The 55,428-nt window shown below is 59.5% G+C and carries 56 protein-coding genes (2 of these 56 cut by a window edge); 24 read left to right on the top strand and 32 right to left on the bottom strand.

Annotated features, from left to right (window positions below; genetic code table 11):
- Nucleotides 1-1,233, bottom strand: partial view of a DUF4153 domain-containing protein gene (locus tag LRS06_RS18015; protein WP_257872771.1) — the 5' portion only. The gene continues 654 nt to the left of window position 1, outside the view; the window shows 1,233 of its 1,887 coding nt (coding positions 1-1,233); the start codon lies at nt 1,231-1,233; the stop codon falls past the left edge of the window.
- A gap of 75 nt (nt 1,234-1,308) precedes the next feature.
- Complete coding sequence (locus LRS06_RS18010) at nt 1,309-1,620, bottom strand: DUF6686 family protein (protein WP_257872770.1); 312 nt, start codon at nt 1,618-1,620, stop codon at nt 1,309-1,311.
- Nucleotides 1,621-1,864: 244 nt separating this feature from the next.
- Between LRS06_RS18010 and LRS06_RS18005 the strand changes: the two genes are divergently transcribed.
- Nucleotides 1,865-2,737, top strand: coding sequence for a hypothetical protein (locus LRS06_RS18005; RefSeq protein WP_257872769.1), 873 nt, complete (start codon nt 1,865-1,867; stop codon nt 2,735-2,737).
- Between the two features lie 50 nt (nt 2,738-2,787).
- Entirely contained in the window at nt 2,788-5,094 is a 2,307-nt protein-coding gene (locus LRS06_RS18000) for an AsmA-like C-terminal region-containing protein (protein WP_257872768.1), read from the top strand.
- 101 nt (nt 5,095-5,195) lie between these two features.
- Here LRS06_RS18000 and dgt read toward each other — a convergent pair whose 3' ends face one another.
- Genes dgt through LRS06_RS17975 form a run of 5 tightly spaced genes read right to left on the bottom strand, consistent with a single transcriptional unit; the run spans nt 5,196 to nt 9,880 of the window.
- Complete coding sequence (dgt, locus tag LRS06_RS17995; RefSeq protein ID WP_257872767.1) at nt 5,196-6,620, bottom strand: dGTP triphosphohydrolase; 1,425 nt, start codon at nt 6,618-6,620, stop codon at nt 5,196-5,198.
- Nucleotides 6,621-6,659: 39 nt separating this feature from the next.
- A complete protein-coding gene (locus tag LRS06_RS17990; protein WP_257872766.1) occupies nt 6,660-7,424 on the bottom strand; it encodes a fatty acid desaturase in 765 nt (254 codons plus the stop codon).
- An 18-nt stretch (nt 7,425-7,442) separates the two neighbouring features.
- Nucleotides 7,443-8,123, bottom strand: a complete 681-nt coding sequence (locus LRS06_RS17985) for a DUF4166 domain-containing protein (protein ID WP_257872765.1) — start codon at nt 8,121-8,123, stop codon at nt 7,443-7,445.
- A 23-nt stretch (nt 8,124-8,146) separates the two neighbouring features.
- A complete protein-coding gene (locus tag LRS06_RS17980) occupies nt 8,147-9,064 on the bottom strand; it encodes a DoxX-like family protein (RefSeq protein WP_257872764.1) in 918 nt (305 codons plus the stop codon).
- Between the two features lie 54 nt (nt 9,065-9,118).
- Nucleotides 9,119-9,880, bottom strand: coding sequence for a DUF1361 domain-containing protein (locus LRS06_RS17975; RefSeq protein ID WP_257872763.1), 762 nt, complete (start codon nt 9,878-9,880; stop codon nt 9,119-9,121).
- 345 nt (nt 9,881-10,225) lie between these two features.
- Here LRS06_RS17975 and LRS06_RS17970 point away from each other — a divergent pair, with 345 nt between their 5' ends.
- The 5 genes from LRS06_RS17970 (at nt 10,226) to LRS06_RS17950 (ending at nt 16,186) form a co-directional block, all read left to right on the top strand.
- Nucleotides 10,226-12,130 carry an ABC transporter substrate-binding protein gene (locus LRS06_RS17970; RefSeq protein WP_257872762.1) on the top strand — a complete coding sequence of 635 codons (1,905 nt, stop codon included), beginning with the start codon at nt 10,226-10,228 and terminating at the stop codon, nt 12,128-12,130.
- Between the two features lie 145 nt (nt 12,131-12,275).
- On the top strand, nt 12,276-13,580 hold the full coding sequence (gene hemL / locus LRS06_RS17965) for a glutamate-1-semialdehyde 2,1-aminomutase (RefSeq protein WP_257872761.1): 1,305 nt from the start codon (nt 12,276-12,278) through the stop codon (nt 13,578-13,580).
- Nucleotides 13,581-13,893: 313 nt separating this feature from the next.
- Nucleotides 13,894-14,781: a hypothetical protein gene (locus LRS06_RS17960; RefSeq protein ID WP_257872760.1), complete on the top strand. Its 888-nt coding sequence runs from the start codon at nt 13,894-13,896 to the stop codon at nt 14,779-14,781.
- 107 nt (nt 14,782-14,888) lie between these two features.
- Entirely contained in the window at nt 14,889-15,425 is a 537-nt protein-coding gene (gene dcd / locus LRS06_RS17955) for a dCTP deaminase (protein ID WP_257872759.1), read from the top strand.
- Between the two features lie 218 nt (nt 15,426-15,643).
- Complete coding sequence (locus tag LRS06_RS17950) at nt 15,644-16,186, top strand: hypothetical protein (RefSeq protein WP_257872758.1); 543 nt, start codon at nt 15,644-15,646, stop codon at nt 16,184-16,186.
- 100 nt (nt 16,187-16,286) lie between these two features.
- Here LRS06_RS17950 and gldC read toward each other — a convergent pair whose 3' ends face one another.
- Together gldC and dnaN are read right to left on the bottom strand one after the other, a co-directional pair.
- Nucleotides 16,287-16,625: a gliding motility protein GldC gene (gene gldC / locus LRS06_RS17945; RefSeq protein ID WP_196955875.1), complete on the bottom strand. Its 339-nt coding sequence runs from the start codon at nt 16,623-16,625 to the stop codon at nt 16,287-16,289.
- A gap of 98 nt (nt 16,626-16,723) precedes the next feature.
- Entirely contained in the window at nt 16,724-17,848 is a 1,125-nt protein-coding gene (dnaN, locus tag LRS06_RS17940) for a DNA polymerase III subunit beta (RefSeq protein ID WP_257872757.1), read from the bottom strand.
- A gap of 405 nt (nt 17,849-18,253) precedes the next feature.
- Here dnaN and LRS06_RS17935 point away from each other — a divergent pair, with 405 nt between their 5' ends.
- The 7 genes from LRS06_RS17935 (at nt 18,254) to LRS06_RS17905 (ending at nt 21,742) form a co-directional block, all read left to right on the top strand.
- Complete coding sequence (locus LRS06_RS17935; RefSeq protein WP_257872756.1) at nt 18,254-18,784, top strand: hypothetical protein; 531 nt, start codon at nt 18,254-18,256, stop codon at nt 18,782-18,784.
- Between the two features lie 127 nt (nt 18,785-18,911).
- Nucleotides 18,912-19,091, top strand: a complete 180-nt coding sequence (locus tag LRS06_RS17930) for a hypothetical protein (RefSeq protein ID WP_257872755.1) — start codon at nt 18,912-18,914, stop codon at nt 19,089-19,091.
- Nucleotides 19,079-19,369 (top strand): type II toxin-antitoxin system RelE/ParE family toxin, encoded by a 291-nt coding sequence (locus LRS06_RS17925; protein ID WP_257872754.1) that lies wholly within the window; start codon nt 19,079-19,081, stop codon nt 19,367-19,369. Before LRS06_RS17930 ends, LRS06_RS17925 begins: the two co-directional genes overlap by 13 nt.
- Before the next feature lie 12 nt (nt 19,370-19,381).
- Complete coding sequence (locus LRS06_RS17920) at nt 19,382-19,708, top strand: cyclic-phosphate processing receiver domain-containing protein (RefSeq protein ID WP_257872753.1); 327 nt, start codon at nt 19,382-19,384, stop codon at nt 19,706-19,708.
- 82 nt (nt 19,709-19,790) lie between these two features.
- Nucleotides 19,791-20,549: an IS5 family transposase gene (locus LRS06_RS17915; RefSeq protein ID WP_257870962.1), complete on the top strand. Its 759-nt coding sequence runs from the start codon at nt 19,791-19,793 to the stop codon at nt 20,547-20,549.
- 165 nt (nt 20,550-20,714) lie between these two features.
- The gene (locus LRS06_RS17910) at nt 20,715-21,155 is read left to right on the top strand and encodes a hypothetical protein (protein WP_257872752.1); all 441 of its coding nucleotides are present in this window, start codon (nt 20,715-20,717) and stop codon (nt 21,153-21,155) included.
- Nucleotides 21,149-21,742 carry a hypothetical protein gene (locus LRS06_RS17905; RefSeq protein WP_257872751.1) on the top strand — a complete coding sequence of 198 codons (594 nt, stop codon included), beginning with the start codon at nt 21,149-21,151 and terminating at the stop codon, nt 21,740-21,742. Before LRS06_RS17910 ends, LRS06_RS17905 begins: the two co-directional genes overlap by 7 nt.
- 4 nt (nt 21,743-21,746) lie before the next feature.
- Here the strand turns inward: LRS06_RS17905 and gldG are convergent, their stop codons facing one another.
- The 5 genes from gldG to LRS06_RS17880 form a co-directional block, all read right to left on the bottom strand.
- Nucleotides 21,747-23,459, bottom strand: a complete 1,713-nt coding sequence (gene gldG, locus LRS06_RS17900) for a gliding motility-associated ABC transporter substrate-binding protein GldG (protein ID WP_257872750.1) — start codon at nt 23,457-23,459, stop codon at nt 21,747-21,749.
- 44 nt (nt 23,460-23,503) lie between these two features.
- Nucleotides 23,504-24,229: a gliding motility-associated ABC transporter permease subunit GldF gene (gldF, locus tag LRS06_RS17895; protein ID WP_257872749.1), complete on the bottom strand. Its 726-nt coding sequence runs from the start codon at nt 24,227-24,229 to the stop codon at nt 23,504-23,506.
- A gap of 37 nt (nt 24,230-24,266) precedes the next feature.
- On the bottom strand, nt 24,267-24,575 hold the full coding sequence (locus LRS06_RS17890) for a hypothetical protein (protein WP_257872748.1): 309 nt from the start codon (nt 24,573-24,575) through the stop codon (nt 24,267-24,269).
- 6 nt (nt 24,576-24,581) lie between these two features.
- Entirely contained in the window at nt 24,582-25,490 is a 909-nt protein-coding gene (gldA, locus tag LRS06_RS17885; RefSeq protein ID WP_257872747.1) for a gliding motility-associated ABC transporter ATP-binding subunit GldA, read from the bottom strand.
- A 195-nt stretch (nt 25,491-25,685) separates the two neighbouring features.
- Nucleotides 25,686-26,381 carry an SDR family oxidoreductase gene (locus LRS06_RS17880; RefSeq protein ID WP_257872746.1) on the bottom strand — a complete coding sequence of 232 codons (696 nt, stop codon included), beginning with the start codon at nt 26,379-26,381 and terminating at the stop codon, nt 25,686-25,688.
- A gap of 17 nt (nt 26,382-26,398) precedes the next feature.
- On the opposite strand from LRS06_RS17880, the gene LRS06_RS17875 reads away from it, so the two are divergent.
- A complete protein-coding gene (locus tag LRS06_RS17875) occupies nt 26,399-27,175 on the top strand; it encodes a head GIN domain-containing protein (RefSeq protein ID WP_257872745.1) in 777 nt (258 codons plus the stop codon).
- 6 nt (nt 27,176-27,181) lie between these two features.
- Here LRS06_RS17875 and LRS06_RS17870 read toward each other — a convergent pair whose 3' ends face one another.
- Complete coding sequence (locus LRS06_RS17870; RefSeq protein ID WP_257872744.1) at nt 27,182-27,895, bottom strand: SDR family oxidoreductase; 714 nt, start codon at nt 27,893-27,895, stop codon at nt 27,182-27,184.
- 117 nt (nt 27,896-28,012) lie between these two features.
- Between LRS06_RS17870 and LRS06_RS17865 the strand changes: the two genes are divergently transcribed.
- Nucleotides 28,013-28,744 (top strand): ABC transporter permease, encoded by a 732-nt coding sequence (locus LRS06_RS17865; RefSeq protein ID WP_257872743.1) that lies wholly within the window; start codon nt 28,013-28,015, stop codon nt 28,742-28,744.
- A gap of 77 nt (nt 28,745-28,821) precedes the next feature.
- Nucleotides 28,822-29,631 (top strand): ABC transporter ATP-binding protein, encoded by an 810-nt coding sequence (locus LRS06_RS17860; protein ID WP_196955884.1) that lies wholly within the window; start codon nt 28,822-28,824, stop codon nt 29,629-29,631.
- A gap of 281 nt (nt 29,632-29,912) precedes the next feature.
- On the opposite strand, the gene LRS06_RS17855 is transcribed toward LRS06_RS17860, so the two are convergent.
- From LRS06_RS17855 to LRS06_RS17840, 4 genes are all read right to left on the bottom strand, one after another.
- Nucleotides 29,913-30,458, bottom strand: a complete 546-nt coding sequence (locus LRS06_RS17855; protein ID WP_257872742.1) for a YfiT family bacillithiol transferase — start codon at nt 30,456-30,458, stop codon at nt 29,913-29,915.
- 84 nt (nt 30,459-30,542) lie between these two features.
- Nucleotides 30,543-31,169: a bifunctional nuclease family protein gene (locus LRS06_RS17850; RefSeq protein ID WP_257872741.1), complete on the bottom strand. Its 627-nt coding sequence runs from the start codon at nt 31,167-31,169 to the stop codon at nt 30,543-30,545.
- Between the two features lie 164 nt (nt 31,170-31,333).
- Nucleotides 31,334-32,311 carry an electron transfer flavoprotein subunit alpha/FixB family protein gene (locus LRS06_RS17845; RefSeq protein ID WP_257872740.1) on the bottom strand — a complete coding sequence of 326 codons (978 nt, stop codon included), beginning with the start codon at nt 32,309-32,311 and terminating at the stop codon, nt 31,334-31,336.
- 109 nt (nt 32,312-32,420) lie between these two features.
- Nucleotides 32,421-33,161: an electron transfer flavoprotein subunit beta/FixA family protein gene (locus LRS06_RS17840; RefSeq protein ID WP_257872739.1), complete on the bottom strand. Its 741-nt coding sequence runs from the start codon at nt 33,159-33,161 to the stop codon at nt 32,421-32,423.
- Between the two features lie 76 nt (nt 33,162-33,237).
- Here LRS06_RS17840 and LRS06_RS17835 point away from each other — a divergent pair, with 76 nt between their 5' ends.
- Together LRS06_RS17835 and LRS06_RS17830 are read left to right on the top strand one after the other, a co-directional pair.
- Nucleotides 33,238-33,576 carry a tetratricopeptide repeat protein gene (locus tag LRS06_RS17835; RefSeq protein ID WP_257872738.1) on the top strand — a complete coding sequence of 113 codons (339 nt, stop codon included), beginning with the start codon at nt 33,238-33,240 and terminating at the stop codon, nt 33,574-33,576.
- A gap of 258 nt (nt 33,577-33,834) precedes the next feature.
- Nucleotides 33,835-34,650: a transporter gene (locus tag LRS06_RS17830; RefSeq protein WP_257872737.1), complete on the top strand. Its 816-nt coding sequence runs from the start codon at nt 33,835-33,837 to the stop codon at nt 34,648-34,650.
- Nucleotides 34,651-35,147: 497 nt separating this feature from the next.
- Here the strand turns inward: LRS06_RS17830 and LRS06_RS17825 are convergent, their stop codons facing one another.
- The 4 genes from LRS06_RS17825 to LRS06_RS17810 form a co-directional block, all read right to left on the bottom strand.
- Nucleotides 35,148-36,479 (bottom strand): M20/M25/M40 family metallo-hydrolase, encoded by a 1,332-nt coding sequence (locus LRS06_RS17825; protein WP_257872736.1) that lies wholly within the window; start codon nt 36,477-36,479, stop codon nt 35,148-35,150.
- 388 nt (nt 36,480-36,867) lie between these two features.
- Nucleotides 36,868-37,746 (bottom strand): hypothetical protein, encoded by an 879-nt coding sequence (locus LRS06_RS17820; RefSeq protein ID WP_257872735.1) that lies wholly within the window; start codon nt 37,744-37,746, stop codon nt 36,868-36,870.
- Between the two features lie 159 nt (nt 37,747-37,905).
- Complete coding sequence (locus LRS06_RS17815) at nt 37,906-38,685, bottom strand: hypothetical protein (protein ID WP_257872734.1); 780 nt, start codon at nt 38,683-38,685, stop codon at nt 37,906-37,908.
- Nucleotides 38,686-38,727: 42 nt separating this feature from the next.
- The gene (locus tag LRS06_RS17810) at nt 38,728-42,177 is read right to left on the bottom strand and encodes a pyruvate carboxylase (RefSeq protein ID WP_257872733.1); all 3,450 of its coding nucleotides are present in this window, start codon (nt 42,175-42,177) and stop codon (nt 38,728-38,730) included.
- Nucleotides 42,178-42,380: 203 nt separating this feature from the next.
- Between LRS06_RS17810 and LRS06_RS17805 the strand changes: the two genes are divergently transcribed.
- The 5 genes from LRS06_RS17805 (at nt 42,381) to LRS06_RS17785 (ending at nt 46,855) form a co-directional block, all read left to right on the top strand.
- Entirely contained in the window at nt 42,381-43,094 is a 714-nt protein-coding gene (locus LRS06_RS17805) for an SDR family NAD(P)-dependent oxidoreductase (RefSeq protein ID WP_257872732.1), read from the top strand.
- Nucleotides 43,095-43,162: 68 nt separating this feature from the next.
- A complete protein-coding gene (locus tag LRS06_RS17800; RefSeq protein WP_257872731.1) occupies nt 43,163-43,837 on the top strand; it encodes a TetR family transcriptional regulator C-terminal domain-containing protein in 675 nt (224 codons plus the stop codon).
- A 90-nt stretch (nt 43,838-43,927) separates the two neighbouring features.
- A complete protein-coding gene (locus LRS06_RS17795) occupies nt 43,928-45,241 on the top strand; it encodes an AarF/ABC1/UbiB kinase family protein (RefSeq protein WP_257872730.1) in 1,314 nt (437 codons plus the stop codon).
- 151 nt (nt 45,242-45,392) lie between these two features.
- Nucleotides 45,393-46,250, top strand: coding sequence for a dienelactone hydrolase family protein (locus LRS06_RS17790; RefSeq protein WP_257872729.1), 858 nt, complete (start codon nt 45,393-45,395; stop codon nt 46,248-46,250).
- Between the two features lie 128 nt (nt 46,251-46,378).
- A complete protein-coding gene (locus LRS06_RS17785; RefSeq protein WP_257872728.1) occupies nt 46,379-46,855 on the top strand; it encodes a DUF962 domain-containing protein in 477 nt (158 codons plus the stop codon).
- A gap of 33 nt (nt 46,856-46,888) precedes the next feature.
- On the opposite strand, the gene LRS06_RS17780 is transcribed toward LRS06_RS17785, so the two are convergent.
- The 9 genes from LRS06_RS17780 to LRS06_RS17740 form a co-directional block, all read right to left on the bottom strand.
- Nucleotides 46,889-47,620, bottom strand: coding sequence for a phenylalanine 4-monooxygenase (locus tag LRS06_RS17780; protein WP_257872727.1), 732 nt, complete (start codon nt 47,618-47,620; stop codon nt 46,889-46,891).
- A 378-nt stretch (nt 47,621-47,998) separates the two neighbouring features.
- On the bottom strand, nt 47,999-49,012 hold the full coding sequence (aroF, locus tag LRS06_RS17775) for a 3-deoxy-7-phosphoheptulonate synthase (RefSeq protein ID WP_257872726.1): 1,014 nt from the start codon (nt 49,010-49,012) through the stop codon (nt 47,999-48,001).
- 78 nt (nt 49,013-49,090) lie between these two features.
- Nucleotides 49,091-49,873 carry a tryptophan synthase subunit alpha gene (trpA, locus tag LRS06_RS17770; protein ID WP_257872725.1) on the bottom strand — a complete coding sequence of 261 codons (783 nt, stop codon included), beginning with the start codon at nt 49,871-49,873 and terminating at the stop codon, nt 49,091-49,093.
- A gap of 122 nt (nt 49,874-49,995) precedes the next feature.
- Nucleotides 49,996-51,192, bottom strand: coding sequence for a tryptophan synthase subunit beta (trpB, locus tag LRS06_RS17765; protein ID WP_257872724.1), 1,197 nt, complete (start codon nt 51,190-51,192; stop codon nt 49,996-49,998).
- 102 nt (nt 51,193-51,294) lie between these two features.
- Nucleotides 51,295-51,927 carry a phosphoribosylanthranilate isomerase gene (locus tag LRS06_RS17760; protein WP_257872723.1) on the bottom strand — a complete coding sequence of 211 codons (633 nt, stop codon included), beginning with the start codon at nt 51,925-51,927 and terminating at the stop codon, nt 51,295-51,297.
- Nucleotide 51,928: 1 nt separating this feature from the next.
- Nucleotides 51,929-52,741, bottom strand: a complete 813-nt coding sequence (gene trpC, locus LRS06_RS17755) for an indole-3-glycerol phosphate synthase TrpC (protein ID WP_257872722.1) — start codon at nt 52,739-52,741, stop codon at nt 51,929-51,931.
- A gap of 68 nt (nt 52,742-52,809) precedes the next feature.
- Nucleotides 52,810-53,802, bottom strand: coding sequence for an anthranilate phosphoribosyltransferase (gene trpD / locus LRS06_RS17750; RefSeq protein ID WP_257872721.1), 993 nt, complete (start codon nt 53,800-53,802; stop codon nt 52,810-52,812).
- 55 nt (nt 53,803-53,857) lie between these two features.
- Nucleotides 53,858-54,424, bottom strand: coding sequence for an aminodeoxychorismate/anthranilate synthase component II (locus LRS06_RS17745; RefSeq protein ID WP_257872720.1), 567 nt, complete (start codon nt 54,422-54,424; stop codon nt 53,858-53,860).
- A 20-nt stretch (nt 54,425-54,444) separates the two neighbouring features.
- Nucleotides 54,445-55,428: the 3' portion of an anthranilate synthase component I family protein gene (locus tag LRS06_RS17740; protein WP_257872719.1), read on the bottom strand. The gene runs 432 nt beyond the window's last position; the window shows 984 of its 1,416 coding nt (coding positions 433-1,416); the start codon falls outside the window, past its right edge; the stop codon is at nt 54,445-54,447.

Raw genomic sequence — 55,428 nt, 5'->3', positions numbered from 1 at the left:
CGCAAAAGGCAGATTCGGTGCTCGTTTGCCGGCTTCATCCAGCTTGCCGTTTTCCAACAGCCTGTAGCGGGCGCTGATTTCGCGCAGCTGCCCCAGCTGGCTACGCCGGGCCACGGCAAAGGCGCTCCACGGGCCCACAGCCGCCAGAAACGCCACCAAAGCCAGCGAGGCCGGAATCCAGATGATGCCCTGCCCGCGCCGCACCAGAAAGTAAATGGCCATGCAGAAAAGCCACGCGGCCAGCACCAGCACGAAGTAACGCTCCTCCGTCACGCCATATTCCCCAACGCGGGTGCCAATGGCTACTGCCAGCAACCCCAGCAGCGGAAACAGCGCCAAATAAAACCAGCGGGCAAACGTGCGAATCCAGGTGTTTTCGGCGGCTTGCCGGATGGGATGAATCAGCAGCAGCGCGAAAATGCCCGCCACGGCCAGCGCTAGTACCAGCGTAGAAACCCAGCCTTTGGGCAGCGTCCAGAGCACTAGGATGCGGGCCAGATAGGCGTACAAAATCACCAGATACAGCACCACCAGCGGCAGCAGCACAAACTGCGTGAACAGCTTCAGCCCTTTGGGATAAGCCGTTTCCTGTTCCAGCGCCGCAAAATCCCGGGGCACCCCGGCCAGGAAAAACCACGTATTGAATACCGTAGCCAGCACCACGAACAAATCGGCATACAGACGCTCGTTCAGCTTCACGTCAAACAGGTTATCAACGGCGGCCAGTGCCAGTGCACACCCCACAAACAGGACCCCGGAGTATAAACCGGCCGTGAGAATGCGCAGAAAAAGGGTTTCATTATAGCGCCAGAAACCGGGAGTATCTGCCTGTCCGCGCAGCTCCGAGAGGTAAGGACCCGCTGCTACCCCTAGATGAAGGGCCAGCAGCAGCAATGCCAGTCGAATTCCCCAGGTAATATCCGGTTGGGCGGGCACCAGGGCGTACCATAAGCCCAGCAGTCCCAGCGCCCCGGCCATGCTGCCCCAGCGCAGCCACAGCGGCCACTGGTACCGCTCGGCCGTGAGAGCCAACGCCAGCGTGAGCGGTAAGGCCAGCCCGGCAGTCGATAGTGCCGGGAAAAGCCACCTCAGTTGCTGCTCTGCCTGGTTGTCAAGATAAATGGTATAGATACCTATTCCGCACAGTACAAAGGCGCACAACAGGGTAAGCGGAAACCGCTGCGCCACGCGGGCCGCTTCGGAAGTCAGGCGCTGCAGGGAAGGTAATTTCATAGCCAACTGGTGAATATACCGGGCAAGAACGGCTCTTTTGCTGAGTTTCCGGCTAGGCCCGTTGCCACCTACGCGCTACTGCAGCAGCTGCTCTACTTCCAGCAGCAAGGCTGTGTTTTCGAGAATTTCCTGGAGCTGCGTGAGTTCAACCAGCGAAAACACCAACGCCAGCCGGCAAACCGGCGTCCGCAGGGCAATGCAGCGCGCTTCGGGGTCCTGGGTGTGCAGGCAGTGGTATTGCCAAGTGCGCGATACGTAGCTCCTGAACTCAGCAAATTCCGCCGGAGTAGTGGCTATAGCCACATTTCCAAAGCACACGTGCAGGTGGCGCGTACGCGGGCAGCGGGCGCAGTAGCCATAGGCGTTGTGGTGAAAAAACTGCGCCATAAGCCGCTTCGGTTGAGTTATTGAGACGGCAAGTATAAATATTTAGAATTTGTCTAAATATTAATTCCGTTTATTTGACAAAGTTTTGCTGAATGTTATACTCCTGCTGGCCGCCCTGGCTCCTGTGCCGGAGCGAGTGGCCGCTTGAAAGTTGTTAAACTGCGAGCTGCCTTGCCCTAGCCGCGTGGGTACTTCTCTGCGTAAGACTGTTCCAACCTGTTGCTGCCCTTCTCTTCCTGTTTGCATGAAACGCTCTACCATTCCGCGGCTGCTGGCTTTGCTTGTGCTGCTGGCGCTGTTGGTGGTAGTGGGGGCGGCTTGGCTGCTGGGCACGCGCTGGGGGCAGCGCCGGGTAGAAACTCTGGTGCGCGAGCGGGTAGCGCGGCAGTCGGCGCTGGTGCTGGCACCGTTTGAAGTACGCTTTTCCCTGCTGCGCGACTTTCCGCACCTTACCGCCTCCGTGCACCACCTGAGTCTGACGGATACGTCCTACGGCCGGAGCGTAACCGTGCTGCGCGTGCCCCGCGCCGATGCCCGCCTGGAAGTCAGCAAGATATGGCGGGGCGAGTTCCGGGTAAGCCGCCTAACGGTGCGCGACGCCGTGTTCCGGCAGTACACCGATTCCCTGGGCCACGACTGGGGCCTGCGCGGCAAAGGCCCCCACAAGACGACGCCCTCGGCCCCGCCTTCCTTCGAGTTGGATTCTCTGGTTCTGGTCAACTTTCGCGTTTCCGAACGGAATGAGTTGCACCGCAGCAGCTTTGCCGCCCACGTGCAGCGCGGCAGCCTGCGGGCCCACGTGCGCAAGGGCATAGCGCACGTGCAGGGGCAGTTACAGGGGCAACTGGAGTATTTGCGCAGTGGCCGGGGCACGCTGTTTGAAATGGAGCCGATGGTGGCGCAGGTACACTATCAGTACAGCTTCCGGCGGCGCCAGGGCACGTTTCTGCGCACCAGCTCCACCCTCAACGGCGACACGGTGGTCCTAAGCGGCACGCACCAGGGCGCGGCGCCCGGTCAGCCCCGGGGCACCCGCCTCAATTTGCGCTTTGCGGGCCGGCAGCCGCTGCTGGAAGTGCTGCGGGTGGCTTTCCCCCGGGCCTCGACCGGTTTCTGACCGGAGCCCGCAGTGCCAGCCACGCCCGAATCTGGTATTCCATTCAAGGGGTGAGCGGCCCTACCACTCGGCCACGCACCATCCTGCGGTTTGCCCTCCAGAATGCGCAGGTGCAGTGGGCCGACTCGGCGCGGCGCATCCGGCGCTGGGACGCCCGGGGCGTGTTCGACAATGGTCCCAGCCACTCAGCCCGCACCTCTTCCCTCTCCTTTGAACAATGCCGGCTCTACTCCCGGGCCGGGGAGCTGGATGCCCAGCTGAAAGTAACTGACTTCACCCTCCCCCACCTCTACGGCCGCATTCGGGGCCGCACCGAGCTCCAGACCCTGGCCACCGTGCTGGTGCCCCGCCTCTGGCGCGCCCGCCAGGGACAGGTGGCGCTGGATATTCACCTGAACGGCACGCTGCCGGTTATTCCGCGAAGGCGGGGCCTGCGCCCGCGGCGCCCGACTTCTCAACGCCCGCCCATTGCGGTGCGCGGTACGGTTCAGCTGGAAAACGCCTTCTTCCTGGTTCCGGGGCGCCGGGCCGATTTTCGCCACCTCAATGTGCGCGTACGCCTGCGCGATAGTTTGTGGACGCTGGAAAACCTGAAGGGCGAGCTGAACGGGATGCAGGTGCAGGCCAACGCTACCACTACCTACCTGCTGGCGTACTTCAGCGGGCAGCACCGCACCACTACTATCACGGGCACCTTTGCGGTGGATGAGCTCCGGCTAACCGAGCTGCGCCGCCTACTGGCCCCACCGGTGCGCCGCCCGACCCGAAGACAGGCACTTCCCGGCCGCCCTCAGGATGTGGCATATCGGGCCCTGAACCTTCTGCCCGCCGGCCTGCAGCTCAACATCCGCCTCACGTGTGGGCGTCTGGTATTGGCCACCGACACGCTGCAGCAGCTGGCCGCTACCGTGCGGCATAACGGACAACGAGTGCAGATTTCCGATTTGCGCGGGCAGGCCTGGGGCGGCGACGTACGCGGAGCCGTGAGCTGGCTGACGGATACAACCCGGGAGCAGCCCGTAGCGGCACGGCTGGCGGTGCACTTCAACCAGCTCAACTACCAGCGCCTGCTCAACCGCGCCACCCAGGCCCCGCGCCGCGCTGCCAAAGCTCCATCCGACCCCTCGCTGCGGGAACTGCTGCTAGCGGCCAACGGGCAGGTGACGGCCGACATCGACCAGCTGCTGCTGCCGGGCGGCGACCAGCTGTCGGCACTCCGGCTGCGCATGGAAAAAAACGGGCCCGACTTTCGGGTTCCCAGCCTCACGTTTCGCACGAGCACAGGTGGCACGGGCGAGCTTTCGGCGGCGGCCAGCCTGCGGGGCCACCACCTGCTGCGAGCCCATACCGAGCTGGATTTGCGCTACGCTACCCTCGATGTGCAACACCTGCTGCAGCTGATGGCGTCCCTCAGCTCCCTGCCCGAGCCGCCCGACACGCCCCGCCGCCGGGCCGCTCGTCAGGCCAACCGGCCTTCGCCCCTGCTGGATGGTACCATCACGGGCCGGGTGCGCGTGCAGGCCGATGCCATTCAGTACGGGGTGCTGCGGGGCCGGCAGTTTCGGGCACGTAGCAGCCTCGAAACCGGGCAGGTACTGCTCGAAGAATGCTCGTTACAGGCGCTGGGAGGCAGTATTCACCTGCGCGGGCAGTTCCAGACGGAGAGCGAAGCCGGACAGCATCCGCTGCACACGCAGGTGCGGCTGGAAGATATTCAGCTACCGGAGCTGTTTGGGCTGGCTTCGGTGCTGGGGCTGGATGTGCTGGGGCCCGAAAACATCCGGGGCACGATGAATACTGAAGCCGACGTGCGCACGATGCTGGATGCCACCTTTCTTCCGCGGTTGGCGCAAACCCAGGCTTTCCTGCGTACCGATTTGCGCAACCTGGAGCTGCTGGAAGTGGAAGCCGTGATGCAGACGCTGAAAATGCTGCGCAAGCGCCGCACCAGCCACGTGTATTTCGAGCCGGTCCGGTCCCGGTTTATCCTCGACGGCAACCGCTTGCTCATTCCCGGCCTGAGCCTGAGCAGCAACCTCACCGACATGGCCATCACCGGGGAGTACTACCTCGATGGGCGTGCCAATCTGTACGTGGGCCTCAGTCCGCTGCAAACTCTGCTTGGCGACAACCGGCAGCGCGTGAGCCGCGTACAGACCGGCGAAGCAGCCCAGCGCCGCAGCCGGGGCCTCATTTACCTGAATTTGAGCCGCACGCCCGGCAGCCGCTACCAGGTGAAGCCTTTCCAGAAACTCGCCCAGCGCCGCTACCAGACCGACATTCTCCAGCAATACCAGGACCTGCTGCGGCAGCAGGCCCTGGACACCACCCTGCAGATGCTACAAACCTTTGAGTAATCTGTTGTCAATTGATAGCTGCCCGTTGTATAATAGTGCGTCATGCTGAGCTTGTCGAAGCATGACGGGCAACCAGAAATTATAAACCAGCAACGAAAAACTCAAAACACCTTGGGCAGGTCGATGCCGCGAATGGTGCGGAACAAGCTGAGGGCGTTCTGGTCGGTGAGGCCGCCGATGTAGTCGGTGAGCAGGATGATTTGCTCGTAGGCGGTGGCTTGCTGCTGCGGGCCGGTGGCCCGGAACTGCTCGGGCAGCAGCTGCAGAAGCTTGCGGGAACGGGCGCTGCTCTGTGGGTCGAAGGAGGCGTGCAGGAATGCGTCGAGCAGGCCGGCCAGCACCTCGAAGCCGGCGGCCTCAATTTCCAGCACCGGGCGACTGTGGTAGAGGTGCTCCACGGTGAGCTGGTGCATATGCTGGAGCTGCTCCCAGCAGTCCAACTGGCAGACGAGGGGCTCATCGGCGCGGCCGTACAGCAGTGCAGGGGCGCGAGTGGCAAACAACCGCGCCGTTTGCAGCACCAGGTGGTTGATGAGGCGCGCCCGCAGGTAGCCCAGCTCCTCGCGCCAGTCGCGCCACTCCACGGAGCCGCGCCGGTCGGGGGCGTCGCCCAGCATTTCGCGCAGCAGCCGCAGGCCGGCTTTCCGGGGAATCAGCCCCAGCTTCAGGCCATCCTCAAAGTCGATAATACGGTAGCAAAGGTCGTCGGCGGCTTCGACTAGGAACGCCAGCGGGTGCCGGTAAAAGCAGCCATCGGCCGCATCCTCCTCCGCCGATTTCGGCCGCAAACCCAGCTCCCGCGCCACTTCCTGAAAACGGGGGGCTTCAGTCTGAAAGTAGCCGTAGCGCTTCTCGCTGGTGCCCTGTGTCAGGCGGGTATTTGGCACCAGGGCCGGCCGCGGATACTTGCTGAAAGCGCCCAGTGTGGCGTAGGTGAGTCCCAGGCCGGCCGTGCCGCTGCTGTGGGCGGCGTAGGTGTGCGTGAGCACCCGGAACCCGGCGGCGTTGCCTTCAAACTGCTGTAAATCGGCGCGCTGGGCGGGGTTGAGCACGCGCACGAAGGGCTCGGCGGCGCTGCTGCGGAAGTAGGCCGATATAGCGTCTTCGCCGCTGTGCCCGAAGGGCGGGTTGCCGATGTCGTGGGCCAGGCAGGCGGCGGCTACTATGTCGCCGAAGTCACTGTCGAGATACGGCAGCGTGTGGGCCAGCCCTTCGGTTTCTTCGAGCAGCAGGCGGCCTCCGAGGCGACCAAGGGAGCGGCCCACGCAGGCGGTTTCGAGGGAGTGCGTGAGGCGGGTGTGCACAAAGTCGGTTTCGGGCAGGGGCATCACCTGGGTTCTGCGCTGCAGGCGCCGGAAAGCCGAGCTGAACACCACCCGGTCGTAGTCCTGCACGAAGGCCCCGCGCACGGGCGGCGCATCCGTCACGACGTGCAGCTGGGGCTGCTCGGGGTAGCGGCGGCGGCTGAGAAGCTGCCCCCAGGTCATAGCGGGCGCGGCGGCGGAATCAGGCTGGAGGTGCATCATCGGAAAGGCAAGGTAGCAGATACGGGGCTTTCCGGGCCGCTAGTGGTGATGCGGCGGGGGCGGCGGCAGCTCCGCTGCCGCCCGGGGCAGCAGGGCCGTCGGCACCCGGGGATAGTGGTGATGCAGGTGATGGAAAGCGAAGGACGACAGCACCGGCGTCCAGAAAAGTGCCGTAGCGGCGGCGGCCCGCACGGCCGGGTTGCGCTCGGCCAGTTGGTGCGGTAGGTAAGCCGCCCAGATGGGCAGCGTGGCACTCATCACGAAGGCCACGCCCCAATATACAAGCCCCACCGGGCTTCCCCACCAGTAGTACAGCCCCACGAATACCCCCAGCAGCAGCAGCGTCAGCGCGGTTTCAACGAGCTGAATGGAGCGCGTGTGCGGAGCCATGCGCAAGGATTCCCGTCGCAGCATCAGAATATGGTAAGGCCCCTGCCACACCACCCGCCAGAACGCCCAGGTAGCGGGGGCACCCTCCGGGTCATCGTCGCGCAGGCAGTGCGCGTGGTGGCGCAGGTGCGTCACTTGCAGGCCGTGCCCGCTTTTCAATAACAGCAGCCCGCTGAGCGTGAGCAGCCGGTCGTTCTGTTGCTTGGACAGCCCCAGGGCCTGGTGCATGGCATCGTGGGTTTGCACAAAGCCGGCCAGGCACACGGCTACCGCCAGGGGCACGGCCAGCCACCACCAGCCCAGGCTGGCCGTAGCCACGTAGCCCGCCAGCAGCACCCAAGGGCGCATCAGTTCCAGCCACTGCTGGGTAGGTGAAAGGCGCAGATGCGCCGCGGCGGCATTTGGACGTAGCATAAAATGGTAGCAGAGAATTTATTCGCGGGATTCCAGGCGCACAGGCAAGGCGTAGGTTGGTATCTGAGCGGCCGTAACTGGCTGCCACTCGGGTTGGAAAGAGCCGTGGTAGCCGAAGATTTTACCAAAGGTGGGGTTGCTGACTTCAACCTGAATACGGTAGCAGCCCGCAGCGTCGTCGTACCACTCTTCCACATCGGCCAGTCCCGAGAGCAGCATTGGAAACTGAAAGCTGAAGGGCCCCTCGTGAAACCGCTGGGCACCCGAGCGTAGCCGCAGCCCACCACGGGGCGTCACGGCCAAAGCAATGTCCACGGCCAGGTGTTGATGCGTACCTAAATAATCGACAATACAGTTGCGCCGCTGACTGCGCACCATAGTGGCATCAAAGCAACGGGTGCGCCGCGCAAACTCGAAGCGTCTGATCCAGGTGACGGTTTCGCGGCCCAGCTTGTCGCGGTAGGCGTAGTTTTCGATGCGGAAAGGAATGTTGTGGCCAGCTTCCGGAAACATGATATTTCGCAGCAGCCCTACGCGCAGAAAAGGCTGCGTGTACACCGGCCCATGCCAAACGCGCTCCATCACTCCGCGTCCAATGAAGGCCCGCTCCTGGGTGCTATGCAGTTGCAAACGCTCCTGAATACGCGGATGCAACCGCGCAAACTCGGCGCCTAACTCTTGCTCATAGATTGACTGCATACCTTAGAAAGTAGAGCGGTGAATTACCGGGGCCGGCGTAAGCAGCGGGTGGCGCTGGGTATTTCGTCGGAATCGAGCAGCAAGCCCACAGCCGCTAAGCCTAGCATACCGAGGTTGAGGGTAAACGGGTTGAAAGGCGCGATGAATACCGCCGGCTGACTGAACATAGCGCCTAGCCCCAGTATCACCAGTCCCACGCAGTTCAGCCAGTAGAGCGTACGCAGGAAACGGACCGGCAACAGCCAGAACAGCAGGCCAAAGCCAATTTCACCCCAGCCTACGGCCATCAGCAGATACCTGATGACGTCGGGCGCAAAGCCGGCTCCGCGCAGCATGGCTACCTCGCCGGTATCTGGAAACAGAAGTTTAGGAATCAGCCCCTGATACACCCAGATAAACCCCAGCACTCCGCGTACCAGCAGTTGCAGCAACGCCAGCCGCACCAGCACAGCCGGCCGGATACCCCGCTCCAGCCACAGCCGCAGGCAGTCGAAACTCCAGGCCGTAGCCCAACCGATAAGCGGGCGAAACACTGCCCGATCAAATAAGCGTCCTGGCAGGCCGAACCGAGTTTTATAGTCGTAGCCTGTGAAGAAGCGCAGGCCACCCGGTGCAGGCATTGGAATGTATTTCCAATACCCCGAGCCTGCGGCAATCAATGACAGCCGCTCATCCGACCAGAACTTGAGTACGGAGGTTCGCTCACCGTTCTTCTCCTTGCTACCTACACTCTCGCCGCGGCCCTCTACTCCCAGCCCGAAACCGATGCGCGTGGCGTACAAAAATTGTTGCGGCTCTGTGTCGGCCGCCCGGGGCAGGTACTCAATGGTTGTAAAGCGCAGGTCCCACTGTTGATGCAACTCCGGCTGCTGGGTGTGAGCCCACAGCTCTTCCATTGAGCAGCGAATAGAGGTTTCAACGTAGATAGGCGGGTTTTTCACGCAGGAAGCTAAGCCGGATAAGGCTCAGAAAGATACTACCCACTGGGAGGACTATCAAGCTGTATCCGCTATTCTTATTCTCCAACGATTACACCCGCTTACGAGCTTTAAGCTGGTCTTCAACCGACCGACGCAGGCTCTTCCTCCCCCTACGCGCCCCATCAGGCGCACGGTAGCATAGCCCAGCAGCAGAAATGCCCCAAACAGCAGCGTGACGCCCCAGGTACTGAGGTGGGCGGTTGGATGGACGAGGCGGTTGAGAATATCGTAGAACAGCGTGAGCGGGTTGGTAACAATGTCCCAGCTATTGAAGCGCAGGTAGCGGCCCAGGTAGATGCCGAAGGAGCTGAGCAGCAGCGCTACCGCCGCAAAACCCCAGCCGGTCCAGGTGCCCATACGGCGCGCCACCAGCGTCTGCATATCGGTCAGGGAGGCATAGGCCAGCATCAGCCCGTTCCAGGCGCAGCTCAGAATCAAAGCCAGATCGTACCAATAAGGCACACCGGCGCGGGGCTCCAGGTGAAAAAGGTCGGTAAGAATATAAGGAGCGTTGGGAAAGAACAGCAGCCATACCGCCCCCACCGGCAGCAGCACCCGAGCCTTCAGCCGGCCGTGCGCCAGCCCCAGGAGCGTGCTCAGCCCAAACGGAATGAGGGCCAGAAACAGGTTCCAGAGCAGAAAAACGAGGGTAATCTTGTGCGTTAGAAATACCCGAAAGGCAATCAGCACCACGCTGAGGGCCAGGGAGGCACCCAGCACCAGCACCAGGTTCAGGCGTTGGCGCAGCTGAGGCGCCGAAAAAGCAGCAACGGACATCGACATGCTGCCAAGGTCGGAAATCTTCGGGTTGAATGCTATAGCCGTCGTCGGGCTTTGCGGCGCTCTGCCTGTGAGCTGATGCCTTTCCAAGCAGTTCCCGCTACCTCTGACATCTTCCTGCCTAAATACAAAAGTCAGTTTGAAGGCAGCGTACACTTTCCGAGAAGGAACAGCGAAGGCACTGCCTACCCACCTCCGGGGTACCTCCCGAAAAAGTACTATTGGGGAGCCCGCTTCAGTGTAGTATAACCCTTGCCCGCCGCAACTACGTACCTTTGCCCCGGGCACCGCGTTGGTTGCGGCGCCGTGGTTCCTGCTGCCTATTCCCCGGCTCCTCGGTTTATGAGGTCTTTCTCTTCTTTGTTTACGGCCGTGCTGTGTGCTACCTGCTATGCGGCAGCTCCTGCCCTGGCCCAGCAAACACCCGTCAAAAAGCCCGCTACTCCCGCTGCCACGCCGGCGCGGCCAGCTACTACGCCCCCAAAGCCGGCGGCTACCCCGGCCGGGGCAGCCAAGCCAGCCGCAACAGCAGCCTCAAAGCCAGCGGCTACGGCAGCGCCCAAGCCAGCGTCTTCAGCACCTCCCAAGCCTACCGGCCCGCCCCTGCCGGCCAATATGGGCTCCGTGGATTTCAACACCCGCTACCGCAACGGCAAGACGCTCATTGATCAGACGCGCTACGAGCTGGCCATGCAGGAGCTGCAGCCGCTCACGGCGCCTACCACGCAGTTTGAGCGCGCGCCCGAAGCGGCCTACCTCTATGCCGTGGCCGCCAGCCGCGCCAAAAAGTGGGCCGAGGCCGAGCAGATGCTGAACCTGCTGCGCAGCCGGTTTCCGCAGTGGCCCGCCCTGGCCGAGGCCCTTTTTCTGCAGGGGCAGCTTTCCTTTGAGCAGGGTGACTTCGACAATGCGCTGCGCGTGCTAGCCCAGGTGCCGGCCGACCGGCTGGCCACGGAGCGCGAGAATATGAAGGCGCAGTATCTGCCGCGCATCAAAGACAAAGCTACCTTCCAGCAGCTGTTGCAGGCGTTTCCGCAGGAAGCGGCCCTGGCCCGCGCCTACGCCGACAAGCTGGCCAACGGCGGCTGGTACACCGATGCTGACCGACCTCAGCTCGACCAGCTCATCACGCAGTTTCAGCTGGACCGTACCCGCTACACGCCCCGCCGCCCGGCCAAAAAGAGCTCCTACAACATTGGCGTGCTGCTGCCTTTCGAGTTCAACGATACCAGCTGGGAAACGCGGCGCCGCAACCAGTTTGTGACGGACCTGTACGCGGGCTTACGTTTGGCCCAGGACTCTTTGCAGCGCGAAGGCCGACCGGTGCAGCTCTTTGCCTACGATACCGGCGCCGACACGCTGCAGCTCAAGCAGGTGCTGGCGTTGCCGGAGGTGGCCGGCATGGATATGATTATCGGGCCCGTGTATAAGTCGGGCAGCAAGATTCTGGCTCGCTACGCCCAGCAAAAGCAGATTGTGGTGGTAAACCCGCTGTCGCAGGACGGAGAGCTGGTGCTCGACAATGCCTGGCATTACCTCTTCGAACCCAGCACCGCTACCCAGGCCCGGCAGGCTGCCGAGTTTGCTTACAACCGGCTGGGTGGCCCCCGTACCGCCGTGGTGCTCTACGAGGACACCAAGGACGAAACTTCCTTCGGGCTGGCTTACAAGCAGGCTTACGAGGCGCTGGGTGGCAAGGTGCTCCAGCTGCGCCGCCTCAACTCCGACGTGGAGGAATCGGTGACGGCGGGGTTTGCGGGGGTGGATCTGAAGACGCTGGGGCACCTGGTAGTGGCCTCCGATGGCAAGCAGGCCGGCCCGGCTACCTTCAACGCCCTCAAGGCCCAGGACGCCCGCATCCCGCTCATCACCTACGCCTCCTGGATAGAAAACAACCGCGTGGGCCTCAGTCAGCTCGACGCCCGCGACGTGTACTTCATCCAGCCCAAGTACCTCGACAAAACCAACCCCGGCGTGCGGCGCTTCCGCCAGCTCTACACCCAGCGCCAGAACCTACCCCCTTCCGTGTTTGCCTTTTCAGGCTTCGAGCTGCTGTATTACTTTGGCTCCCAGCTGCACCAGCATGGCCCGGCCTTTCAGCAGCCGCTAGCTAACGGCGGGCCGGTGTCGGGGGCTGTATTTCAGGGCATTGGCTACCCCGGCGGCGCCCATGATAACCAGTACGTACCCCTCACCAAGCTCGAACGGCTGGAAACCGAAGTCCTGAACCCCGTTAGCGGCCGGTAACCGGTTGAATGGGTTTCTGGTTGATATGGCTACAAGGCTGAATGATTCATTTGGCATACAGCCAATGCGCTAACTATAGGGCCAACTATTCAACCAGATAGCCATTCAGCCACTTAACAGCCATTCAACCAGAAAACTTCCCCTTATGCCTACGCTCAACCTTGCCACTTCCGATGCCCTTTTTACCCGCGCCAAAGACCACATTCCGGGGGGCGTGAACTCGCCGGTACGGGCGTTCCGGGCCGTGGGCGGGCACCCGGTGTTCATGCAGTCGGCTCAGGGGGCCTGGCTGACGGACGTGGATGGCAACAAGTACCTCGACTTCATCAATTCCTGGGGGCCGATGATACTGGGCCACGCGCCCGCCCTTGTGCTGGAGGCGGTGCAGGGCGCCATTCAGAACTCTCTGTCGTTTGGAGCCCCCACGCGCCGGGAAGTCGAAATGGCCGAGCTCATCAAGCAGATGGTGCCCAGCATTGAGAAGGTGCGGCTGGTGAACTCCGGCACCGAGGCCACGATGTCGGCCATTCGGGTGGCGCGGGGCTACACCGGGCGCGACAAGATCATCAAGTTTGAAGGCTGCTACCACGGCCACGGCGACTCCTTCCTGATTGCGGCCGGCTCAGGCGCCCTCACCCTCGGCGCCCCCGACTCACCGGGCGTCACGCAGGGCGTGGCCCAGGATACGCTCACCGTGCCCTTCAACGATGTGCCCGCACTAACGCAGATCATCGAGGCCAACGAAGGCCAGGTGGCCGCCCTCATTCTGGAGCCGGTGGTGGGCAACATGGGCCTGGTGGCGCCGCAGGAAGGCTACCTGCAAACCCTACGCGAGCTGTGCACCCGGCACGGCATCGTGCTTATTTTTGATGAGGTAATGACCGGCTTCCGGCTGGCCCGGGGCGGCGCCCAGGAGCTCTACGGCATCACCCCGGACATGACGACGCTAGGCAAAATCATCGGGGGCGGGATGCCGGTAGGTGCCTACGGTGGCCGCCAGGATATCATGGACAACGTGGCTCCGGCCGGCAGGGTGTATCAGGCGGGCACGCTCTCCGGCAACCCCATTGCCACGGCGGCCGGCATTGCCCAGCTCACCTACCTCAACGAGCATCCCGAGCTATACGACGAGCTAAACCGCATCACCACGCGCATTGCCGACGGCACCCGTCAGATCTGCGCCGAACTGGGCCTGAACTACACCGTGAACCAGGTAGGCTCCATGTTCAGCGTGTTCTTCACCGCGCAGCCCGTTACCGATCTGGAATCTGCCAAAACTTCGGATACCGAAGCTTTCGGGCGCTACTTCCGGGCTATGCTACACCGGGGTATCTACCTCGCACCGGCCCAGTACGAAGCCCTGTTCGTAAGCACCGCCATTACCGATGAGTACGTGGACCTCTACCTCACCGCCTGCCGCGAATCCATGCGCAAAGCCCACGGGATGTAAGGTGCTAATGTGATGGAATGTGGGTAATGTGCTAATCAAGGCAAACATGTCATTGCGAGCGTAGCGAAGCAATCCGGCCTGAGCAACTTACGTAGCCTTGAAATGTGGAGAGCCCCTGACTTTATGCTTATACGTCAGGGATTTTCTGGTAAAAAGATGTGCCTGGTGCTGCTCAGGCCGGATTGCTTCGCTACGCTCGTAATGACACGTTGGTTAGACCACCCATTCGCACGTTGCCCGCATCAGCACATTAAACACATTTCCACATCAGCACATTATAAACGACCTTTGCGGCGAACCTCCTTTGCCCGCTATGCTCCGATTTCGCCAGCTGCTCCCGCTTGTTCTGCTGCTGTGGCTTGTCGGGCCGGCCACGTTGCTGGCCCAGACGGAAGCCCCGGCCGCTGCCAACAAGCGCCTGTTCGACCGCACAGTAGACGAGCTGAACTTCCGCACTATGGAAACCGTGTACGACAAGTCGTTTACGCGGCGTAAGTTTCCCATCACGCTGCGCACGGCCAAAGCCCGCCGCGAGTTCGATGACTTCATGGGCCGCGACGACCTGAAAACGCTGTTTCAGAACTACAACGGCGTATCGGAACGGTTCAAGAACCGCTTTGGCCAGGGCCGCACCGATTTGGTGGAGTTCGAGAAGCAGCTCAATAGTATTCTGATTGACCGCAACTTCGAGTTCTTTATCCGGGTGCTGCCGCGCGACGAGCGGGTGATGCTCATCCGGGCCTTGCAGCGCGTCATCAAACAGGGCACGGCCCAGTTCAATGCCTCCGAAGACCCGGAGCCAACCACGCTGGCGGCCGATGGCGCCGCCGTGCCCCCGGCTGATGTGGACGCCGAAGCCCCGCTGGCCTCCCCCATAGAAGACCCCGCCCCCGAGCCCGACGGCGAAACGGTGGCCCCCTCGGCCCGCAAAATCGGTGCCCTCACCAGCACCGGTCCATCCGACGGCCCACCGTCGCGCTATGGCTTGCTGGATTATATCACGTTTCTGATGGCCCTGGCCTCGCTGGGCCTCACCCTGCGCCTCACTCTCGTGACGGTGCCCGAGCTGCGCCGCCGCCTCGATGGTGCCTACGATCTACCAACGGACGAAGAGCCGGAAGACGAAGAAACTGAACCTGCTTACGCCGCCCCCAAGCGCCGCCGCGAGCTACCCGAAGACCGTTACGAAGACGGCGAATAATTCTGAATTCTAAATTATGAATGCTGAATTGGCGGCCCTATCGGCAGGTTCCCATTGAAGCTGCCAATGCATAACTCAGCATTCATAATTCATAATTACCTCTCCATATGATTCTGACCGACCAGCAGATTCTCACTGAAATTGAGCAAGGCAACATCGTCATTGAGCCCTACGACCGGAGCTGCCTGGGTACCAACTCCTACGACGTGCACCTGGGCCGTTACCTGGCTACTTACCGCGACGCGGTGCTGGACGCGCGCAAGCACAACGAAATCGACGTGTTTGAAATACCCGAGGAAGGCTTTGTGCTGCAGCCCGGCATGCTCTACCTGGGCGTGACGGAGGAGTACACCGAAAGCCACGCACACGTGCCCTTTCTCGAAGGTAAAAGCAGCGTAGGCCGCCTGGGCATCGATATTCATGCCACCGCTGGCAAGGGCGACATCGGCTTCTGCAACACCTGGACGCTGGAAATCAGCGTGTCGATGCCCGTTCGGGTATACCACCTCATGCCTGTAGGGCAGCTCATTTACTTCACCGTGCAGGGCAGCGTGGAGAACTTCTACAACCGCAAGCCCAACGCCAAGTACAACGAGCGGACGGTGAAGCCCGTGGAATCGATGATGTGGAAAAACCAGTTTTAACTGGCTGAAAGGTTGTCTGGTTGACCCGCTGGGAGGTTTCTGACTAAGAAGACTGGAACTAGCGGCGAGTCAGTTAGGTGTGCAAAGACATAACCATATACCCATTCTTCCTAAACTCCTTGGCACAGTTTTTCGTTAGTCAGGTAGAGGCGCGGGGGCAAAACTTGTTTCGTCAAGCTCGCAAGCGCTGTTCTCTTACCCCGATAACGAACCAAACCATGCGACATACACTTGCTTTTACGGCCCTGTTGCTGGCTTCGGTGGCTACCGGAGCGCAGGCTCAACAGAACAACCAACTTGCCACCCGTCAGGATAAAACCCAGACTACGCCGCGACTTAACCCCGTAGTAGCCGAGCGCGCCGACCGCCTTTCCGACCAGATGGTGCGGCAGCTACGCCTCAATGGCTACCAGGCCAGCCGGCTGCGGTCCATCAACGAAGACAAAATAGCCAAGATGGCTGCCATTGAGCAAAAGCACGCCGGCAACACCAAGCTCATTGATGAGCAGTGCCAGGGCGTATGCAAGGAGCGCGACCGGGAGTTGCAGGCCGTACTCAGCACCGACCAGTACAGCAATTACTACGGCTCCCGCGCCTCGTTCTACAAGTACGACCGGGACTACGCGACAACGGCCGCGAATACTCGTTTCGTAAACTCGGTACAGAGCCCGGCTCCGGCCAGTAGCAAAGGCGCCGTACTGGCTCCTACTGCCGAAACGCCCCGCACTACGCCCGCCAGCACCCGGGCCCGCGGCCGCTAGGCTTACCATTCCGCGCTACATAGCCGCCGAAAATCGGAATTCATATAAAAAGCCCCGCCTGAGTTATCAGGCGGGGCTTTTTGCGTTGGCTGGCAACGGATTACTTCTGCTTTTTCTGCTCCTCTTCGAGGTGGGCCATTAACTCGCGGCAGAGGGTGCGCATCTTGGTGGCCATTACGGAGTCGTTGGTGGCGGTGATGATGCTTTCGGCCATGGCTCCAATGGTATCCACGTAGAAATGCTTCATTTCATCCACGGGCATTTCCTTGGTCCAAAGGTCGATTTTCATCGTGCCCCGCTCGTCCCGGTCCCAGAGGCTGATGTTGATGGCCTTGGCAAAGTGAATATCAGGGCCCGCGTCGGTGGCTTGCCAGCTGATGGCCTCGGGCACTTTCTGGTCATCAAGGGCGATGCTGAAGCGGATTTCAGACTTTTTCATAATGTGGCAAATGTGAGGAATGTGGCAAATGTGAAAAATGTGCTGAACATGGCTTTGAACCACATTCAGCACATTTTTCACATTTGCCACATTCAAGTTTAAACGTAGTTGTTCAGCATCACCGGCATCACCAGCATCAGGATGCTTTCGTTGTCGTCGGCAATGGTGGGCATGAGCAGGCCGGCGCGGTTGGGGGTGCTCAGCTCCAGGGTTATTTCCTCGGAGTCAATGTTCGACAGCATTTCGATGAGGAACTTGGCGTTGAAGCCGATTTCCATGTCTTCGCCATCGTACTGGCAGGCCAGCTTTTCGTTGGCTTCATTGGAGAAGTCCAGGTCTTCGGCCGAAACCGTCAGCTCCGAGCCGGCAAGACGGAAGCGCACCTGGTGGGTAGTTTTGTTGGAGTAGATGGCAATGCGCTTCACTGAGTTCAGCAGGGCCGCCCGGTCGATGATGAGCTTGTTGGGGTTGCTCACCGGAATTACGTTTTCGTAGTCGGGGTACCGCTCGTCAATCAGGCGGCACACCAGGCGCATCTGGTTGAAGGAGAAAAAGGCGTTGGAGTGGTTGAACTCCACGCGCACCGTGGTAGCCTCCGAGGGCAGCGCATTTTTGAGCAGGTTGAAAGCTTTGCGCGGCACAATGAGGTTAGCCGTCTGACCCGCCCCCACATCCTGACGACGGTAGCGCAGCAGGCGGTGCCCATCGGTAGCCACGAAGGTTACCTGCGCGTCGGCCAGCTGAATGAGCACGCCCGTCATGGCGGGGCGCAGCTCGTCGGTGCTCACCGCGAAGATGGTTTTGTTGATGGCCCGGGCCAGGGACGATGAGGGCATTTCAATTGGGGCCGAACCCTTCACGACGGGCACGCGGGGGAAGTCGGTGGCGTTTTCGCCGGCCAGCTTGTAGCGTCCATTGGCCGAGGCAATTTCGATGGTATAGGTTTCCTCGTCCAGCGTAAAGGTTACGGGCTGGTCTGGCAGGTTCTTGAGCGTGTCGAGCAGGATGCGGGCGGGGGCGGCAATGCGGCCACTTTCGCGGGCTTCCACCGGCAGCTCGGTTATCATGCTGGTCTCCAGGTCGGAGGCCGTAATCGTCAGCTTGCCGTCTTCGATTTCAAAGAGAAAGTTCTCCAGAATGGGCACTACGGGGTTGTTCGTGACCACGCCATTGATGCTCTGCAGCTGCTTGAGCAAGGCGGAAGACGAGACGATGAACTTCATATAGCGGGCGGTTTGGGGCTTTTTTGGAAGAGGACAAAGATAGGCAACGGCGGCGGGGTTTTCTAGCGGTAAAGGACAGCTCATGCCGCCAGCCAGTGGATCAGTCCACTACCTACTGTAGCTACTGCTATTCCTACCCATACGGCAACAAACAGGACCGCAAGGGTATTCAGGAAGGCTATCTGCCCGGCATGTGTACCCGGTTGGGCGCGGGGCTTGTCCCCGCCCGTTGTTGAACGACGGATGCAAGGTTCGTTCAACAACGGGCGGGGACAAGCCCCGCCCCTACCTGCTTTAAGTCAACTGAGCCTGGCACTGGCCTTCTGCACCCCACTACAAACATTTTCAGAGTAAACATTATAAATTGTTAGGTTGGAAAATGTTTGAGACTTAGCAGCATTCGTTATGAGCAAAGAACTACGCGCCTGCCTGGGACTCACGCAAGAGCTGCTGGCCAGTTGGCTGGGAATACCGAGGGTGAGCCTGGCCTTGGCCGAGCGGGGCAGCCAGGGGCTGCCCATTGGCACCGGCGTGCAGGAAGCGCGGCTGCTGCTGGCTACTTTGGGCCAGGTACTGCAGCCGGATGGCACCACGCAGCCGGCACCGCCGTCCCTCCCCGTTCCCGCGCCTGCCCCGGCTCCCCTCGAAGACCGCCTCAGCTACTGCCGCTACCACATCAGCCGGCTACGGCTGCAACGCCAGGCCGCTCCTTACGAGGCCCGCCTGGCCGCATTGCCCGCCCTTCGCGCCTGGACCGGCCCGGTGCGCCACCCAGAGCGCGAAGAAAACTGGCTGGCTTTGCTGGAAGGCGAAGCCGAGTACGCCCTGTTCTACACCTGCGGCGCCGGCCCGCAACGGCTGCTACAAGCCCGTCTGGCCGGCCTGGAGCGGGAAGCCGAGCTACTGCAGGAAATGCTGGAAGAACTGAAAGGTTGAGGGTTTGGAATGACGTGCGCTGGCGTTTACGCAGCTACAGCGGCCTAAAGCTACTTCGCTTCATTAGCGGCGGCGGTGTATTCAGGCAGGAGAAGTTGTACCTTAGTAAGCCTTAACCGCCACTGCCATGACCAAGGAACTGCTGCAAGCCACGCTCGACCAACTTCCCGACACGTTTGAGCTGGAAGAGTTGATTGAACGCTTATTGCTTATCGAGAAGATTGAAAAGGGCCGCGAGCAAAGCCGCCGTGGCCAGACGGTTTCGCACGAAGAAGCCAAACAGCTCGTCAAGACATGGTTCAAGTAAGATGGACCAACGCTGCGCTGGAAGACCTGGCAGGTATTCGGGACTATACTATCTCTATTTCCCGAACCTACGCAGAGCAGTTGATTGAGCGGCTGATTGCCCGAACGGATATTTTGGGCAGCTTGCCCCGCATCGGGCGCATTGTACCCGAGTATCAGGTGGCCAACGTGCGTGAGCTGCTGGAAGGTCGTTATCGGATTATGTACGAAATCATTGATCCGGATAGAGTAGATATCCTGCACGTCCATCACATGGCTCAGCCGCTAACGGCGCTGTAATTTCTTCCTTTTATGCCTCCTCCCTACAAACTCTACCTCGACGACCTGCGCACGCCCCGCGGCAGCGGCTGGACGGTGGTGCGCAGCTTCAAGGAGTTCGTGGCCACCATTGAGCAGCAAGGCATACCAACGGAAATATCCTTCGACCACGACCTGGGCTGGGACGAAACCCGCAACTGCGAGCGGAAAAGGGGCTACGACTGCGCCAAGTGGCTGGTGGAGCAGGAACTGCTGGTGCCAAGCATCAACGTGCACTCGGCCAACCCCATAGGGGCTGCTAATATTCGGGCGCTTCTGGAAAATTATGCGCGTTTCCGGGAGAATGATGCTGGTGTTTAAGAGGGTGTTTGGGAATTGGGTAGGGAGTAAATAAAAGCGAGTCAGTAAGTTGCCGGGGGAGTTCCTAGGCTCCTTCCGGCTTATGGTTGACGGCTATCAACCCCTTACTGACTCGCAATGGCAAGTTATCGAGTTGCTGCTGCCTGTGCAACGGCGCCGACGCCTGTGTTTGCGTCACGTCTTCGATGCGTTGCTTTACGTGTGTCGCACCGGCTGTCAGTGGCGGGCGCTACCCCCGCAGTTCCCACCCTGGACGGCGGTGTACTACTATTTCTACCGCTGGCAGCGTCTGGGCCTGTGGCAGCAACTCAACACGGTCGTCAACGCCCTGGACCGGGTGGCACACGGCCGCGAACCTACCCCGGCGCTGGCTTGCATCGACAGCCAAAGCGTCAAGCTGGCTCCGCGTATCTACGAACACCGCGGCCTGGACGCGCATAAACTCGTCAATGGCCGCAAACGTCAGCTACTGGTTGATTCGGGCGGGCGCATCTGGGCCGCGCACGTGCACGCGGCCCACCGCCATGACAGCACCAGCGCGCTGGCTTTGCTGCCCCACCGCCCCTGGTGGGCGCGGCGCCTTCAGCTGGTGCTCACCGATGCGGCCTACCGTGGGCGCTTCACCCGCCACCTGCTGAGCTTGGGGGTGGCTCAGCAAATCAGCAGCCGCCCGCCCACGCAGCGCGGTTTCGTACCGCTGGCCCGGCGCTGGGTCGTCGAGCGCACCTTCGCTTGGCTGGCCTGCTTTCGCCGGGTCGTCGTTGATTACGAATTCACCCCTGCTAGCCACGCCGCCTGGCTCTTGCTGGCCAACATCACCATGGCCCTTAATCGAGCCTGAATTCCCAAACACCCTCTAAGAAGCAGAATCCGTGGCTTTATATTGCCGCCTCAGTGACAGTGGAGGCTCAGCGTCCATCCTATGGCCGGTCATGAGTTACGCTACGCTATACTCGCGTCGGTTCTGGGTCAGAAATTAGTTGAAACTCATTAAATAAAAAAATCTATGCAGAAGATACTATCTACACTATTATTCTTCGTAATTTCTTTATCAGCAACCGCTCAGCTGTGTGAAATTGATTATTCGAACGTCCACTATCATAATAGTTATGCAATAAATGAAAAGGGGGATACCCTGAACAAGTTGAACAGCAACGGCCTTTATGAAGGAATACACGTTTATACGACAAGAAAAGAAAACTTATTCAATGACACCACTGACTATGTAATTGGCGAGTATAAGAATGGCCAGCCTATTGGCATCTGGAAAGCTCATTGTAAAGATGGCAGCTATTCGTTAGGTGAATATAGAGGTGGCGCGGGCGAAGTTATTGTTGACAGTAATGGCACCGAGGAATATAAGCAACAAGGCATTACTGGCAGAACAGGAATATGGCGATTTTACAATAAGAGCGTGTTTGGGAATTTGAAAAGAACGTCATGCTGAGCCTGCCGAAGCATCTCTACCGCTTCGTTTGGGGCTTTTTCAACGAAGCGGTAGAGATGCTTCGGCAGGCTCAGCATGACAGAAACGACGTTTTCATAAATTCCCAAACACGCTCTAAGAAGGATTCTCTTTTAGCCACTCTTCAGTATAAGAGTTTTGAAAACAAAAAGCGTAAAGATTGGAGCGAGGAAGTATATACACTCAATAGAGATAGTGTATTTATTCTAACAAAATATGAATACAACAGCAAACGATATAATAAAAACGCCAAAAGTGAAAATCTCTTCCGCAGGTATGTTCTAAAAGAATATTATCTCGATGCTTCTTTGAAAAGAATAGAACGCGAAGGCCTACTCAGAAGCCATTCTTATGAATACTATGCAGACGGGAAACCAAAAGATAAATCCCATCGACGTTTGTTTGGATCTGTCCAAAGGCGTTATTATTCAAACAGCCAATTGGAACTCCTACGCAAGGTTAGATACTTACCAGGAATAGTAAATAGAATGACTATCAGCAGGTATTCAGAAGACGGGGAATTAATTAGTTCGAGAAAAAGGCAGTTTAGGACTCCTCACTACCGCTAGCACCTCACTCCGCCCCAAACGACGCGTATCGGCGTTTCCGCAGCCAGGCCCGCACCAGCCCGAACAATGCCAGCAGCACCAGGGGTGCCACTAGGTTCAGGAGCTGCCAGCCCCGGCGCTGCTCGTTTACTTTCACCTTATCGAGCGGGCGCAGGGTAATTTCCTTGCTGCGCACGGCAATCAGCCCGGACTCATCGAGCAGGAAGTCGGCGGCGTTCTGCACCAGCTCGCGGTTGGCAAACTCGGTGGCGGCTAGCCGGTCGTACCCCAGGCGCAGGGGTCGGTTGGTTTTCGTGTCCACGTCGTTGCGGGCAAAGTCCCCATCCGACATCACCAACACCTTACCGGGGCGGGCCTGGGGGCTTTGCGCGGGCTGGAACTGCGTAGTGCCGGGCCGGGCACGGTTGGCATACAGGGAGCGGAACTGGCCTTCGAGCAGATAGCCCACGGGCTTGGGGCCGGCCGTGTACAGCTTAGGGTCAGGCGGCAGGCGGGCGTCGTTGAGGTTGACAGGCACCGGAGCGGGCAGCACGCGGGTATAGCGGGAAGTAAAGAGCAGTGGGGTTTTGCGGATGCCTTGAGCCTTCACCGTATCAATGGTACCCGCAAACTTGAGGTACACCGCGTCGAGGTTGCGGGTGATGGGGTGCGGGCTGAACGCGTTGACGATGGGGTAGAACTGCCAGGGCATGGGCTCCACCTGGGGCTTGTTGCCCGTCATGCCCGTCACCAGCGGAATCAGGCCCGAGTTGAGGTCCAGCAGCAGGTCGCCGTTGAGGCGCACACCGTACTTAAAAAGCATATCCGTCAGATTCAGCTCCTGCGGAAACGAGAGCATGCCGCCGCGGTTGGCGCTGTCCAGGTTCACGCGCATCTGATCCACGAAAAACATGGCCCGGCCGCCCTGGGTGATGTACTCATCAAGCTTAAACTTCTCTTCCTCCGTGTAGGGCCGCTGGGGTTTGGCCACGATGACGGCGGCCAGCGGCTTGAGGCTAGGCACTTTGCTCAAATCCACGCGGTACACGTTATAGTCGCGCTGCAGGGTGCTGATCATGTCGGCCATCTGCAAGTTGTCCAGCTCACCGTGGCCCTCCACAATGCCAATCACGCGGCGCTGGCCCGGCTGCAGGCGGCGGATGGCGCTGGCCAGCTCGTATTCCAGTCCTTCGATGCTCTGGTTGAGGCGCACGTCGGGCGCAGCAGCCTGGTTGCCGCGCAGCAGCAGCACGTTCTGCTCGCGGTTGCCCACGGTGATGGTAGCCCAGGGAAAGATGATTTTCTCGACCCGCTTGCCTTTCTCGTTGGCGCCGAGGTTGGTAGGCGCCAGCCCCTTTTGGATAAGCCGCTGGTACTCCTTGTTGCGCGCCTCCTCCGACGAAGCCGCCGACGGATCGACGAACACGTAGCGCAGCCGGGAGCCGGCCTGCAGCTGCATTTCGTCCAGGGTTTCGCGGGTTGATTGGGAGAGGCGGCGGAAAGCAGGCGGAAAGTCGCCGGCCAGGTACACCGTCACCGTTACCGGCTCGGGCATCTGGCTGAGCAACTGCTTGGTGGCCGCCGACATGCTGTAGCGCTTATCGGCGGTGAGGTCGAGACGGAAGAAGAACTGCTGGGCCAGAAAGTTGAGTACCAGCAGCCCCAGCGCAAACAGGCCAAACCGCAGCAGGTCGCGCTGTTTGCGGGAAGCGGAAGAAGACGGAGCGGGTTGTTCCATGTAGCGTTGTCAGTTGACGATGGTCAGTTGACAGAAGAGTAAGGTTACCAGTTGCGGCTGCGCAGGGCCAGGCGGGTGGCGCCCAGCATAAGGGCCACCGTGCTGAAGAAGTACACTAGGTCGCGGGAATCGACGAGACCCTTGCTCATGTCGCGGTAGTGGGCGGCAATGCCGAACTGCCCGATGTAATAGGCCGGTGCACCCTCAAACAGCGAAGCCACCGAATCGAAGCCCGAGTAGACCAGAAAGCACCCCACCACGGCCAGCAGAAAGGCAATTATCTGGTCGCGGGTGAGGGCCGAAGCCAGCACGCCAATGGCTGCAAACACCGCCGCTAGCAAAGCCAGCCCCAGCAGGGAGCCCGCAAACGCTGCTGAATCGATATTGCCCACTGGGTTGCCGAGCTGATACACCGAGTAGTAGTAAAGCAGCGTGGGCACCAGCGCCAGCAAAGCCAGCAGCAGGCAGGCCAGGTACTTCCCTCCTACCAGCTGCCCGTCGGTGAGGGGGCGCGTGAGCAGCAGCTCAATGGTGCCGGCCTTCTTCTCTTCGGCGAAGGTGCGCATGCTGATGGCCGGAATCAGGAACAGGAAAATCCAGGGGGCCAGGTTGAACAGCGTCTGCAAATCGGCAAAACCGTAGTCCAGCACGCTGCTGTCGGGAAATACCCACACGAACAGGCCGGTAGCTACCAGAAACACCCCAATGACCACGTAAGCCACCGGGGAGTTTAGGAAAGCGTTGAATTCTTTGCGAAGTATGGCGAACATTCTATTCTGAATCAGAAACCCAGTTTAAGATTGACATTCAAAAACTAGGGCTAAATATTTTTTGGCCTTTCAAAGGTGTCAATTCCTCAATGTTGAAAGGTGACTTGGCTTTTATCAGCGCCGGAAGCGCATCTATGTCTGTAACCTGTATTACTTCCTCGGTTTCGGAGCCATAGTCCACACGTTGAGACTCGTCAAACTTGTCAAAAAACACCTTATATGTTCCTTGCCACTGTTGAATCCCAACTGACCACCAAAAAGTGCTTCCATCTTGTTCGACAGGTGCTCTTTTGCCGATTTGACGACCAGCCTCTAACCACGTTTTGATACGACTCAGATCATTCATTGAGCATTACTTTGTCAGCTCCCCAAACACCTGCTCCAACGACTGCTCTTCCTGGCGCAGGCCCAGCAGAACCCAGCCTTGCGCGGCAGCCAGGCGCGAAATGGCCCCGCGCTGATCAGCAGTTCCGGCCACGCGGATGCGCCAGGTATTGCCCGGTCCCGGCTCTACCAGCTTCACGCCCGGCAGCTGCCGCAGTGGGGCGGGGTCAATGCCGCCTTCAAACTCGGCGCGGATGATGGTTTCGCCCTGAGCCAGCGCGCCCAACTCCCGCACCGGCGAGTCGGCTACCAGCTGGCCGCGGCTGATGATGACCACCCGGTCGCAGAGGGCCTGCACCTCGGGCAGAATGTGGGTGCTGAAGATGACGGTTTTATCCTGGCCCAGCTCCCGAATCAGTTGGCGGATTTCGCTTATCTGGTTGGGGTCGAGGCCCGTGGTGGGCTCGTCGAGGATGAGCACCGGCGGGTCGTGCACCAGCGCCTGTGCCAGCCCAACGCGCTGACGGTAACCTTTGGAGAGGGCGCCAATCTGCTTGTTCTGCTCACGCGTGAGGCCCACGCGGCCCACGAGTTCTTTCACCCGCTGGCGCAGCCCGCTGCCCGAAAGGTTGTGCGCCCGCCCGATAAATTCGAGGTACTCATGCACGTACATATCCAGGTAGAGCGGGTTGTGCTCGGGCAGGTAGCCCACCCGGCGGCGCACTTCCAGCGGGTTTTCCACCACATCGAACCCGGCTACGCGCACCGTGCCGCTACTGGGCGGCAGGTAGCCGGTGGCTATCTTCATGGTGGTGGACTTGCCCGCACCGTTTGGCCCTAGGAAACCCAGGATTTCGCCTTTCCCCGCCGCAAAGCTGATGTCGTTGACAGCAGCCTGCGAGCCGAAATACTTGGTTAGGTGTTGGATTTCTACCATTGATATTACCGCGTTTACGAACCGTCAACTTTAGTAGCCTGCAGCAAATGGCAGCAAGGCGCCAAGTAGTTGCACTACCAGCCAAGCAATAGCCAACCAAACAAAAACGCGTTTCGTTTGGCGCCGATGTGGCAAGGCTTGCCGCAATTGCCGAAGGCAATAAATCAGCAATGCAAGAATAACGAGTAACGTCATTTATTTCCCCGGCTGCAAAGGTCGCATATCCAGCTCCGAAATCAGAACGTGGAAAGGCGCCTCCAGGGTATGCACGATGACGGCCGCCACGTCCTCGGCCTGCAGCTTGCCCAAAGTAGGCGTGGCGCCGGGTGTTTTACCGTTGAAGCTGGTTTCCACGGAGCCAGGGTTCAGGCAGGTGACTTTGATGCCGAACTGGCGAACTTCCTTAAACAACGCCTCCGAAAAGCCGCGCACCGCAAACTTGGTAGCGCAGTAGCCCGCCATGTTCTCGCTGCCCACCGTGCCGGCCAAGGAAGCCACGTTGAGAATGTGCCCCAGCTGCTGCCGCTTCATCTTTGGCAGTACAGCTCGGGCACAGTAGAACGTGCCGTGCACATTGGTATCGAACATCGTGCACCAGTCGTCGGCCGCGAAGCCATCCACCGCGCCCATAATACCCAAGCCGGCGTTGTTGATGAGGACGTGAACTTCCGGCCCTACTGCCTGCTGGGTGGCGGCCAGCGCCTGCTGTACCGATTCTTCCCGGCTCACGTCGCAGGCTACGAAGTGGAACCGCTCGTGCGCCAGCCCGGTTGGGGCGGAGCGACTCCACCCTGCTACCGTGGCGCCGCGCTCCAGCAATAGTTCAGCCGTGGCGCGGCCAATGCCTTTGCTGACGCCCGTGACAATGGCTACCTTGCCGCTTAGGTCCATAAAGAAAAATGGTTGGAATGACGTTTGGCGTACGATTTCGGGTACAAGATAACCGCTTGTGGCTGCCTGGGCGTTGGGCAGGGCTGCTGGCACTAGCCGGGCTGCTCACTGCCTGCCGGGCCGACCACGAGTTGGACTGCCTGAAAAGCTCCGGCCCCATCCGCACCACGCACCGCGCGCTACCCGCGTTTCATACCCTCACGGTGTACGACAACGTGGACGTGACGCTGGTGCAGGACACGGCCTTTTATGCGGAAGTGCGCACGGGCCGTAACCTGCAGGAAGACCTGGAGCTGACCGTACAGGACAGCGCCCTTGTCATTCGCAATACCAGCCGCTGCAACTGGGTGCGCCGCTACGATGTGCCCCGCGAAGTAACCGTGCACCTGCCCAAAGTGCTTAATCTGTTTCAGCGGGGCGAGAACAGCCTCCGCACGGCCGGCGTGTTTCGGGCCGACCGGCTGTTCTGCCATATTGTGGGTGCCGGCGACGTGGACCTGGAAGTAAATTGCCGGTATCTGGCTATCAGTCAATATGAGCTGGGCGACATGCAGCTGCGCGGCCGCACCGACGAGCTGCACTTTACCCTTGGCGGCCTGGGCAACCTGCAGGCAACTACTCTGCTGGCCCGCGACTGTTACTTCACTACCAACCACGACAGCGGCGGCAGCGCCCGGGTGCGGGCTACCGGCCTGCTGGGCGGCACCCACTCGGGCTCCGGCACTATTTACTACACTGGCTCCCCCACCCTCATTGATATCAAAGGCGAAGGCATTGTAGTCAATGAGGAATGAGCCCTTCTAAATATCCCCCAGCTGCGGGCGCATGAGCAGTTCCTCTACCACGGCTTGGGGCGAGAGAGAATAGGCGGCGAAGATGGACTCGGCCACGTCCTGGGGGCGCATAAACCGCTCGGCGGGCAGGTCGGCGCCGGCCCAGCTGTTGGTGAGCGTAGCACCCGGCAAAATGGCCGTCACGCGGATATCATGTTCCTGCAGCTCGGCGCGCAGCACTTTCGTCATGCCGTACAAGGCAAACTTAGCTATGCAGTAAGAACCACCGTTAGTGTAGGCCATGATGCTGGCCGTAGAGCATAGCATGAATATATGACCGTGGCGCCGCGCAATCATGTCGGGCAGCAGGCCTTGGGTCACGTCGTAGGCGCTGTACAGGTTCACGTCAATCATGCGGCGGAGCTGGGAGCCGTCGGCGGGCTCGTCCTGCAGCCGGCCGGGCTCGAAGCCGCCGGTATTGTTTACCAGCACTTCTACGCTGCCTTCCAGCTCCCGCACAAACGACACGAAACGCTGCGTGTCCTCGGGCTGGCTGAGGTCGGCGGCGAGCGTGTACACGGGCGTGTCGGGATACTGCCGGGCCAGCTCACTGCTCAGCACCAGTAGGTCGGCAGCGGAGCGCGCGCAGGTGACGACGGGCAGCCCGGCGGCCAGAAAACGCTCTACTACGGCGCGCCCTATTCCTTTGGTGCCGCCCGTTACTACGATTAATTTTTGCATTCCTTTGCTTGTTGAACCTCGTTTTACGTATGCCTGCCCAAACCGCCGCGCCACCATTTTGGTTGAGCTTGGGCGGGTTCGCAAGTTTTCGTATTTCTGCTACACTTCGCGCTTTGTATGGTCAAAACCTTTGGCGAATTCATTCTCTTCCTGCAAAGCATGCTCACGCGCACTGAGCGGGTTAAAATTCTTTGGCAGCGGACCCTCGATGAAGCCATTCTCATCGGCATCGACTCCATCTTTATCGTCATGATTGTGTCGGCCTTTATTGGAGCCGTTACCTGCGTGCAGATTGCCTATAACCTCACCAATCCCCTCATTCCTAAAAGCACCATCGGGTATATGGTGCGCGAAATGACGATTCTGGAGCTGGCACCTACCATCACTAGCATTGTGCTGGCGGGCAAAGTAGGCTCCAGCATTGCGGGCGGCCTGGGCACCATGCGCATCACCGAGCAGGTTGATGCGCTGGAAGTAATGGGCATCAACTCAGCCTCTTATCTGGTGCTACCCAAGATCCTGGCGGCTTTGCTTATGTTCCCTTTGCTGGTGATTCTGGCTATGGGCCTGTCTATTCTGGGCGGCTATCTGGCCGGTACGCTCTCGGGCGCCATGTCGGCCTCGGAGTACGTGGAGGGAATTCGTACCGATTTTATTCCCTACAACATTGCCTTCGCCCTCATCAAATCGGTGGTCTTCGCCTTTCTGGTATCGGCTATATCGGCCTACAAGGGGTACTTCACCAAAGGCGGCGCGCTGGAAGTTGGAGCAGCCAGCACGGGTGCCGTTACCAACTCCATCATTGCCATTCTGCTGGCCGATTACGTGCTGGCAGCTGTACTACTTTAATGTGCTGAGACGCTGAATATGCTGATGTGATTGAGCATTGGCACATGCAGCGTCTCAGCACATCAGCGCATTCCATCATGATTGAAGTCCATAACATTCAGAAGGCCTTTGATGGCAATCAGGTGCTGAAGGGCATTACCTGCACGTTTGCGAGCGGGCAGTGCAACCTGGTGCTGGGCGGCTCGGGCACGGGCAAAAGCGTACTGCTGCAGTGCATTGTAGGGTTGATGAAACCCGACATCGGCAGTATCACCTTTGATGGCACCACCTTCACCAACAATAAGGTGCAGATCCGACAGGAAATTCGCCGCAAAATCGGGATGCTGTTTCAGGGCTCGGCGCTGTTCGACTCCATGACGGTGTTTGAAAACACGGAGTTTCCGCTGAAGATGCTCACGCCCGACATGAGCCGGGAAGAGCGTCGCGACCGGGTGGAGTTCTGCCTGAAGCGTGTGGGCCTCGAAAACGCGGGCAACAAGATGCCTTCCGAAATTTCGGGCGGCATGAAAAAGCGGGTAGGTATTGCGCGGGCTATTGCGCCCAACTGTACGTACCTGTTCTGCGACGAGCCCAACTCCGGCCTCGACCCCGCTACCAGCATCAAAATTGACGAGCTGATTTACGAAATCACCCACGAGTACAACATCACTACTGTCGTCATCACCCACGATATGAACTCGGTGGTCGAAATCGGCGACCATATCATTTTCATGCACAAGGGCCTGAAGCTCTGGGACGGGACGAAGGATGAAATACTGGGCGCCAAGGTGCCCGAGCTGCGCGAGTTTATCTTCAGCAGCAGCCTCGTGCGTGCCGCCAAAAAAGTTGACGACGCCACGGAAGGCGGCCTCGAAGCCTTGGCCAGCGAGCCGCTGTCGGAAGTATAGCGGTTAATGTGCTAATTTTTGAATGTGCTGAAGTGCCAATGAAAAGAACGGGTCATAGCGAGGAGGCACGACGCCGCCATCCGTCCTGAGCAACGTCCAAAGCCCTGGAATGTAAAAATCCCCTGACGTAAGCGCTAACGTCAGGGGATTTTTGGTAAAAGAACGATTCTGGTTTTGTGCGGGACAGATTGCTTCGACACTGGCTTGATGCGCCACATGCCCGCAATGACACTTTTACCACATTAGCACCTCAGCACATTCAAAAATCAGCACATTACAGCCTACCAGTTCTCGCGCTGGCGCAGGCTGGTGATGTGGGCCAGATGATGGCGCCCGTGCCAGGCATACAGCGCCAGGGCCTGGTCCAGCGAAAACTCTTTCTGGGAGCCGGGATGGTAGAAGCGCCTTCCCCATTGCTCCTCCGTCAGCTGGCGCATGAGCGTCACCCACCGAATGTGCAGCGCCTCCAGCAAGGCCAGGGATACGGCTACGGGCGTAGCAGCCACATCAGGCAGCTCGGCCCAGGCAGCTTCTTCGTAGGGCTTAATGGTAGGCAGCTCCTCCGTCAGAGCCAGGCGCATCCGCACGTAGGCATTCATGTGCGAGTCGGGCAAGTGGTGTAGTACCTGGCGCACCGACCAGCCGCCGGGCCGGTAAGGCGTATCAAGCTGCTCGGGGTGCAAACCGGCTACGGCCACGCGCACTTGGTCGGGCAGCACGGCCAGCTGGGCCAGCAGCGCAATGCGGCGTCCATCCGTAAGGGGTTCCTGTGGGACTTCGGCGTGCCCGATTGGGTACCGTAAATCGGCTTCGGGAATGGTGAGCATAGCGTAATGAAGAGAATTGTGTGAAACAGTCAGAGGAAACGAAAACGGCTTTTCCAGAAGTAGAAAAGCCGTCGTTGATAATTTTTATGGGTTGCGCTTGTTGAGCTCGTCGCGAATTTTGGCAGCCTTCTCGTAGTCTTCGCGCTCCAGGGCCTGGGCCAGCATCTTCGTCAGCTCATCCAGCGAAACCTGCCCACTGGGCTCTTTCGGCGTGGTAGGAGCCGGCCGGTCGGCAGTACCGGTGTCGTCATCGTCCTCGTCGTCATCTTCATCATCGGTTTCCTCCGTGTTTTCGTCGAGGTCCGAGAGAATAATGCCGGCTTCGCTCAGCACGCTTTCCACAGTGTATATCGGCACACCGAAGCGCAGACCGATGGCAATGGCATCGGAAGGACGGGCATCCAGCTCAAAGGTCGTGGCCCCATCGGAGCACACAATTTTCGAGTAGAACACGCCTTCCTTCAGGTCCGAAATCATGACCTCCAGAATGGCCACGTGCACCTGCTCGGCAAACGACTTGAACAGGTCGTGGGTGAGCGGCCGGTTGGGGCTGATTTTCTCGATCTGGATGGCAATGCTCTGGGCCTCAAACATGCCAATGATGATGGGCAGGCGCCGGTTGCCGGTTTTCTCCCCCAGAATCAGGGCAAACGAGCCAGATTGAGACTGGCTGGAAGAAAGGCCCAGGATTTCAAGCTGGATTTTTTTCAAGGGAATAGGAACTTGGAGTCTGAAGGCTTAGGGATGAAAAACTTGCCGCCGCAAAGAAACAAAGACTTTGCACACCGGAGCTGGCACGAAAAGAACAGCGTAGGGCCCCGGAAACACGGTTTGCAGCAAACCCCGTCTCCAAGACCCTACGCTATTCTTTCCGCTTAGTTCAGTTCTTTCACCGCCTGCGTGAGCTTCGGCAGCACGTCGAACACGTCACCCACGATGCCGTAGTCGGCCGCTTTAAAGAAAGGAGCCTCGGGGTCTTTGTTGATGACCACAATCACCTTGCTGGAGTTTACGCCGGCCAGGTGCTGGATGGCCCCCGAAATACCGCAGGCAATGTACAGGTTCGGCGACACGGTGATGCCTGTCTGACCCACGTGCTCGTGGTGAGGGCGCCAGTCTACGTCGGATACCGGCTTGGAGCAGGCCGTAGCCGCGCCCAGGGCCTTGGCCAGATCTTCGATGAGGCCCCAGTTTTCGGGACCTTTCATGCCGCGGCCACCCGATACTACCTTGTCGGCTTCGGGCAGCAGGATGCCGCCGGCCTGATCCTGCAGCACTACCTGCTTGGGCGCATCGGCAAAGTCAACATCCGAGAGCTGGGCCGAGAAGCTTTCCACCGTAGCATTTTTGCCGGCTTCGTGCTGGGCCTCAATGGAGTTTTTCTTGACGGCAATGATTTTCCGGTCGCCAGTGAGCACCACCTCGGCAAAGGCTTTGCCCGAGAAGGCCCCGCGCTTTACCGTGAACTGGCCGCCATCGTTTTTGGGTAGCTCCACCACGTTGGTAGCCAGCGAGGCCTGCAGGCGCACCGCCAGGCGGGAGCCCACGGAGGCGCCAACGTTGGAGTTGGCCAGCACCAGCACCTTGGCATCTTCCTGCTGCGCGGCAGCGGCAATGAGCTTGGTGTAGGCCCCGTTTACGAAGTCCTTCAGGCGGGGCTCGGCGTCGTAAAGCACTTTGCTGATGCCCTGCTCACCCAGCTGGGCCAGGCTGGCCTCGGAGGCCTCGCCCACGGCCACCGCCGTAGCGGTGGTACCCAGCAGCTGGGCCACCTGGCTGCCATACGAAGCCACTTCCAGCGAAGACTTTTTCACTTCGCCCTTATCACACTCTACTACTACTAGAACAGACATACGTTTTTCAATTAGTAATTAAGAATTAGTAATTAAGACTTGATGCTTTGCGGCTGTTGCGGCCATTGAAGCAATTATTAATTCTTAATTACCAATTCTTAATTAGTTTCTAGATGACTTTGGCTTCGTTGCGGAGCAGCTTGATCAGGTCGCCGGCGCTTTCGGCGGGAATCAGCTTCACACCCTGCTTTTTGGGCGGCAGCTGGTACTCCGTTACCTGGGTGCGGGAGGCGTCGCCGGTGGGCTCTACTACTTTCAGGGGCTTGGTACGGGCTGTCATGATGCCGCGCATATTCGGGATGCGGGGCTCGCACATGGGCTGCTGGCAGCTGGCCACAAAAGGTGTATTTACCTCCACGATTTCCTTGCCGCCCTCAATTTCGCGCTCCAGCGTGGCCGTGTTGCCGCTCATATCGAGCTTCATGGCCGGGGCTACGGTGGGGATGCCCAGCAGCTCGCCTACCATGCCGTGCACCTGGAAGCCGTTGTAGTCAATACTTTCCTTGCCCATCAGAATCACGTCGTAGCCGCCGTCTTTGGCAATGCTGGCAATCTGCTGCGCCACGAAGAAGGCGTCCTTGGGGTACGCATTTACCCGGATGGCATCGTCGGCGCCAATGGCCAGGGCTTTGCGAATATTTGGTTCGGTATCGGCTTCCCCTACGTTCAGTACCGTAACCGTGCCACTACCCTGCACTTCCTTCAGCTCAATGGCGCGGGTGAGGGCGTACTCATCCCAGGGGTTGATAACGAATTGCACCCCCGCCTTGTTGAATTCCTTGTTATCGGGCGTGAAGGTAATCTTGGTGGTCGTGTCAGGCACGTTGCTGATGCAAACGAGAAACTTCATCTATGACGACTTGAGTGAACGATATACTACGGGAAAGCCCCAAATTTGGGGCAAAGATACTGAAAACTCCTCCCCTATGGAAACTCCTCCCAGCCGCCTGCAGCAACTTCTGGCCTTTTACCAGGACGACCCGAACGACCCGTTCACGATTTACGCTCTAGCCACCGAATACCGCTCTACTGATCCGCAGAAAGCCTGGGGATTTTATCATAAGCTTCTCACGGAGCACCCTGAGTACGTGGGCACTTACTATCATGCTGGCAAGCTTCTGGAACAGCTGAAGCAGCCCGACGAGGCGGAGAAAGTATACCGCACCGGCCTTAGTGTAGCGCGCAAGGCCGGCCAGCTGCACGCCGCCAGCGAAATTCAGGGCGTGCTAAACAGCCTGCTGGGCCTTGACTACGAAGACGACTAACCATCCGCCGGTGCTCCGCCAGTCCGGAGCACACCGCCGTAACATCGCATATCGATTGTAAAGCAACAGTCAGCGCGGTGTACGGCTTTCCTTGTGCCTGGCATGCTTACCCCGGATTAAGTCAGAAATTGAATGCAGATAGCTGAATGTATATAAACATATAACCTATCTGTGTAACTATTTAAAAAAAATGCCGTATCCAGCAAGTTTGAGCAACCCCTTTCTGAACTTTCACGTAGCGTGGGCTGTCCGGTCTGCATGCGTAAGACCATTCTGCTGGGTGCAGCCGCGCTGTTAGGCGCCGCCACCCACTCCTTGGCCCAAACATCGGGCAACGAATTGACCGACTCTCCATTTGTACGGAATATCCGCCCCGACCGGCCCGGGGTGACTATCACCACTAACATGCTGTACCCCGGTCAGGTACAAGTAGATGCCGGTATTCAGCAGCTTCCCGCTTCGGAAGCATTTGGCCGCCACCGGGCTATGTCGACTGCTACCTTGCGCGTTGGCTTTTTCAACCATATCGAGTTGCGCGCCACGCAGGGTTACTTGCACCCACTGGCCCGCCTGACTACGGGCGAGGCCAGTGGCCGCCCAACTTCGCCAGCGGGCCTCGCGCCCCTTACGGTAGGCGCCAAGTTTCTGGCCTCTACGGTGCAGAATGCCCGTTCCCAGGTAGTAGTTCTAACAGAACTAACGCTGCCCAACGGGGATGCATCTTTCGTTAATAAAGCTTATGAGCCCAGTGCGCGCCTACTGGTGTCGCAGCTGCTGGGGCAGCGCTACGGGCTGGAAGGCAATTTTGGCTTTCGGCAGCGGGGCTTTCGGGCGGCCGATACCAAGGTTGGGCAGTACACGGCGTCTTTGGCCTTGAATGGCCCCCTTGGCGGCAACTTCGGCTTCTTCACCGAGGCGTACGCCATCGGCCGGTTTTCCTGGCAGAAAGGCATAAACACTGGCGTATCCTGGCGCCCCGTACCTGGTTTCCGAGTAGATGTAACAGCTGGCCATCAGCTCAACAACAATGGACTGCTACTGGGCACTGGCCTGAGTTTGCGCCTGCCTAAATAAGGAGCACAAATAACTATCAGCGGCCGCTTTTGCCGGGGTATTTCCGTACGGGAAGTAACCCGGCAAAAGCGGCCGTTTTGCGTCGTGTTAGCTCCTCACATCATTGTGTGATTGAACTTCATATAGATATTTTGTAATTTTGTTGCATTCTCCCCTTACAGCCCCCTTATGCAAACACTCTACCGCTTTTTACTGCTGCTGGCGCTGTTGCTCATCAGCCACTCTCCTCCCGGGCGCAGGGTCTAGCGCCCGCATCCAAAGTTACTATCACTGGTTTTGGGGACCCTGAGCCCGCTTCGCCGCCGGCCTGGGCGCTGGCCCGGCTCCACGAAAGCTCCTCGCCCCCTGCAGAGCCGGCCTCCCCTCCGGCAACGCCCGATACAGTGATGTTGCCAGCCAAGCCAGAACAGAAAAAGCAATAGAGGAACAAGTACTAAAGCAGCAACACCCCGGCAGTAGTGCCGGGGTGTTGCTGCTTTACGGGGAATATAAGCGAATCAGCGGGCAGCCTGGCCGGGTTCTACAACGAGGCGCGTAGGCGTATCCTGACCACTGATGATACTTTTAGCGCTCTGCGCAATGGCGCTGATAACGCCAGTCATATTAACGAGGTTCAGCGTTTCCACTTCGTCATCAACGCTATGGTATAGCTTGTCCGTTGGAATCTGGTCGGTGCTGATGCTGTGGGCTGGTACGCCCAGGCGGGCCAGGGTAGCGTTGTCGGAGCGGTAAAACAGGTTCTGCTCGGGGTACGGGTCGGGCTCGAACCGGAAACCGGAGCCCTGCAGATTGCGCTGCAGAATGGTCCCGAAGTCTGACTTATCGAACCCCGTGATAAACGCGGTATTAGGGCCGAACTTGGCCAGCTTACCAATCATTTCAATGTTGAACATAGCTACTACCTGTTGGGGGTTGAGCTGGCTGGCAAAGTAGCGTGAGCCCAGCCCGCCTATTTCTTCGGCCGTGAAAGCCACAAAAATGAGCGGCCGGGCGTTGTCATCACGTTTCTTGAAGTGTTCCGCTAAGGTTACCACGGCCGTAGTACCGCTGGCATCGTCGTCGGCGCCGTTGGCAATAGAGTCGCCGGCTACTTTGGTTATCAGGCCCAGGTGGTCGTAGTGGGCTGAAAATATTACCTGCTCGGCCGCACGGGCGGGCTCGTGGCCGGGCAATATGCCCACTACATTGCGCAGTTCCACGGGCCGCACGGTGGTATTGGCCGCGACACGGTACTTAACGGCACCATTGCCCACTGCCGCTAGGGCCATTACCACTGAATAGGGCCCCGGCTTTTCGGCGCGCAGGTTGCTGTGCTTCACATACTCGGCCACCTGTTTGAACGCAGCGGCATGAGCAGGGTCAATAAACACGACGACGTTTTCGGTGGGCTGCAGCAGCGGCCGCAGCACTTTCATCAGGTTTGCTTCCGCGCCAATAACCATCACGCGGGCACTCTGGTCGTCGTCGGCCCAGTTCAGGTGGGGTTCCCCCGAAATCAGGAGGGTCTTGTCTTTGGGTACGGTGGTGTTGTTCAGCTGCACGAACAACGCCGTAGTGCGGGTTTCGAATACCGTAAACTTCTGCTCAAATGACGAGAGGCCCGGCAGGGGCTGCAGCCCGATTCGCTCAAACTCGGCTACCAGAAACTGAGCTGCTTTAGCTGCTCCGGCCGGCACCCCGCGCCCCTGCATGGCATCGGAAGCCAAAGCCCGCTCCACGCGTTCTACAGTTGAGGGCGCAACACCTTCGGCTAGAGCAGGCGTCTTTTTCTGGCCCAGCCCCAGTAAGGACGTGTGCACAAACAAGACAATAAGAAAAACCAATTTCATGGCAACAGGTGGGATTTTGCGCAAGTGCGGGGAAAGTAGAGCAGCGGCAGCCGTGCAACAACAGTGCCGCATAGCTACTGCAGTGGGCTGCTACTGAAAGCTATGGACGCCTTTTTGTGCGGATGCGTTGCCCGCAGGCTTCCTCTACCCGAAGTTGCCCCTCTTGCTCAGCAATATAGCCACTTTCACAAACTACCCCGGCTTTATGCCGCAACCAAGCCCGTCAGACGATTACGAGCAAAACGGTGCCTCTTCACCTAGGCTAACCAGCTATGAAACCTGATAACCAGCTGGTCGCCTCAGCCTTAATCGCCCAACCAGTTTGCAGAGAACAGAAGCTCCGCCCAGCAGCATATAGCTGGGCGGAGCGCCTGGAAGGTCCCGCTGTTTACTTGCTGACGGTTGCTGCCAGCAGGTTCAGTTGCGAAACGGCATTAACCAGGTCTGTTTCGGTGCGTAACGTTGCTTTTTTCAGCTCAGCCCGGAGCGGTTCCTGCACAGCAGCAGGCACCGCTGCTACCAAGGACTTGACGGCTGGCTTTATGACGGTAAGCGTACCCTGCGGACTTAGCAGAAAATACTGGATAACGTCCACCAACTCATCGTAAGGCCGGTAGGAACTGTAGGCTTGCTGGTAGTCGGCTTTCACCATCGATTTACCGGAGCGCTTCAAAAGCGTATATGGACCGGTAGCATGCAGCACTTCCAGGAACTCCGTTCGGCCTGGGTGGCCGGGTATATCTGTAAAACGTGCAAACCGGTGTAGGCTAGCCTGCCCGGATAAGGTCCGGATGTCGGTGAGGGTGAACTCCTGGATATTGCGCAGGTCAAGCAAGATAGAATCGCCCTGCGGGCGCCGCACCATTAGCTGCTGGTTGTAAAGGTCAAACTTCAACGGCACCGCTTTCACACGCTGATTAGTCGTCAGCAGAATGTCGCCGGTAGACCATCCGCGCAGCAGAAAGGGTGTGCCCCGTATGCCTTCGTAGCGTTTATCCACCTTCAGGTACGTTGTGGCCACTTTGCTGTCCGATACAAGCCGCAGATTTTGCAAGTCGACCAAGGAGCTGCCAGCAGCCTGCTGGGCATAAGCCGGTATTGCCGCGCCGAAGACGACGAACAGTACTACCATGCCCAACCAAGTGGATAGAAAATAGGATGTGTTTTTCATGCGTAAATTGGAATAGAGTGTGTTTTCCAATTTACGCAAAATTAGATTTATCCAAGCGTCAGCACCAAGACATAAGCGCGGATTTCGTGGTTGCACTGCTAGGTGGTGGAGAACAGTTTCGGTTGGGCCGCCCGTTTCCGTCGCTTGGCCTTAACCAGCAGCAGTTTCACTTCCTTGCCTTTGTTGCCTTGCTGTTAGCAAGAGACGCTTCTCTAGCCACCAGTCTTTGAATGAGAGATTAGAATATTCTACTGTTTACTTGCTGACAGCTGCCAGCTTGTTTAGCTGCGAAACAGCATTAACCAAATCCGTTTCGGTGCGGACAGGCGTCTTTTTTAATTCAGCGCGTAAGGACTCCTGCAAAACGGGCGGTATAGCAGCCACCAACGACTTGGTTGTCGGCTTCACCGTCGTGAATGTTCCTTCAGGACTTCGCAGGTAATAGTCAGTGGCATCTACCAACTCATCATAGGGTCGATCGGCACTATACGCCTGCTGGTAGCTGGCTTTCAGCAACGATTTACCGGAGCGCTTCAGCAATGCATACGGACCAGCATCGTGGAGCACCTCCAGAAAATCAACACGCCCGGCCTGATCCGGCAGATTCTTGAAGCGGGCAAACCGGTGTAGACCGGCCTGACCAGATACGGCACGCGGATCATTGAGCGTGAACTCCTGGATGTTACGCAAATCAATCCAGATAGAATCACCCTGCGGGCGTCGCGCCATCAACTGCTGATTGTAGACATCGAATTTCAATGGCACTGCCGTCACGCGCTTGTTCGAGGTAAGTAGAATGTCGCCGACAGCCCATATGGGCAGCAAAAAAGGCGTACCCCGCACTCCTTCATAGCGCTTATCCACCGTCACAATAGCGGTGCTGACGTTGCCACCGGATAGCAACCGCAGATTTTCCTGGTCGCCCAGGGAGCTACCGGTGGCTTGTTGCGCGTGGGCAGGCGCTGTAGCAAGGCTTGCCACTCCTAGCAGCAGAGCGCCTGCCCAATTCGACAGCAATGAAGCAGAATTTTTCATGCGTAAATCTTAAATGTGCAGCTCAATTTACGCAAACCTGCTTTATCCAAGCGTCAGCACCAGATCGTCAGCGTTTACCAGGGTGCCTTCGGCTAGATTAATGGTTTGCACCTTGGTATCCTGAGGAGCAGTGATAGTGGTTTCCATCTTCATAGCTTCGATGATGAACAGGGGCGCGTTCTTACGCACCTCCTGGCCATTTTCGACGAGCACCCGCGAAAGCAGCCCCTGCAGCGGGGCGCCCACCTGCTTGACGTTGGCTTTGTCGGCTTTGGGATTCTGGATGCGCTTCACTTCCACGCTCGTGTCGCGGATTTCGAGGTTGCGCTGCTGGCCGTTGAGGGTGAAGAACATGGTGCGGCAGCCGTCTTCGTTTACCGGCCCAATGCTCTGCAAACCCACGATAATGCTCTTGCCCCGGGCAATATCGATGATGGTTTCTTCGCCGGGCTGCAGGCCGTAATAGAACACTGGCGTAGGCACAATGGAAACTTCCCCGTACTGCTGCAGGTGTGCCCAGTACTGCTCGAATACCTTAGGGTATAGCAGCCACGACAGCACATCGGTGAACTTGCCGCGCTGCCCGAACTTCTTTTCAAACCGCTGCCATTCCTGGTCGAAGTCGATGGGCGCGAGGTGCTCGTTGGGCCGGTCAGTGAAGGGCTGCTCGTCTTTCAGAATCACCTGCTGCACGTCCCGGGGCCAGCCGCCCTCGGGCTGCCCGATGTCGCCGCGGAACAGCTCCCGCACCGACTCGGGGAAGTTGAGCGTGGCGCCTTTCTCCAGCACGTCCTGCGTGGTGAGGTTGTTGGACACCAGAAACAGGGCCATATCCCCCACCACCTTCGAGGAAGGCGTCACCTTCACAATGTCGCCGAACAACTGGTTTACGTCGGCGAAAGTCGTTTTCACGGTTTCAAACTTATCCAGCAAGCCCAACGCCGCCGCCTGGGGCCGCAGGTTGGAATACTGCCCACCCGGGATTTCGTGCTGAAACACTTCCGAAGTACCCGCTTTCAGCCCCGACTCAAACGGGTAGTAATATTCGCGCACGGTTTCCCAGTAATTGGAGAATTCGTTGAGCGACTGTTGATCAAACTCGCGGTGGCGCTCCTGCCCGCGCAGCATTTCCACCACGGAGTTGAAGTTGGGCTGCGAGGTGAGGCCCGAAAGGCTGCCCAGCGCTACATCAATCACGTCCACGCCCGCTTCCACCGCTTTCAGGTACGTGGCCGGCTGCAGGGAAGAAGTATCATGCGTGTGCAGGTGAATGGGCATCTGCACGGTGTCGCGCAAAGCGGTAATCAGCTCGGTGGCGGCGTAGGGCTTCAGCAGCCCGGCCATATCCTTGATGCACAGGATGTGGGCGCCGGCTTCCTCAATCTGCCGGGCCAGGCGCAGGTAGTAGTCAAGGTTGTATTTCTGGTTGCGCCGGGGGTCCAGAATGTCGCCGGTGTAGCAGATACTGGCTTCAGCCAGCCGGTCGGTCTTATTGCGCACAAAGCCGATGCAGGCTTCCATGCCCGGCATCCAGTTCAGCGAGTCGAAGATGCGGAATACGTCGATGCCAGTCTCAGCGGCCTGCTGCACGAAGCGTTCCGTGAGGTTATCAGGGTACGCCTTGTAGCCCACACCGTTGGCCCCACGAATGAGCATCTGAAGCAGGATATTGGGCACGGCCTTGCGCAGTTTAGCCAGCCGCACCCAAGGGTCTTCGTGCAGAAAGCGCAGGGCCACGTCGAAGGTGGCGCCGCCCCAGCATTCGAGCGAAAATATCTGCGGGTGCTGGTGGGCGTAGCGCTCGGCCACCTTCAGCATATCGTAGGTGCGCATGCGCGTGGCCAGCAGGCTCTGGTGGGCGTCGCGCAGGGTGGTGTCGGTGTAGTGGATCTGCTTGTCCTGGCGCAGCCACTGGGCAAATTTTTCGGGGCCGAGCTCGGTGAGCTTTTCCTTGGTGCCGGGCGTGATGGGCGAGTCGCGGTTGTATTCGGGCAGGCGTGGCTTGCGCAGTTCCCGCTTGGGGTCGATGTGGCCCTTCACGTCGGGGTTGCCGTTCACCACCACGTCGCCCAGGAAGTTAAGCACCTTGGTGGCACGGTCCTGACGGGCTTTGAACTTGAACAGCTCCGCGTGGTCCTTGATGAAGTCCACGTTGGCCTCGCCAGCCATGAATACCGGGTGGGCAATGATATTCTGCAGAAACTGAATGTTGGTGTTCACCCCGCGCACCCGGAACTCGTCCAGCGTACGGGCCATTTTCTGGGCGGCACTGGCCAGGGTGGGCGCGTGCGCCGATACCTTCACCAGCAAGGAGTCAAAGAACGGTGACACCTTCACGCCGGTGTACACCGAGCCCTGGTCGAGGCGGATACCGAAGCCGCCGGCCGAGCGGTAGGCCGTGATGGTGCCGTAGTCGGGCTTGAAATCCTGCTCCGGGTCTTCGGTGGTGATGCGGCACTGAATAGCATAGCCCGTTTTCAGCGGCTTTACGTCGGGGCCCAGCCCAATTTCCGGGTCGGTGAGGCGGTAGCCGGCCGCAATGTAGAGCTGGGTTTTGATCAGGTCGACGCCGGTTATCATTTCCGTAACCGTGTGCTCAACCTGGATGCGCGGGTTTACCTCGATAAAGTAAATCCGGTCGTGCTCGGGGTTCACCAGGAATTCCACGGTGCCCACGTTGTTGTAGTTCACGGCCCGGCCCAGGCGCAGCGCGTACTCGTAGAGCAGGTGGCGCATATGGTCGGGCAGGTTCAGGGAGGGCGCCACTTCAACCACTTTCTGGTAGCGCCGCTGCACCGAGCAGTCCCGCTCGTAGAGGTGCATCAGCCCACCGTGGTTGTCGGCCACCAGCTGCACCTCGATGTGCTTGGGCTGCTCCACAAACTTCTCGAGGAATACCGTATCGTCGCCGAAGGCTTTGAGGGCTTCGTTGCGAGCCTCGAAAAAGCCTTTTTCCAGCTGGTCATCGTCGCGGATGACGCGCATGCCCCGGCCGCCACCGCCACTGGCGGCTTTCAGCATCACGGGGTAGCCGATGCGGTGGGCTTCTTCGAGGGCAATTTCAAAGCTGTTGAGGTCCTGCCGGCTGCTTTCGATGATTGGCACCTGGCACTCCACGGCCACGCGCTTGGCGGCTACTTTGTCGCCGAGGGCTTCCATCACCTCGGGCCGGGGACCAACGAAGATAATGTTCTCCTCGCGGCAGCGGCGGGCCAGCGTGGCATTTTCGCTTAGGAAGCCGTAGCCGGGGTGAATGGCGTTGACGCCGTTTTCCTTGGCCGTCCGAATCAAGCCTTCAATATCGAGGTAAGGCTTCAGCGGCTCGTCGTCGCGGCCCACCTGATAGGCTTCGTCGGCCTTGTAGCGGTGCAGAGAATACCGGTCTTCGTAGGTGTAGATGGCTACCGTGGGGATGCCCAGCTCCGTGGCCGCGCGCAGGACGCGTATGGCAATTTCGCCTCGGTTGGCGACCAGCAGTTTGCGGATATTCATCGAGAAAAGCGGTGTTTGAGGTAGGGGTGAAAACAGGTTGCAAGCTACAGAAAGAGCAGAGAAGCTCCAGCGAATATTTGCTAGGAAGCAATATTTCGCAATTCGAACCTTCCTGTTCAATCTTGAATAAGCAAAATATCCGAAACCAAAGCTTCCTGCGCAGGTTAGCCAAACACTCATCTACTCTTCATACAATTTCTATCATGGAATTTGCCGACAAGCATATCCTCGTTGTGGGGGCCTCCTCCGGCATTGGGCTGGCCATTACGCGCCTACTCCGGCAGCTGAACGCCACGGTGTACACAGCGGCCCGTCACTTGTCGCCGGAGCTGGCCGAGTTGGGTACCACGTTTGTAGCGCTGGACGCCACGCAGCCCCTCAACGGTACCCTGGACGCGCTGCCTGCCGTGCTACACGGCGTGGTGTACTGCCCCGGCAGCATCCGACTGCGACCCTTTGAGCGAATTAGTGCGGAAGATTTCCGGGCCGACTTTGAGCTGAATGTGGTGGGCGCCGTGCAGGTGCTGCAAGCCACCGTGAAGAAGCTGAAAAAGGCCGAAGGCGCATCTGTGGTGCTATTCAGCACGGTGGCGGCCGAGACGGGCATGGCTTTCCATACCAGCATTGCCACCGCCAAAGCCGCCGTAGAAGGCCTCACCCGCGCTCTGGCCGCCGAGTACGCCGCCAGCAATATCCGGGTGAATGCCGTGGCGCCTTCGCTCACCAACACGCCCCTGGCCGCCGCACTGCTTAGTTCCCCGGAAAAGCAGGAAGCCGGCGCCAAACGGCATCCGCTGCAGCGCATCGGGCAGCCTGAGGACATGGCTTACACCGCCTCATTTCTGCTTTCCGACCACAGCTCCTTTATAACAGGCCAGGTGCTGCCGGTGGACGGGGGCCTGGGCCGGCTAAAGTAAGTAAGCCAGCGAAGTTGTATCAACTGAAAACCGACAACTTTACGCGGCATCCGGTGGTTACTTAAGGTATGGAACAGCAACTCCCTCCCCTGGCCGCAGCCGAGCCGGCCGCTTCGCCCAAAGCCCGCATCAAGCAGGCGTATCTGGACTATGTGCTGCGTAAGGGCACGCCTCCGCCATCGGTGTACCGCCTGACGCAGAAGCTGAACCTGCCCGAGCAGGAGTTCTACCGCTTCTATCCCACCTTCGCGGCCATCGACCGGGAGCTGTGGGCTGATTTTGGGCGCGAAGCCCGCACGGCCGCCGCCCGGGAGCCGGTGTGGGAACAGTACGGCAGCCGCGAAAAGCTGCTGGGCTTCTATTATACCCTGCTCGAAATTCTGAAGCGCAACCGCAGCTACGCCCTGCAAAGCCTGCACCACTCCCTGCGCGGAATGCCTGGCCTCACGCCCCGGGTGCTCGACGACTTCCGGCAGGAGTTTGAGGTATTCGTGGGCGAAATCCTGCGCGAAGGGCGCCGCACCGAAGAAGTAGCTAGCCGCCCGCTGGTGCAGGAGCAGTATCCGCGCGCCTTCTGGCAGCAGATGCTCTTCGTGCTGGGCTTCTTCGCCAAAGACGATACCGTGAACTTTGAGCGCACCGACGCGGCCATCGAAAAAGCCGTGACGCTCAGCTTCGACCTCGTGGGCCGCAACACGTTCGACTCGGCGCTGGACTTTGTGCGGTTTCTGATACGGAAATAAAGTAATCCTATGAGGAGTAAAGGGCAACATGGAACTGAGCCATCCGACCAGTTCCTCGTTCCTCTTTACTCCTCACTTTTTAATTGATGCATGGAAGATTCTCCCAAGCCGCTCAGCTCCCTGCCTACCTCCAAAGTGGCGCGTGCGGCGCGCTTTGCTAAAACGGGCCTTAATGTGGGCGCCAACTACGTGAAGCACTACGCCCGCCGGGCCGTAGGCGCCAAGGCCCCAACCGACGACCTGCACGCGGCCAACGCCGCCGAGCTGTACGGCACGCTCAGCGAAATGAAAGGCTCGGTGCTGAAGGTGGCCCAGATGCTGGCTATGGAGAAAAACCTGCTGCCCGCGGCCTACGCCGACCAGTTTGCCCAGGCCCAGTACCAGACGCCGCCACTATCGGGGCCGTTGGTAGTCAAAGCTTTCCGGGACGCGTTTGGCCGCTCACCGTTTGAGGTGTTCGAGGAGTTCGACATCAACGCCCGGCAGGCGGCCAGCATTGGGCAGGTGCACTGGGCCCGCAGTGGTGGACTCACGTACGCAGTGAAAGTGCAGTACCCTGGTGTGGCTGACAGCATCCGCTCCGATATCCGGCTGGTGAAGCCTATTGCCCTGCGCGTGCTGGGTCTAAGCGAAGACACTGTACGGCCCTACCTGCAGGAGGTAGAAATCCGCCTGCTGGAAGAAACCGACTACACCCTGGAGCTGCGGCGCGGCCAGGAAATAGCCGCCCAGTGCGCCGAACTGCCGCACCTGGAGTTTCCGCGCTACTACCCCGCCCTGTCCTCGGCCCGCATCCTGACTATGGACTGGCTGCCGGGCCAGCACCTGCGGGAGTTTCTGGCCACCGACCCTTCGCCCGCTGTGCGCAACCAGCTGGGCCAGGCGCTGTGGGACTTCTACATGCACCAGCTGAACAACCTGCATCAGGTACACGCCGACCCGCACCCCGGCAACTTCCTGCTGCGCACCGACCACGGTGGCACCGTAGCCGTGCTGGATTTTGGCTGCGTAAAGGAAATCCCGGCCGAAGTTCACCGCCTTTTCACGGCTCTGCTGGCCCCCGAAACCCTGGCTGATTCGGCCCGGCTGGGGGCCTTGCTGGAGGAAGCCGGCGTAGTGCGCCCCGACGACGCCCCCGCCCAGCGCGCTTTCTATGTGAGCACCATGCACACGTCCCTGGAGCTGGTAGGCCGCCCCTTCCGCCAGGCTACGTTCGACTTCGGCGACCCGGCTTATATGCAGGCCCTGTACGCCCTCGGCGACGACCTGCTGCAGCAGCCCGAGCTACGCCAGCAGCGGGAACCGCGCGGCTCCGAGCATTTTATCTACCTCAACCGCACTTATGTGGGCCTGTACGCCCTGCTGACTGAACTGCGCGCCCACATCCAAACCGGGCTCCGCTAAACACGGAAAGCAGCTGACTATCTGAGGTTCATTCGCGGCTTTTTCGTTTGTTTGCTGCGGTTGCGTGTCCTTTCAGAAGTAAACTGCCTGACCACTATCAACCAGCACTTCCTCCTCAAACGACTACCTCACGCTCTTTTCTGCCACCGACATGAAAAAACTCTTAACCCTATGGGCGGTGCTGCTGGCCACTGTTTCCCTAGCTACGGCCCAGAGTCCGGCCAGCTGCTGCGCCAAGCCCGAAAAAGCCACCGAGGTATTTGCCATGCTGGGCGCCAACGAGGAATTTGTGCGCGGCCACGAAGACCCGATGCCTTATCAATATGAGGGCCCCGGCGAAATGATTGAGTTCAGCACGGCCGATGGCAAGCCGGCCCGGGGGTTCGAAATCAAAAGCAATGTTCGCTCCGATAAGTATGTCTTCGTGATTCACGAATGGTGGGGCCTGAACGACTACATCAAAAAAGAGTCGTTCCGGTACGCCAACGAGTTGAAGGGCGTCAACGTCATTGCCCTCGATTTGTACGACGGCCAGGTAGCCACTACCGCCGAGGAAGCCGCCCGGCTGATGCAGGGCGTGACGACGGAGCGGGCCGAGGCCATCATTAAAGGGGCCTTGCTGCATGTAGGCAACAACGCCCAGATTGCCACCCTGGGCTGGTGCTTCGGGGGCAGCTGGAGTCTGCAGACCGCGCTGCTGGCCGGCCCGAAAGCCGTGGGTTGCATTATGTACTACGGTATGCCCGAGAAAGACCCGGCTCGTCTGAAAACTCTGAATACTGACGTGCTGGGCATTTTTGCGCAGCAGGATAGGTCCATCACACCGGCCGTGGTAGCGCAGTTCACCAAGGATATGGCTGCTGCCAAGAAGAAGCTCACGGTGAAGTTCTACGACGCCGACCACGCTTTTGCCAACCCCTCCAACCCCAGGTACAACCGGCAGTTCGCGGAAGATGCCCACGCGCTTTCTCTGGCCTACCTGCGCAAGGCCTTAAAGCTGAAAGGCTAAAGGTGTATTCGTTTCCGTCCTGCAAAAAGCCCTTCCTACTTAAGGAAGGGCTTTTTTGTATGTACCCTCACTTGGATGCAGCCGGCAAACTTCGTAGCTTTCTTAGCTCCCACTCCTGCGTCCTGCTTATGTCTGCGTCTGCTCTCACCTCCCTGCTCAACGAATACGGCGAAAGTCACCAGAACCCCACCAACAAGCTTGTGCACTGGGTATGTGTCCCACTGATTATGTTCTCCATCCTAGGCTTGCTGTGGTCGATTCCGGTGCCGGCCGGTTTGCGCGCCGTTAGCCCCTGGCTGAACTGGGCCACGGTGGTGATGGTGCTGGCCGTGGGCTATTACCTGCGGCTTTCGGTGCCGCTGGCCGTGGGTATGGTGCTGGTATGGGCCGCTATGGCCCTGGCCCTGCGGTTGGTAGAAGCCAGTGCGCCCCTGCCCCTTTGGGCCGTGTGCCTGATTATATTCGTGCTGGCCTGGGTGGGCCAGTTCTGGGGCCACAAGGTGGAAGGCAAAAAGCCCAGCTTCCTGAAAGACCTGCAGTTCCTGCTGATCGGGCCGCTGTGGCTGCTGCACTTCGTGTATCGGCGCCTGGGCTGGCAGTATTGACTTGCCTGTTGTCTGTTAGTTGGTAACTGGCAACTATACCGTGTTCAGCTGCCAGTTGCTCGACAGCAAGGCCGCTAACTCCGCTACGCTTTCCGTGAGCTGCTCCCAATTGTTGAGCACGAAATACTGATCCTGCAGGTGTGCTTCGCTGTAGGGCGTTTGCAGGGCGCTGGCCAGGTCGAACGGGCGCTGGTGGTTGGCATGGCTGAGGCAATGGTGGATTTCCCCCGAGGAAGAAAGCAGACCCGCCCCGTACATGCGGGTTTCTCCCCGCTCCTGCACCAACCCAAACTGCACCGTGAAGCCATACAGCCGCTCCAGGCGGGCAAGTGCCGGCGCGTCGTGCAGATGCTGCGCAGCTACATGCCCCAGAAAGTGCAGGAAGTCGGCAAAGGCGGCATCCATCAGCAGCGGCACGTGGCCGAAGACTCCGTGGAACAAGTCGGGCTCCTGCGTGAAGTCGAACTGCTGCATGGACCGTATCCAGATAGTGCCGGGAAACTTGCGCTGAGCCAGGAGCCCAAAGAAATCAGCATCATTGAGCATGCCCTGCACCGGCGCTAATTCCCAGCCCGTGGCTGCCCGCAGCCGCCGGTTTACGTCATCAAAATCGGGAATGGCGTGGCGGTGCAGGCCCGAGGCTTCCAGCCCCTGCCCAAACGCGGCGCAGGCCCGCTTGTGGAGTAAGGCCGTCTGCCGGTCAAACAAGACTTTCCACACCAACTGGTCCTGGGTGGTGTACTGGTTGTAGCGCTGCTCAAACATAGTAACGGAAATAAAAAAAGCCCGACATCCTGGGTAAGGGTCGGGCTTTCGAGGTTTTCAGCGTGTAAGAAGCATGTTGTGCTATTCGCTAACGTACCGGCAAGGCAGCCCGACCCCGCGTCCCGCGGGACGATTAATTAGGGCGACGCATTGCACAGAGTGTTTCAACATGACAAGCCAAATATAGAAAATTTCAGAAACAGATTGCAAAAAGCATGGCACTTATTTTTTCACAGGCCTTTCGTCCTAATTACTATATTTTCCAACAAGCACCCTGCAATATCATATAGGTCATCAGGGTAAAAAGTAGGATATTATGAATTTACACCCTGAATTTTGCACCTTATTCCAAATCAATTTTGTCACCCAATTCGTTTTCTATTCCAACTCTTCCCGTAGGGCATACACCCGTCGCAGGTTGCGGATCAGGCGTTCGGACTCTTGAAAGTTCAACGTCTGAGCGCCATCGGAGGCGGCTTCTTCGGGCTTTTCGTGGGCTTCGTAGATGATGCCATCGGCCCCGGCCATGACGCCGGCCAGGGCCATCGTGGGCACGTAGTCGCGGATGCCGATGCCATGTGAGGGGTCGACGATGACGGGCAGGTGCGTTTTCTCCTTCAGGATGGGCACCGCGTTCAGGTCGAGCGTATTGCGCGAGGCCGTTTCAAAGGTGCGGATGCCCCGCTCACAGAGAATCAGCTTTTCGTTGCCCCCCGAAAACACGTACTCGGCCGACGACAGCAGTTCCTCCAGCGTGCCTGAAATACCGCGCTTGATGAGCACGGGCTTGTCCACGCCGCCCAGCGCGTCGAGCAGGTTGAAGTTCTGGGTATTGCGGGCGCCCACCTGGAATACGTCCACGTAGTCGTGCATTTCCTCCACCTGCGACACCTGCATCACCTCCGTTACGATTTTAATGCCGCGCTGCCGGGCCATCTGGTGGAACAGCTTCAGGCCTTCCATGCCCAGCCCCCGGAAGGAGTAGGGCGAAGACCGGGGCTTGAACACGCCGCCCCGCATGATGCGCACGTCGTTGTCCACCAAGTGCTGCATGATGCGCTCCATTTGGGCTTCGCTCTCGATGCTGCACGGTCCGGCCGCCAGCGTGAGGCTGCCCTCCCCAATTCGTACTCCGTCGCCGAGGTCGAGCACGGTGGGGCGCACGCGCCATTTGCGGCTCACCAGCTTGTACTCATCCGACACCCGATGAATGTCCATAATACCCGGCAGCTGGCCAACGGCCCGCAGATCAAGGTCGGCCTTACCGATGGCCACGAGGTAGTGCGCCCGCTGGGTTTTTACATTGGTAACTTTGTATTTGTGAGCGGTGAGGTGCGCTTCGATATCGGCCTGGGCGCTGGCATTTATAGTGGGTTCAAGCTGAATGATCATGGTCTTTCGGGGTTCGGGGACGCGGAGAGTGGATGCGAAGACGTTGCAGAACAGCCACCGCGTCCTCTGCGGGAAATGTTAAGGGAGGATGGATGCTACGAATCGAGCAGCCGCGGCCGGGGCATCTGCCACGCCTTCGAGGGCCCGGATAAAGGCCGAGCCGATGATGGCGCCCTCGGCGTACTGACAAGCGTGCTGGAACGAAGCTTTATCTCCGATACCAAAACCAATGAGGCGCGGATTGCGCAGCTGCATGGCCTCGATGCGCTGAAAATAGGCTTCCTGCACGCCTTCGGCCTGGGTATTGGCGCCGCCCGTAGTGCCGGGGCCCGACACGAGGTAGAGAAATGAGTCCGTCAACTCGTCGATGCGGCGGATGCGGGCCGGCGCGGTTTGCGGGGTAATGAGGAACACTGGGCGCAGGTTGTACTGCTGAAAAATGGGCTGGTACTCGGCCACGTAATCATCCAGCGGCAAGTCAGGCAGGATGATTCCGTCGGCGCCCACGGCGGCGGCTTCGCGGCAGAAGTTTTCCACCCCAAACTGCAGCACCGGATTCAGGTAGCCCATCAGCAGAATAGGCGTATCGGGCACCTGCTCCCGGATGCCGGCCAGCTGCCGGAACAGCACGCGCAGGTTCATACCGTTCTGCAGGGCTACGGTGCTGCTTTGCTGAATCACGGGGCCATCGGCCAGCGGGTCCGAAAACGGCATCCCAATTTCGATAAGGTCGGCCCCGGCCGCGCTGAGGGCGTTGAGGATGGGAACGGTGTCGTGCAGGCTCGGGTAGCCGGCCGTGAAGTACACGTTGAGCAGGTTTTTCTGCTTATTGTCGAAGGCGTCTTTGATTCGGTTGGTCATGTCACTTGATACTATTTGTCATATTGAGCGCAGTTGAAGCATCTCTCCCTCTGGCTAACTCAATTGTGAAAGCGAAGCGGTAGAGATGCTTCGACTGCGCTCAGCATGACAATACCGTTGCCTTACATAATGGAGTCGGCGTACTTGATGTAGGTTTCCAGGTCCTTATCTCCCCGGCCCGACAGGTTCACTACCACTACATCGTCGGGGCCGGCGCCCAGCTGGCTTAGTGCGGCCAGAGCGTGGGCCGTTTCGAGGGCCGGGATGATGCCTTCCAGTCGGCTTAGCTCGGCCACCGCGCGCAGGGCTTCTTCGTCTTCGATGCTAATAAAGCGCGCCCGGCCGGAATCGGCCAGAAACGCATGTAGCGGGCCGATTCCGGGATAATCCAGCCCGGCCGACAAAGAATACGGCTCGGTAATCTGGCCGTCTTCGTCCTGCATGAGCAAGGTGCGGGAGCCGTGGATGATGCCCGGCTTGCCCAGCACCGACGTAGCCGCCGAGTGCCCCGAGTGAATGCCGTGCCCGGCGGCTTCCACCGCTACCAGCTGTACAGTGGGCTCTTCCAGAAAATGGTAGAACGCACCGGCCGCGTTGGAGCCGCCGCCCACGCAGGCCACCACGTACTGGGGCAGCTCAGAGCCGGTTTTTTCGAGCAGCTGCTTGCGCATTTCCTCGCTGATGACGGACTGCAGCCGGGCCACCAGATCGGGGTACGGGTGCGGGCCCACTACCGAGCCGATGATATAGTGCGTATCGACGGGGTTGCTGATCCAGTCGCGGATGGCTTCGTTGGTGGCGTCTTTAAGGGTGCGGCTGCCGCTCATGGCCGCCCGCACCTCGGCGCCTAGTAGACGCATGCGGTACACGTTGGGCTTTTGCCGCTCCATGTCAATTTCGCCCATATACACGATGCACTGCATCCCCATAAGGGCGCAAACTGTGGCCGTAGCGACGCCGTGCTGGCCGGCGCCGGTTTCGGCAATAATGCGTGTTTTGCCCAGGCGCCGGGCCAGCAGAATCTGCCCCACGGTGTTGTTTACCTTGTGGGCGCCGGTGTGGCAGAGGTCTTCGCGCTTGAGGAATACTCGCGTGTTGTACTTGGCCGACAGCCGTTTGGCCTCAAACAGCGGGGTGGGCCGGCCTACGTAGTCGCGCAGCAGCAACTGGTAATCCTGCTGAAAGCTGGGGTCGGCCAGAATATTGAGGTATTGCTGGCGCAGCTCCTCCACGTTGGGGTAGAGCATTTCGGGAATAAAGGCGCCCCCGAACTGGCCGTAGTAGCCGCGTTCCGTGGGTTGTTGGTAGGTTGGTGTCATATCGGTTGCACGCAGGGTTTCGGGGTGGGAGTCGCAGGGTTTCGCAGTGAATGGCCACCGCGAAACCCTGCGGTTTTCTCCTGCGAGACGCTGCTTGAAAAATCATCTGATTCGTACATCATCAAAAAACCGCCGCAGCTGTTTGGCATCCTTCACACCCGGCGCGGCTTCGAATTTGCTGTTTAGGTCCAGCGCAAACAGGCCGGGCAGGCGTAGGTTTCGCAGTTCGGCTGCGTGTTCCGGCCCGATACCGCCCGCCAGAAAGTACGGCACCGGCAGGTCGTAGCGCTGGAGCTGCTGCCAGTTGAAGGCGGTGCCGTTGCCGCCGGGCTGCGGACCGGCCGCATCAAAGAGAAAGTAATCCACGCTGCCCACGTACGGCCGCAGGCTGGCGAAGTCAAACGCCTCGCCCACTGCAAATGCCTTGATAACCGCCACGCCTGCCCGTTGCAGCGCGGCACAGACTTCGGGCGGCTCGGCGCCGTGAAGCTGCACCAGATTCAGGTCGTATTCGCGTACTCGCGCCAGTATTACCTCCGCTTCTTCGTCCACGAACACGCCAACTTTCTGAATTCCGGTGGGCAGCGTGGCAACTTCGGCAGCGGACAGCGTGGGCGCGGCGTACCGCTTGGAGCGCGGGTAGAAGATGAGGCCCAGAAAGTCGGGGCGCAGGGCGGCCACGGCCCGCAGGTTGTCGGGCCGGGCCATGCCGCATACTTTCAGGGCTGGCTGCATCTTAGAGGAGCGTTACGGCTTCGGTGTGGCGGAGCTGCTGCACCAGGGCGGCGCAGGCTTTTTCGGGGCGCGAGTGGCGCATGAAGGTTTCGCCGATGAGGAAGCCCTGGTAGCCCACGGCGCGCAAAGCCTCAATCTCAGCTGCCGACGACAACCCGCTTTCCGTCACTTTCACGAACTCAGCGGGAATGCGCCGGGCCAGCTCACCCGAGATGTCGAGGCTCACGGAGAAGTCGTGCAGGTTGCGGTTATTTACGCCCACCAGACTCACGGCGTCGGGATGCAGCGTTTTTTCGAGCTCCTCGGCGTTGTGGATTTCGAGCAGCACTTCCAGACCCAGGCTTTTGGCCAGCCGGCCCAGGCGCAGCACCTCTTCACCCGACAGCACGGCCGCAATCAGCAGTACAGCGTCGGCTCCGATGCTTTTGGCTTCCAGCACCTGGTACTCATCTACCACAAAATCCTTGCGCAGAATCGGGCAGAAATTGTAGCGGCGGGCCGTGGTCAGGTCCTCGTTTTTACCCCCGAAAAACTCCGTATCTGTCAGTACCGACAGCGCCGAGGCGCCGGCCTGCATGTAGCCCAGCGTGGTGCGCTCCACCGGCGCGTGTGGGTTGATGAAGCCTTTGCTCGGCGACTTGCGCTTGAACTCGGCAATGATGCCGCTCAGGTCGTCGCGCTGCAGGTAGCGGCGCAAGCTTAGGGGCTGGGCCTGCATGTAGAGGCTTTTTTCGAGCAGCTTCACCGGCACCAGGCTCTGGCGGTCGGCCACTTCCCGGCGCTTGTGCTGAATGATTTTATCGAGAATGGTCATTTTGGAGTTGTTGCTGGTAAAGTGTATTTCCGAACAGTGGCCGGGGCGAGATGAAGAGAATAAAGCGTTCAGCCGGCAGCTAGCAGCTTCTTAAGTGCCTGCCGCGCCCGGCCTGAATCCAGGGACTCCTGCGCTTTCGCCACAGCTTCGGCGAAGCTGAGCTGCGGCTCCAGGCAGCCAATGGCCAGAGCCGCGTTAACCGTTACTACGTCGCGCTGGGCGCGGGTGCCCTGACCTTCCAGCACCTGCACAAACAGCCGCGCCGATTCGGCGGCCGTACTTCCCCCGGCCAGCTCGGCGGGCAGGGTCGTGGTCAGGCCAAAGTCGGCCGCCGTAACGAGCTGCTCGCCGGCGGGGGTAGCCAGCTTGGCGGTGGCCGTCAGGGAAAGCTCGTCGTAGCCATCCAGGGCGTGAACCACGGCGTAGCGCACATCGGTTTGCTGCAGCAGATAATGGTATAGACGTAGCAGCTCCAGGCTGAACGTACCGGCTACCTGGTAGCGCGGCCGGCCCGGGTTTACGAGGGGCCCGAGGATGTTGAAAAACGTGCGCACGCCCAGCTCCCGCCGGATAGGGCCGGCGTGGCGCATGGCCGGATGAAACGAGGGCGCGTGCAGAAAGCAGATGTTGGCCTGCTCCAGCTGCCGCTTCAGCACGTCGTTGCCCGAAGTAAACTCCACGCCCAGCTGCGCCAGCACATCCGACGAGCCGCAAACTGACGACACCCCAATGTTGCCGTGCTTGGTGACCTTATACCCGGCTCCGGCCACCACAAAGCAGGCCAGCGTGCTGATGTTAAGCGTGTCCTTGCCGTCGCCGCCGGTGCCTACAATGTCGACGGTGTCGCGGGTGCCCAGCTCCGGGTCGCGGCTCAAGCTCAGCAGGGCTTCGCGGAAGCCGGCCAGCTCGGGCACCGAAATGGGGCGCATCCGGTACACGGTCATGAAAGCCGCCATTTCCGAGGCATTGGCTTCGCCCTGCCCGATGCGCAGCATGGCCTCGCGTGCCTCGGCGTGCGTGAGCAGCTGCTGCTCAAATAACTGGTTGAGAAGGTGTTTCACAAGGGATTCGTAAGGCTGGTTTGGCTGATTGTCATGCTGAGTCTGCTGCTTTTGCTTAAGCCAACCAGTTGCGCAGCATGTCGTGGCCATGCTCGGTGAGGATGGACTCGGGGTGGAATTGCACGCCGCGCACGTCATACTGGCGGTGGCGAAAGGCCAGAACCTGGCCATCGGCGTCCTGCACCGTCACTTCCAGCTCCTCAGGCATGGACTCGGGCCGCACGCTCCAGGAATGGTAACGGCCTACCTGAAAGCGCGAAGGCAAACCCGCGAAGAGCTTGTCCTCCGCCACCACTTCAGCCTCCGTAGCCAGCCCGTGTAGTACCTGCGGCAGGTTGTACAGTTCCCCACCGAAGCTTTCGGCCAGCCCCTGGTGCCCCAGGCATACGCCCAGAATGCGCTTGGTGGGTGCGTACTGGCGGATGATTTCCGGCATCAGACCTGCCTCGGAAGGCACGCCCGGCCCGGGCGACAGCAGCACGGCGTCGTAGTCGGCCACGTCGGCCACGGCCAGCTTGTCGTTGCGGATAACGGTGACGTTATCGGTGTGGCCCAGCTCCCGCAACACCTGCACGAGGTTGTAGGTGAAGGAGTCGTAGTTATCAAGAACGAGGATTTTCATGGCGTATTGGTTGTCCGTTTTTACACTAATGCCGCTTCCTGCAGAGCTTTGCGCAGGGCGGCCAGCTTGTGGTGCACTTCCTGCAGCTCGGAGTTGATATCGGAAGCGGCCACCACACCCGCACCCGCCTGGAAGTACAGCTGGTCGGCGGCACTCAGGAAGGAGCGAATCATGATGGCGTGGTTGAAGTCGCCGTTGAAGCCCAGATGGCCGATGGCACCGCCGTAGTAGCCGCGGGCCGTGGGTTCCAGCCCATCAATGAGCTGCATGGCGCGGTGCTTGGGCGCGCCGGAAAGTGTGCCGGCAGGGAAGGTATCGGCCACCACCTGCAGGGAGCTGGCTTTGGGCGCCAGCTTGGCCGTCACCTCGCTTACCAGGTGAATGACGTGAGAGTAGAACTGAATTTCGCGGAACACCTTCACCTTTACTTCGTCGCCATGGCGGGCCAGGTCGTTGCGGGCCAAGTCTACCAGCATCACGTGCTCGGCATTTTCCTTGGGGTCGGCGGCCAGCTTCTGGGCCAGGGCGGCGTCCTCGGCATCGTGGCCGGTGCGCCGGAAAGTGCCGGCAATGGGATACAGGCTGGCCTGGCGCCCCTTCACCAGCAGCTGCGTTTCGGGTGAGGAGCCGAAAATCTTGAAAGAGCCGTAGTCGAAGTAAAACAGGTAGGGTGAGGGGTTGATAGAGCGCAGCGCCCGGTACACGTTGAACTCGTCACCCACAAAACTCTGCTGAAACCGACGCGACAGCACAATTTGAAAGACGTCGCCGCGGCGGCAGTGCTGCTGACCCTGCGCCAGTACCCGCAGAAACTCCTCGTCGGTCTGGTTGGTTTGCTCCTCACCCACGGTCTGGAACTTGAAGTCTGGCAACGACGGGTTCCGAATCAGATTCACCAGCCGCGTCAGCCCGTCCTCGTCCACCGTTTCGCCGGCCAGCGTATGCTCAAACACATATAGCTCGTTGCGGAAGTGGTTGACGGCAATAACGTAGCGGTAGGTGCT

This window comes from Hymenobacter sp. J193, from assembly GCF_024700075.1.
Lineage (GTDB): Bacteria > Bacteroidota > Bacteroidia > Cytophagales > Hymenobacteraceae > Hymenobacter.
The sequence above is the reverse complement of the archived record's forward strand: the minus strand, read 5'-3'. Positions and strand labels throughout refer to the sequence as shown.

What these genes read in the sequence shown, in the direction of transcription:
- LRS06_RS17835 (WP_257872738.1), top strand. Translation starts at nt 33,238, where the DNA reads ATGGAAACTCCTCCCAGCCGCCTGCAGCAACTTCTGGCCTTTTACCAG.
- trpA (WP_257872725.1), bottom strand. Translation starts at nt 49,873, where the DNA reads ATGACCAACCGAATCAAAGACGCCTTCGACAATAAGCAGAAAAACCTG.
- LRS06_RS17840 (WP_257872739.1), bottom strand. Translation starts at nt 33,161, where the DNA reads ATGAAGTTTCTCGTTTGCATCAGCAACGTGCCTGACACGACCACCAAG.
- LRS06_RS17795 (WP_257872730.1), top strand. Translation starts at nt 43,928, where the DNA reads ATGGAAGATTCTCCCAAGCCGCTCAGCTCCCTGCCTACCTCCAAAGTG.
- LRS06_RS17925 (WP_257872754.1), top strand. Translation starts at nt 19,079, where the DNA reads ATGGTTCAAGTAAGATGGACCAACGCTGCGCTGGAAGACCTGGCAGGT.
- LRS06_RS17950 (WP_257872758.1), top strand. Translation starts at nt 15,644, where the DNA reads ATGCGACATACACTTGCTTTTACGGCCCTGTTGCTGGCTTCGGTGGCT.
- LRS06_RS17785 (WP_257872728.1), top strand. Translation starts at nt 46,379, where the DNA reads ATGTCTGCGTCTGCTCTCACCTCCCTGCTCAACGAATACGGCGAAAGT.
- LRS06_RS17860 (WP_196955884.1), top strand. Translation starts at nt 28,822, where the DNA reads ATGATTGAAGTCCATAACATTCAGAAGGCCTTTGATGGCAATCAGGTG.
- LRS06_RS17815 (WP_257872734.1), bottom strand. Translation starts at nt 38,685, where the DNA reads ATGAAAAATTCTGCTTCATTGCTGTCGAATTGGGCAGGCGCTCTGCTG.
- aroF (WP_257872726.1), bottom strand. Translation starts at nt 49,012, where the DNA reads ATGATCATTCAGCTTGAACCCACTATAAATGCCAGCGCCCAGGCCGAT.
- LRS06_RS17845 (WP_257872740.1), bottom strand. Translation starts at nt 32,311, where the DNA reads ATGTCTGTTCTAGTAGTAGTAGAGTGTGATAAGGGCGAAGTGAAAAAG.
- LRS06_RS17865 (WP_257872743.1), top strand. Translation starts at nt 28,013, where the DNA reads ATGGTCAAAACCTTTGGCGAATTCATTCTCTTCCTGCAAAGCATGCTC.
- hemL (WP_257872761.1), top strand. Translation starts at nt 12,276, where the DNA reads ATGCCTACGCTCAACCTTGCCACTTCCGATGCCCTTTTTACCCGCGCC.
- gldF (WP_257872749.1), bottom strand. Translation starts at nt 24,229, where the DNA reads ATGTTCGCCATACTTCGCAAAGAATTCAACGCTTTCCTAAACTCCCCG.
- LRS06_RS17790 (WP_257872729.1), top strand. Translation starts at nt 45,393, where the DNA reads ATGAAAAAACTCTTAACCCTATGGGCGGTGCTGCTGGCCACTGTTTCC.
- LRS06_RS17880 (WP_257872746.1), bottom strand. Translation starts at nt 26,381, where the DNA reads ATGGACCTAAGCGGCAAGGTAGCCATTGTCACGGGCGTCAGCAAAGGC.
- LRS06_RS17990 (WP_257872766.1), bottom strand. Translation starts at nt 7,424, where the DNA reads ATGCTACGTCCAAATGCCGCCGCGGCGCATCTGCGCCTTTCACCTACC.
- LRS06_RS17825 (WP_257872736.1), bottom strand. Translation starts at nt 36,479, where the DNA reads ATGAAATTGGTTTTTCTTATTGTCTTGTTTGTGCACACGTCCTTACTG.
- dgt (WP_257872767.1), bottom strand. Translation starts at nt 6,620, where the DNA reads ATGATGCACCTCCAGCCTGATTCCGCCGCCGCGCCCGCTATGACCTGG.
- LRS06_RS17910 (WP_257872752.1), top strand. Translation starts at nt 20,715, where the DNA reads ATGCAGAAGATACTATCTACACTATTATTCTTCGTAATTTCTTTATCA.
- gldC (WP_196955875.1), bottom strand. Translation starts at nt 16,625, where the DNA reads ATGAAAAAGTCTGAAATCCGCTTCAGCATCGCCCTTGATGACCAGAAA.
- gldA (WP_257872747.1), bottom strand. Translation starts at nt 25,490, where the DNA reads ATGGTAGAAATCCAACACCTAACCAAGTATTTCGGCTCGCAGGCTGCT.
- LRS06_RS17805 (WP_257872732.1), top strand. Translation starts at nt 42,381, where the DNA reads ATGGAATTTGCCGACAAGCATATCCTCGTTGTGGGGGCCTCCTCCGGC.
- LRS06_RS17760 (WP_257872723.1), bottom strand. Translation starts at nt 51,927, where the DNA reads ATGCAGCCAGCCCTGAAAGTATGCGGCATGGCCCGGCCCGACAACCTG.
- LRS06_RS17800 (WP_257872731.1), top strand. Translation starts at nt 43,163, where the DNA reads ATGGAACAGCAACTCCCTCCCCTGGCCGCAGCCGAGCCGGCCGCTTCG.
- LRS06_RS17780 (WP_257872727.1), bottom strand. Translation starts at nt 47,620, where the DNA reads ATGTTTGAGCAGCGCTACAACCAGTACACCACCCAGGACCAGTTGGTG.
- dnaN (WP_257872757.1), bottom strand. Translation starts at nt 17,848, where the DNA reads ATGAAGTTCATCGTCTCGTCTTCCGCCTTGCTCAAGCAGCTGCAGAGC.
- LRS06_RS17920 (WP_257872753.1), top strand. Translation starts at nt 19,382, where the DNA reads ATGCCTCCTCCCTACAAACTCTACCTCGACGACCTGCGCACGCCCCGC.
- gldG (WP_257872750.1), bottom strand. Translation starts at nt 23,459, where the DNA reads ATGGAACAACCCGCTCCGTCTTCTTCCGCTTCCCGCAAACAGCGCGAC.
- trpC (WP_257872722.1), bottom strand. Translation starts at nt 52,741, where the DNA reads ATGACCATTCTCGATAAAATCATTCAGCACAAGCGCCGGGAAGTGGCC.
- LRS06_RS18005 (WP_257872769.1), top strand. Translation starts at nt 1,865, where the DNA reads ATGAAACGCTCTACCATTCCGCGGCTGCTGGCTTTGCTTGTGCTGCTG.
- LRS06_RS17875 (WP_257872745.1), top strand. Translation starts at nt 26,399, where the DNA reads ATGACGTTTGGCGTACGATTTCGGGTACAAGATAACCGCTTGTGGCTG.
- LRS06_RS17855 (WP_257872742.1), bottom strand. Translation starts at nt 30,458, where the DNA reads ATGCTCACCATTCCCGAAGCCGATTTACGGTACCCAATCGGGCACGCC.
- trpB (WP_257872724.1), bottom strand. Translation starts at nt 51,192, where the DNA reads ATGACACCAACCTACCAACAACCCACGGAACGCGGCTACTACGGCCAG.
- LRS06_RS17975 (WP_257872763.1), bottom strand. Translation starts at nt 9,880, where the DNA reads ATGTCCGTTGCTGCTTTTTCGGCGCCTCAGCTGCGCCAACGCCTGAAC.
- LRS06_RS17810 (WP_257872733.1), bottom strand. Translation starts at nt 42,177, where the DNA reads ATGAATATCCGCAAACTGCTGGTCGCCAACCGAGGCGAAATTGCCATA.
- LRS06_RS17905 (WP_257872751.1), top strand. Translation starts at nt 21,149, where the DNA reads ATGCTGAGCCTGCCGAAGCATCTCTACCGCTTCGTTTGGGGCTTTTTC.
- LRS06_RS17935 (WP_257872756.1), top strand. Translation starts at nt 18,254, where the DNA reads ATGAGCAAAGAACTACGCGCCTGCCTGGGACTCACGCAAGAGCTGCTG.
- LRS06_RS18010 (WP_257872770.1), bottom strand. Translation starts at nt 1,620, where the DNA reads ATGGCGCAGTTTTTTCACCACAACGCCTATGGCTACTGCGCCCGCTGC.
- LRS06_RS17830 (WP_257872737.1), top strand. Translation starts at nt 33,835, where the DNA reads ATGCGTAAGACCATTCTGCTGGGTGCAGCCGCGCTGTTAGGCGCCGCC.
- LRS06_RS17930 (WP_257872755.1), top strand. Translation starts at nt 18,912, where the DNA reads ATGACCAAGGAACTGCTGCAAGCCACGCTCGACCAACTTCCCGACACG.
- LRS06_RS17890 (WP_257872748.1), bottom strand. Translation starts at nt 24,575, where the DNA reads ATGAATGATCTGAGTCGTATCAAAACGTGGTTAGAGGCTGGTCGTCAA.
- dcd (WP_257872759.1), top strand. Translation starts at nt 14,889, where the DNA reads ATGATTCTGACCGACCAGCAGATTCTCACTGAAATTGAGCAAGGCAAC.
- LRS06_RS17985 (WP_257872765.1), bottom strand. Translation starts at nt 8,123, where the DNA reads ATGCAGTCAATCTATGAGCAAGAGTTAGGCGCCGAGTTTGCGCGGTTG.
- LRS06_RS17915 (WP_257870962.1), top strand. Translation starts at nt 19,791, where the DNA reads ATGGTTGACGGCTATCAACCCCTTACTGACTCGCAATGGCAAGTTATC.
- LRS06_RS17970 (WP_257872762.1), top strand. Translation starts at nt 10,226, where the DNA reads ATGAGGTCTTTCTCTTCTTTGTTTACGGCCGTGCTGTGTGCTACCTGC.
- LRS06_RS17870 (WP_257872744.1), bottom strand. Translation starts at nt 27,895, where the DNA reads ATGCAAAAATTAATCGTAGTAACGGGCGGCACCAAAGGAATAGGGCGC.
- LRS06_RS17745 (WP_257872720.1), bottom strand. Translation starts at nt 54,424, where the DNA reads ATGAAAATCCTCGTTCTTGATAACTACGACTCCTTCACCTACAACCTC.
- LRS06_RS17960 (WP_257872760.1), top strand. Translation starts at nt 13,894, where the DNA reads ATGCTCCGATTTCGCCAGCTGCTCCCGCTTGTTCTGCTGCTGTGGCTT.